47 protein-coding genes (1 of these 47 cut by a window edge) are annotated in these 56175 nt (G+C 73.0%); 18 read left to right on the forward strand and 29 right to left on the reverse strand.

Annotated features, from left to right (window positions below):
• On the reverse strand, positions 1-98 hold the 5' end (the start) of the coding sequence (locus ACFYMU_RS29840) for a globin (RefSeq protein ID WP_388379719.1). The gene continues 316 nt to the left of window position 1, outside the view; 98 of the gene's 414 nt are visible here — the first part of the coding sequence; it begins with the start codon at positions 96-98; the stop codon falls past the left edge of the window.
• Between the two features lie 139 nt (positions 99-237).
• Here ACFYMU_RS29840 and ACFYMU_RS29845 point away from each other — a divergent pair, with 139 nt between their 5' ends.
• Positions 238-1218, forward strand: a complete 981-nt coding sequence (locus ACFYMU_RS29845) for a methyltransferase domain-containing protein (RefSeq protein WP_388379723.1) — start codon at positions 238-240, stop codon at positions 1216-1218.
• Between the two features lie 107 nt (positions 1219-1325).
• On the opposite strand, the gene ACFYMU_RS29850 is transcribed toward ACFYMU_RS29845, so the two are convergent.
• From ACFYMU_RS29850 to ACFYMU_RS29920, 15 genes are all read right to left on the reverse strand, one after another.
• The gene (locus ACFYMU_RS29850) at positions 1326-2678 is read right to left on the reverse strand and encodes an FHA domain-containing protein (RefSeq protein ID WP_388379725.1); all 1353 of its coding nucleotides are present in this window, start codon (positions 2676-2678) and stop codon (positions 1326-1328) included.
• A 94-nt stretch (positions 2679-2772) separates the two neighbouring features.
• Positions 2773-4122 carry a VWA domain-containing protein gene (locus ACFYMU_RS29855; protein WP_388379727.1) on the reverse strand — a complete coding sequence of 450 codons (1350 nt, stop codon included), beginning with the start codon at positions 4120-4122 and terminating at the stop codon, positions 2773-2775.
• Positions 4123-4243: 121 nt separating this feature from the next.
• A complete protein-coding gene (locus ACFYMU_RS29860; RefSeq protein WP_388379730.1) occupies positions 4244-5605 on the reverse strand; it encodes a PP2C family serine/threonine-protein phosphatase in 1362 nt (453 codons plus the stop codon).
• A 3-nt stretch (positions 5606-5608) separates the two neighbouring features.
• Positions 5609-8227: a tetratricopeptide repeat protein gene (locus tag ACFYMU_RS29865; RefSeq protein ID WP_388379733.1), complete on the reverse strand. Its 2619-nt coding sequence runs from the start codon at positions 8225-8227 to the stop codon at positions 5609-5611.
• Positions 8224-9546 (reverse strand): hypothetical protein, encoded by a 1323-nt coding sequence (locus tag ACFYMU_RS29870; RefSeq protein WP_388379736.1) that lies wholly within the window; start codon positions 9544-9546, stop codon positions 8224-8226. The genes ACFYMU_RS29865 and ACFYMU_RS29870 overlap by 4 nt, the downstream gene beginning before the upstream one ends.
• Positions 9547-9635: 89 nt before the next feature.
• Positions 9636-10637 (reverse strand): glutamate ABC transporter substrate-binding protein, encoded by a 1002-nt coding sequence (locus tag ACFYMU_RS29875; RefSeq protein WP_388379739.1) that lies wholly within the window; start codon positions 10635-10637, stop codon positions 9636-9638.
• Between the two features lie 14 nt (positions 10638-10651).
• The gene (locus tag ACFYMU_RS29880) at positions 10652-12100 is read right to left on the reverse strand and encodes a hypothetical protein (RefSeq protein ID WP_388379741.1); all 1449 of its coding nucleotides are present in this window, start codon (positions 12098-12100) and stop codon (positions 10652-10654) included.
• A 275-nt stretch (positions 12101-12375) separates the two neighbouring features.
• Positions 12376-13350, reverse strand: coding sequence for an N-acetylglucosamine kinase (locus tag ACFYMU_RS29885; protein ID WP_388379744.1), 975 nt, complete (start codon positions 13348-13350; stop codon positions 12376-12378).
• Positions 13341-14606: a 6-phospho-beta-glucosidase gene (locus tag ACFYMU_RS29890; protein WP_388379746.1), complete on the reverse strand. Its 1266-nt coding sequence runs from the start codon at positions 14604-14606 to the stop codon at positions 13341-13343. The genes ACFYMU_RS29885 and ACFYMU_RS29890 overlap by 10 nt, the downstream gene beginning before the upstream one ends.
• Positions 14607-14611: 5 nt before the next feature.
• Positions 14612-15505, reverse strand: a complete 894-nt coding sequence (locus ACFYMU_RS29895) for a carbohydrate ABC transporter permease (protein WP_388379749.1) — start codon at positions 15503-15505, stop codon at positions 14612-14614.
• Positions 15502-16389 carry a carbohydrate ABC transporter permease gene (locus tag ACFYMU_RS29900; RefSeq protein WP_388379851.1) on the reverse strand — a complete coding sequence of 296 codons (888 nt, stop codon included), beginning with the start codon at positions 16387-16389 and terminating at the stop codon, positions 15502-15504. Before ACFYMU_RS29900 ends, ACFYMU_RS29895 begins: the two co-directional genes overlap by 4 nt.
• A gap of 59 nt (positions 16390-16448) precedes the next feature.
• Positions 16449-17783, reverse strand: a complete 1335-nt coding sequence (locus tag ACFYMU_RS29905) for an ABC transporter substrate-binding protein (protein WP_388379853.1) — start codon at positions 17781-17783, stop codon at positions 16449-16451.
• 114 nt (positions 17784-17897) lie between these two features.
• Positions 17898-19109: an ROK family transcriptional regulator gene (locus ACFYMU_RS29910; protein WP_388379752.1), complete on the reverse strand. Its 1212-nt coding sequence runs from the start codon at positions 19107-19109 to the stop codon at positions 17898-17900.
• 213 nt (positions 19110-19322) lie between these two features.
• The gene (locus ACFYMU_RS29915) at positions 19323-19940 is read right to left on the reverse strand and encodes a Uma2 family endonuclease (protein WP_388379754.1); all 618 of its coding nucleotides are present in this window, start codon (positions 19938-19940) and stop codon (positions 19323-19325) included.
• Between the two features lie 206 nt (positions 19941-20146).
• Positions 20147-21241 carry a mechanosensitive ion channel family protein gene (locus ACFYMU_RS29920; protein ID WP_388379757.1) on the reverse strand — a complete coding sequence of 365 codons (1095 nt, stop codon included), beginning with the start codon at positions 21239-21241 and terminating at the stop codon, positions 20147-20149.
• 318 nt (positions 21242-21559) lie between these two features.
• Between ACFYMU_RS29920 and ACFYMU_RS29925 the strand changes: the two genes are divergently transcribed.
• Positions 21560-22096, forward strand: coding sequence for an HNH endonuclease (locus ACFYMU_RS29925; protein ID WP_388379759.1), 537 nt, complete (start codon positions 21560-21562; stop codon positions 22094-22096).
• 87 nt (positions 22097-22183) lie between these two features.
• Here the strand turns inward: ACFYMU_RS29925 and ACFYMU_RS29930 are convergent, their stop codons facing one another.
• Genes ACFYMU_RS29930 through ACFYMU_RS29940 form a run of 3 tightly spaced genes read right to left on the reverse strand, consistent with a single transcriptional unit; the run spans position 22184 to position 24758 of the window.
• On the reverse strand, positions 22184-23539 hold the full coding sequence (locus tag ACFYMU_RS29930; protein ID WP_388379762.1) for an ABC transporter permease: 1356 nt from the start codon (positions 23537-23539) through the stop codon (positions 22184-22186).
• Between the two features lie 5 nt (positions 23540-23544).
• Positions 23545-24228 carry an ABC transporter ATP-binding protein gene (locus ACFYMU_RS29935; protein WP_388379764.1) on the reverse strand — a complete coding sequence of 228 codons (684 nt, stop codon included), beginning with the start codon at positions 24226-24228 and terminating at the stop codon, positions 23545-23547.
• Positions 24225-24758 carry a PadR family transcriptional regulator gene (locus ACFYMU_RS29940; RefSeq protein ID WP_388379767.1) on the reverse strand — a complete coding sequence of 178 codons (534 nt, stop codon included), beginning with the start codon at positions 24756-24758 and terminating at the stop codon, positions 24225-24227. Before ACFYMU_RS29940 ends, ACFYMU_RS29935 begins: the two co-directional genes overlap by 4 nt.
• A gap of 204 nt (positions 24759-24962) precedes the next feature.
• Between ACFYMU_RS29940 and ACFYMU_RS29945 the strand changes: the two genes are divergently transcribed.
• The 3 genes from ACFYMU_RS29945 to ACFYMU_RS29955 all read left to right on the forward strand — a co-directional run bounded on the left by ACFYMU_RS29945 (position 24963) and on the right by ACFYMU_RS29955 (position 27838).
• Complete coding sequence (locus ACFYMU_RS29945; protein WP_388379770.1) at positions 24963-25220, forward strand: hypothetical protein; 258 nt, start codon at positions 24963-24965, stop codon at positions 25218-25220.
• Positions 25221-27398 (forward strand): 4-alpha-glucanotransferase, encoded by a 2178-nt coding sequence (malQ, locus tag ACFYMU_RS29950; protein ID WP_388379773.1) that lies wholly within the window; start codon positions 25221-25223, stop codon positions 27396-27398. It abuts the gene before it with no gap.
• Between the two features lie 200 nt (positions 27399-27598).
• On the forward strand, positions 27599-27838 hold the full coding sequence (locus ACFYMU_RS29955) for a hypothetical protein (protein ID WP_388379775.1): 240 nt from the start codon (positions 27599-27601) through the stop codon (positions 27836-27838).
• Positions 27839-27950: 112 nt separating this feature from the next.
• Here ACFYMU_RS29955 and ACFYMU_RS29960 read toward each other — a convergent pair whose 3' ends face one another.
• Positions 27951-28544 (reverse strand): TetR family transcriptional regulator, encoded by a 594-nt coding sequence (locus ACFYMU_RS29960; protein ID WP_388379778.1) that lies wholly within the window; start codon positions 28542-28544, stop codon positions 27951-27953.
• A gap of 113 nt (positions 28545-28657) precedes the next feature.
• On the opposite strand from ACFYMU_RS29960, the gene ACFYMU_RS29965 reads away from it, so the two are divergent.
• A complete protein-coding gene (locus ACFYMU_RS29965) occupies positions 28658-30130 on the forward strand; it encodes an FAD-dependent monooxygenase (protein WP_388379781.1) in 1473 nt (490 codons plus the stop codon).
• Here the strand turns inward: ACFYMU_RS29965 and ACFYMU_RS29970 are convergent.
• Entirely contained in the window at positions 30108-30629 is a 522-nt protein-coding gene (locus ACFYMU_RS29970; protein WP_388379784.1) for a MarR family winged helix-turn-helix transcriptional regulator, read from the reverse strand. The two genes, ACFYMU_RS29965 and ACFYMU_RS29970, sit on opposite strands and share 23 nt — an antisense overlap.
• 110 nt (positions 30630-30739) lie before the next feature.
• Here ACFYMU_RS29970 and ACFYMU_RS29975 point away from each other — a divergent pair, with 110 nt between their 5' ends.
• Both ACFYMU_RS29975 and ACFYMU_RS29980 read left to right on the forward strand, forming a co-directional pair.
• Positions 30740-32083 (forward strand): MFS transporter, encoded by a 1344-nt coding sequence (locus ACFYMU_RS29975; protein WP_388379787.1) that lies wholly within the window; start codon positions 30740-30742, stop codon positions 32081-32083.
• Positions 32080-33042 carry an EamA family transporter gene (locus ACFYMU_RS29980; RefSeq protein ID WP_388379790.1) on the forward strand — a complete coding sequence of 321 codons (963 nt, stop codon included), beginning with the start codon at positions 32080-32082 and terminating at the stop codon, positions 33040-33042. Before ACFYMU_RS29975 ends, ACFYMU_RS29980 begins: the two co-directional genes overlap by 4 nt.
• On the opposite strand, the gene ACFYMU_RS29985 is transcribed toward ACFYMU_RS29980, so the two are convergent.
• Both ACFYMU_RS29985 and ACFYMU_RS29990 read right to left on the reverse strand, forming a co-directional pair.
• Positions 33029-33808: a GntR family transcriptional regulator gene (locus ACFYMU_RS29985; protein ID WP_388379793.1), complete on the reverse strand. Its 780-nt coding sequence runs from the start codon at positions 33806-33808 to the stop codon at positions 33029-33031. The two genes, ACFYMU_RS29980 and ACFYMU_RS29985, sit on opposite strands and share 14 nt — an antisense overlap.
• A complete protein-coding gene (locus ACFYMU_RS29990) occupies positions 33805-34347 on the reverse strand; it encodes a GntR family transcriptional regulator (RefSeq protein WP_388379796.1) in 543 nt (180 codons plus the stop codon). The genes ACFYMU_RS29985 and ACFYMU_RS29990 overlap by 4 nt, the downstream gene beginning before the upstream one ends.
• Before the next feature lie 283 nt (positions 34348-34630).
• On the opposite strand from ACFYMU_RS29990, the gene ACFYMU_RS29995 reads away from it, so the two are divergent.
• A complete protein-coding gene (locus tag ACFYMU_RS29995; protein WP_388379799.1) occupies positions 34631-35095 on the forward strand; it encodes an NUDIX hydrolase in 465 nt (154 codons plus the stop codon).
• Between the two features lie 106 nt (positions 35096-35201).
• Here ACFYMU_RS29995 and pepN (ACFYMU_RS30000) read toward each other — a convergent pair whose 3' ends face one another.
• The gene (pepN, locus tag ACFYMU_RS30000) at positions 35202-37808 is read right to left on the reverse strand and encodes an aminopeptidase N (protein ID WP_388379802.1); all 2607 of its coding nucleotides are present in this window, start codon (positions 37806-37808) and stop codon (positions 35202-35204) included.
• 192 nt (positions 37809-38000) lie between these two features.
• Here pepN (ACFYMU_RS30000) and ACFYMU_RS30005 point away from each other — a divergent pair, with 192 nt between their 5' ends.
• Positions 38001-38594 (forward strand): DUF1203 domain-containing protein, encoded by a 594-nt coding sequence (locus ACFYMU_RS30005; protein ID WP_388379804.1) that lies wholly within the window; start codon positions 38001-38003, stop codon positions 38592-38594.
• On the opposite strand, the gene ACFYMU_RS30010 is transcribed toward ACFYMU_RS30005, so the two are convergent.
• Entirely contained in the window at positions 38584-39600 is a 1017-nt protein-coding gene (locus tag ACFYMU_RS30010; protein WP_388379807.1) for an aspartate-semialdehyde dehydrogenase, read from the reverse strand. The two genes, ACFYMU_RS30005 and ACFYMU_RS30010, sit on opposite strands and share 11 nt — an antisense overlap.
• A 674-nt stretch (positions 39601-40274) precedes the next feature.
• Here ACFYMU_RS30010 and ACFYMU_RS30015 point away from each other — a divergent pair.
• Positions 40275-40814: an RNA polymerase sigma factor gene (locus ACFYMU_RS30015; protein ID WP_388379810.1), complete on the forward strand. Its 540-nt coding sequence runs from the start codon at positions 40275-40277 to the stop codon at positions 40812-40814.
• 1 nt (position 40815) lies between these two features.
• Complete coding sequence (locus tag ACFYMU_RS30020) at positions 40816-41562, forward strand: hypothetical protein (protein ID WP_388379813.1); 747 nt, start codon at positions 40816-40818, stop codon at positions 41560-41562.
• An 88-nt stretch (positions 41563-41650) separates the two neighbouring features.
• Here ACFYMU_RS30020 and ACFYMU_RS30025 read toward each other — a convergent pair whose 3' ends face one another.
• The gene (locus tag ACFYMU_RS30025; protein ID WP_388379815.1) at positions 41651-44950 is read right to left on the reverse strand and encodes a S8 family serine peptidase; all 3300 of its coding nucleotides are present in this window, start codon (positions 44948-44950) and stop codon (positions 41651-41653) included.
• A gap of 414 nt (positions 44951-45364) precedes the next feature.
• Here ACFYMU_RS30025 and ACFYMU_RS30030 point away from each other — a divergent pair, with 414 nt between their 5' ends.
• On the forward strand, positions 45365-45814 hold the full coding sequence (locus ACFYMU_RS30030; protein ID WP_388379818.1) for an NUDIX hydrolase: 450 nt from the start codon (positions 45365-45367) through the stop codon (positions 45812-45814).
• A 149-nt stretch (positions 45815-45963) separates the two neighbouring features.
• Here ACFYMU_RS30030 and ACFYMU_RS30035 read toward each other — a convergent pair whose 3' ends face one another.
• Complete coding sequence (locus ACFYMU_RS30035; RefSeq protein WP_388379821.1) at positions 45964-47025, reverse strand: hypothetical protein; 1062 nt, start codon at positions 47023-47025, stop codon at positions 45964-45966.
• A gap of 260 nt (positions 47026-47285) precedes the next feature.
• Entirely contained in the window at positions 47286-49871 is a 2586-nt protein-coding gene (pepN, locus tag ACFYMU_RS30040) for an aminopeptidase N (RefSeq protein WP_388379824.1), read from the reverse strand.
• 157 nt (positions 49872-50028) lie between these two features.
• Between pepN (ACFYMU_RS30040) and ACFYMU_RS30045 the strand changes: the two genes are divergently transcribed.
• The 4 genes from ACFYMU_RS30045 to ACFYMU_RS30060 all read left to right on the forward strand — a co-directional run bounded on the left by ACFYMU_RS30045 (position 50029) and on the right by ACFYMU_RS30060 (position 53179).
• Positions 50029-50691: a DsbA family protein gene (locus ACFYMU_RS30045; protein ID WP_388379827.1), complete on the forward strand. Its 663-nt coding sequence runs from the start codon at positions 50029-50031 to the stop codon at positions 50689-50691.
• A 314-nt stretch (positions 50692-51005) separates the two neighbouring features.
• The gene (locus tag ACFYMU_RS30050; protein ID WP_388379830.1) at positions 51006-51584 is read left to right on the forward strand and encodes a biotin transporter BioY; all 579 of its coding nucleotides are present in this window, start codon (positions 51006-51008) and stop codon (positions 51582-51584) included.
• A 169-nt stretch (positions 51585-51753) separates the two neighbouring features.
• Positions 51754-52257 carry a ribose-5-phosphate isomerase gene (locus ACFYMU_RS30055; protein ID WP_388379833.1) on the forward strand — a complete coding sequence of 168 codons (504 nt, stop codon included), beginning with the start codon at positions 51754-51756 and terminating at the stop codon, positions 52255-52257.
• A 112-nt stretch (positions 52258-52369) separates the two neighbouring features.
• Positions 52370-53179: an Fpg/Nei family DNA glycosylase gene (locus ACFYMU_RS30060; RefSeq protein WP_388379835.1), complete on the forward strand. Its 810-nt coding sequence runs from the start codon at positions 52370-52372 to the stop codon at positions 53177-53179.
• Between the two features lie 84 nt (positions 53180-53263).
• On the opposite strand, the gene ACFYMU_RS30065 is transcribed toward ACFYMU_RS30060, so the two are convergent.
• A complete protein-coding gene (locus ACFYMU_RS30065) occupies positions 53264-54493 on the reverse strand; it encodes a GNAT family N-acetyltransferase (RefSeq protein ID WP_388379838.1) in 1230 nt (409 codons plus the stop codon).
• Positions 54494-54642: 149 nt separating this feature from the next.
• Here ACFYMU_RS30065 and ACFYMU_RS30070 point away from each other — a divergent pair, with 149 nt between their 5' ends.
• Positions 54643-55821, forward strand: a complete 1179-nt coding sequence (locus tag ACFYMU_RS30070) for a PP2C family protein-serine/threonine phosphatase (protein WP_388379841.1) — start codon at positions 54643-54645, stop codon at positions 55819-55821.
• The last annotated feature ends 354 nt before the right edge of the window (positions 55822-56175 follow it).

Here is a 56175-nt window from a genome sequence, read left to right on the forward strand (position 1 = left end):
CGGTGGACGAGGCGGCGGAAGGTCTCCTCGCCGCCGACCTGCTCGTAGAAGGTCTGCTCCTGAAGCGTGCCGCGCCGAATCTCATTCACATGGTCCATGGTCTCAGACGCGGCGACCGGAGCCGCAAGGCCCGGGATCCCCGGTTCGACGGGGGAGGGCCCGGCCCGGCGGTGACGCGTCGCGGTCCGGGCGCGCGGCATGCTCGCCACGCGTCGTCTCCCGCAGCACAGTGGAGGTATGGGCGCGCACGCTCTCGATGACGATCTGGAGGACCTCGCCGCATCGGCGCGGGCGGACCTCGTGCGGGAGATCGACGCGTGCGGGGCGTGGGCCGCCGATCCCGCGTGGCGCGAGGTGTTCGCGGCGGTGCCGCGCCATCTGTTCGTGCCGTACTACTACGTCGTGGCCAGGGGCGGCTACGAGCGCCGATGGTGCGGCGATCCCGACCCGGGCCGCAGACGGGAGTGGCTGCGCGGCGCGTACGCCGACGCCCCGCTGGCCACCCGGGTGCGCGACGGCGAGCTGATCTCCTCCAGCAGCCAGCCGTCCCTCATGGCACAGATGCTGAGCACGCTGAGGGTCCGGGACGGCGACGCCGTCCTGGAGATCGGTGCCGGCACCGGCTACAACGCCGCCCTGCTCGCCCACCGCCTCGGCGACGGCCGGGTCACCTCGATCGACATCGACCCCGAGATCACCGAGTCCGCCCGGCAGCACCTGGCGGCCTCGGGACACCACCCGGCCGTGGTCACGGGCGACGGGGCGCGCGGCGTACCGGAGCGGGCCCCCTTCGACCGGATCATCGCGACCTGCGCGCTGAGCTCGGTGCCGCGCGCCTGGCCGGCGCAGTGCCGTCCGGGCGCGCGCATCCTGGCGCCGCTGGCGACCGGGCTGATCGCCCTGGAGGTGCGGGACGCCGGGCATGCCGAGGGGTCGTTCCTGGCCACGCCCGCCTACTTCGTACCGCTGCGCGGCGGGACGCGGCCCGGGCCGGACCCGGGGGATCTGGGCGGGCTGCCGCACCGGGCCCGGAACGACGAGGGGTTCCGGTTCGTGCTGGCCCTGACGGCGGGCAGCCTCACCCCGTCCGAGGCGTACACGCTGTGGGAGCACGAGGAGCGGCCCACCCGTGAGCGGTTCGGGATCACGGTCAGCGGCGACCGCGCCCGGGCCTGGCTGGACGACCCGGACGGGCCGCACACCTGGCCGCTGCCGTGAAGGGCGGCCGGATGAGACGGAACGGCCGCGGACGCGTACGAGAGCCCGTGAGCAGTCCCGCACACGTCCGGGGGCCGCGCCGCTCAGAGCGTGTGCACAGGCTCCTCTCAGCCCCGGCGGATCGTGATCGTCGTCCAGGCGCCCACGTGCACCCGGTCCCCGTCCTGCAGGGGCACCGGAACGAAGGGCTGGATGGGCTCCTCGCCGCCGTTGACGGTGGTGCCGTTCGTGGAGTTCTGGTCGACGACCGCCCAGGAGCCGTCCGGCTGCTGCACCAGGACCGCGTGCTGGTGCGAGACGCCCGGGTCCTCCGGCGGCACCGACAGGTCGATGTCGGGGGTGTCGCCGGTGGAGTGGCGGCGGCGGCCGATGGTGACCTGGTTGCCGGACAGGGTGCGCTGCTGCTCCGGGGAGTACGCGGGCAGGTTCAGGCCCGCGGCCTCGGGGCCGGAGCGCTGCATCATCGCCAGGAAGTACTCGCGGTCCGGACCGATCGTGGCGGTCCAGGTCGTCGGCTGCGGCTGCTGCTGTCCGTAGGGACGCGGCGGGGCCTGGGTGGCGCCGGGCTGCGGGTAGCCGTAGCCCCCGCCCTGGCCGCCGGGACCCGCCGGACCGCCGGGCGCGCCGCCCGAGGGGGAGGACGACGGCGGCGAGATCACCCAGTCGTCGTCACCGCCGCCGAAGGCCGGCCCGCCGGACTGCGGCGACCCGGGCGGCGGGAAGCCCTGGACCGGCGGCGGGGGCGGCGGGCCGCCGGGCCGCTGGTACGTGGGGGGCGGGCCGCTCGGCTGGAAGGCCGACGGGCCGTTGGGAGCCTGGGTCTGCGGGTCCCCGGGGCCGCCAGGACCCCGGAATCCGCCGGGGCCGCCGGGACCTCCCGACGGGGGGCCGGGCGGGGGCGGAGCCGGACGGGACGGATCGTGCCCGAAGACGGACGGACGCGAGGCGTCCCCGCCGAAGCCCGCCGGGCCGGACGGCTCACCGCCGAACGGCGGGGACGGCGGGATCGGCTCCGCGGGCCGGTTCACCTGCGACGGCCGGGAGCTGTGGTAGTCGTACGGGTCCGGGCCGGGCCCGGTCTGCCCGCCCTGCTGGAAGCGCAGTGGCGGGTTCGGCGACGGCGCCGGCGGGCGCGGAGCCGCAGGGGTGTAGGAGGTCGCCGTGTTGGTCAGGAAGTTCCACCGGCACTCCTCGCAGAACGGGGCACCGCCCTCGCGGGGTGTGCGGCACTGCGGGCAGAGCTCCGGCTCCAGGTCCGGCACGGCGGACAGCGGGCGCCCCGCGGGGCCGCCGCCGGCGCCCGGAGGCGGCGGGGGCGAGCCGGGCGACGAGTAGCCGTAACCGGCGCCGGGCGGCGGCGGTGGAGGTGGCGGCGGGGGTACGGCACCGGCCATACGGTGACCGCAGACCTCGCACCAGTCGTCGGAACCCGACTGGTGTCCGTTCGGGCAGGTCGGCATGTCGGCGCTTCCCCCTCTCCTTCTCCGGTCCCTGTGACCGGCGTGGTTCTCCGACCCCGTGCGGTCGGGCTCGCTGCTGTGCGGACTTTCTACGTCACTTCTTTACACGAACAGTCTTTGTGGACCGGGTCTCGAGGGTCATCTCGTCGGCCTCCGCGACCTTCGCCTTCAGTCGCACAGTACCTGTCGCGGCGTCGACCACGTCCACCACCTTCGCAAGCAGTTTCGCAGTATCCGCGTTCCCCGACGCGCCGGCGAGCTGAACGGCCCGTCCCAGCTTGGCCGTTGCTCCGTCGAAATCACCCGCTTTGCGGAGGTCCAGTCCCTGTTGGATGACATGCGCCAGTTCCGCCTGGCCCGTGTAGTGCGCGACTTGGGGGTTGATCGACGTGGACGCCGCCATGTCGTCGGTCCACACCGCCCGTACGAGTCCCTGGGCGCCGAGGCTGTGGGCGCCGCCTCCCTCGTTCTGCGGGATCACGAGCGAGACCCGGGCGGCCAGCATCTCCTGGCCGACGGCCGCGGACGGGACCCGGACGCACAGGTGGTAGTCGCGGGACTCGTCACCCCAGGAGCCGGTGGGGTAGTCCCCGGCGCGCGGCCCCGCCTCGACACGGCGGTCGGTCAGGTCCTCGACCGTGGGCGCCACCTGCTTCACGAACAGGATCTCCGTGCCCACGGGCGTCCACAGCCGCAGCGAGACGTCCGCGACCTCCTTGCCCATGGCCGACTCCATCATCTGCCGGAAGTCGGCGGCCAGGGCGGCCGGATCGGCGACGATGTCGGCGGTCCCCAGCAGCGCGGAGGCGATCCCGGTGACCTCCTTGACCTCCCAGTCGGTGCCCACTCCGCGCGCGTCACACGTGAAACGGCCGACGCAGGAGTCCAGCGCGGCCCGCAGGTCCTCGGGGGCCTCGTGCTCGTTGCGGCCGTCCGTCAGCAGGATGCCGTGCCGGATGGAGACGTCGGCCGAGGACAGCAGCCGGTCGGCCAGCCGCAGCCAGGTGCCGATCGCGGTGCCGCCGCCCGCGCTGAGCCGGCGCAGCGCCTGCTTGGCCTGGCCACGGGTGTTCGCGTCGGCCACGGCGAGCCGTCCGTCGCCGGGGTAGACCTCCTTGGCCACATGGGTGCCGCCGATGACCGCGAAGTGCACCCCGTCGCGCAGCATGTCGATGGCCACGGCCGTGGCGTCGCGTGCGTTGCGCATCTTGGTCGGCGGGTAGTCCATCGACCCCGAGCAGTCGACCATGACGGCAACGGCCGCGCTCGGGCCCTGCCCCGGCGCGTAGAGGTGGGGCGCCGCGACCGCGCTTCCGACGGTGCCGCCGCCGGTCGCGGTCACCGTCACGATGGCGTTGACCTCGCGGCCGCCCTCCGGCAGGTACTCGTTCTGATACACGTCCACCGAGAACTGCGGCACGTTCGACTTCGAGAAATTGGCCATGCGTTCTCTGATCCCCCTCAAGACCCCCGGCACGCCGAGGTGATGACTGGTGGCGGACCGGTCCCCTCCGGTCCTGGGGCCGGCCCCCGCCGGCCACGGGCGTGTCCGGGGGACACACCTCTCAGGCGGATCCTGCCCCCTGCGGCGTGGCAGGGAACGGAAGGACCGCCACTGTTACGTTGTCGTGGCCCCCGCCGTCCAGGGCGTGGCCCACCAGCACCCGGGCCGAGTGCAGCGGACGCCGCTCGGCGTCGGGCGGCAGCACCTCGGCCATCTCCTCGGCGTTCTCCGCGTAGTTCCACAGCCCGTCCGTGCACACCACCACCACACCCGGCCGGTCCGGTTTGAAGGAAGCGGTGTGCGGCTCCAGTTCGTAGGCGTCGGCGCCGAGCCAGCCCGTGATCGCGTGCGCGCGTTCGTCGGCGTAGGCCTCGGCCTCGCTCATCAGGCCCGCGGCGACCATCTGCGCGGCCCACGAGTCGTCCTCGGTGAGCCGCGCCGGGGGCGTGCTGCGGTCCACCGGGATCCAGTAGGCGCGGCTGTCGCCGACCCAGCCCACCACGAGCAGGCCCGCGGTGACGACGGCGCCGACCAGGGTGCAGGCGGGCGCGTTCTGGTGCGGGGAGTGCTCCTGGGCCGTCTCGGGCTCGGTGGCCAGCGCGTTGACGGCGTGCGAGGCGGTGACGATCGCGTCGTGCATGGCCTGCTGGGGGTGCGTGCCGCGGGGCAGGGCCTCCAGCAGCGCCTCGTTCGCGGCCTGGGCGGCGGCGAGGGAGGCGTCGTCGGGGCGGGTCGCCGAGGAGACGCCGTCGCACACGACGGCGACGACGGCGGGCGAGCCGTCGGGCAGCGCGGTCGAGGAGACCGTGAAGGCGTCCTCGTTGCGATGGTGGCGCAGGCCTCGGTCGCTGACCGCGGCGACCGCACCCAACTCCTGTTCCATGTGGTCCCGTTCGCGCGGCTGGGCGTGACCGCAGTGCTCGCAGTAGCCGTCCCCGTCGACGGTGCCCGTGCGGCAGGCCACGCAGACCTTCGTGCCGGCCGGGGGCGTCGTCGGCGCGGCCGTGCGGGGGTCGACCGGCTGGGGTGCCGCCAGGGCGTAGTCCTGGGACGGCGAGGGACGGTCGAACCGCACGCCCTGCGCGGCGGGGGCGTCCTGCGCGGCGGGGGCGTCCTGGGCGGCGGGCGCGGCCGGCAGCTCGGAGCCGCCGGAGTCGGTGCCCCGGAGGTCGGCCGGCAGATGCGCCGGGGCGGACGGGCCGGCGCCGCCGGCCGGGGGAGCGGCCGGCCAGTCCACGGAGGCCGCCTCCCGCGGCGGAGGCGGCGCCGCGCCGTTCATGGCGAGCGTCGGTGTGTCCGACGGGCGGGCGGGCACCACCGACAGGTCGTACCCGCAGGCGCCGCAGAAGCGGTCACCCGACTCGAGGGGCTCCTCGCAACTGGGGCACCGGGAAAGCGCCGTCGGCTGGGGCATCTGGGACATCGATCACACCCACGTCCGGGGGCGGTAACGGTTGGCACGTTCCACCAGGTCGATCCTCTCCTCGCTGCCCTGCGCGAGCCTGGCCAGCGTCCGGTACGAGCGCTCCAGGCCGAAACGGAGGCCGCGCTCGTGCAGCTCGCTGCCGAGCAGCGCCCGTCCGGCCGCCCCCGCGCCCGGCGACGACCCCTGGCTACCGGAGAGTACCCAGTCCAGGGCTCGGCCGAGGACCTCTGTGGACAACTGCTCGCGCCGCACGGCGTCCAGGCCGTACGCCTCCAGCGCCTGGACCTGCCCCGCGGCGGCCACGAGGTCGTCCAGGAAGCCCGGTTCCGGGCTCTGGTCCGCGCCCTGCCGCAGCCGCGCCCGTACGGCGGCGACGCGGGCGGCCGTGTAGTGGATGGACGCCTCCGGCACGGACTCCAGGGTCCGTACGGCGCCACGGCGGTCACCGGCGGCGAGCTGGACCCGGGCCAGGCCGAACGCCGAACTGACATAGCTGGGGTCGGTGCTCCAGACGAGGCCGTAGTACTCGGCCGCGTTGTCGAGCTGGCCGAGGACCTCCGCGCACAGCCCGAGGGCCAGCTTGGGGGCGGGTTCGCCGGGGAAGGCGTCGTAGACCGCGTCGAAGGAGAGCGCGGCGGCCTCGTGGTCGCCGGTGGCCAGGGCGGTGACGCCGCGGTACCAGACGACCCGCCAGTCGTCGGGGTGGTCCGCCTCCAGTGCGTCGAGGACCCGCCCCGCGGCGTCCGTCCCGCCCATCTCCAGCCGGGCCCGCAGCTCGCGCAGCCGCAGCTCCGGGGAGGGCGCCGGTGCCGTCTGCAGCGCGGCGATCAGCTCCGCCGGCGCGGAGGCCATCAGACCGGCCAGGAAACCTGCGTTGGGATCGCCCGGGTCCACCAGGGGCACCGGCAGGGCGAGCGCGGCGGCGGCGGTGTCGAGCGGTTTGACGAGCCCGGCACCGGCACCGGCACCGGAGGCGTGGGCGTCCGCGCGGGCCGGCAGCGCGGGGGCCGCGCCGGAGCGCACGGCCGCGCCGCCCGGCACCGCGCGCCCCGGCACCGCACGCCCCGGCGCCGCGCCGGCCGCCGCGCCGGAGCGGGCGGCGACGGCCCTGCTCCTCGTCCGCACCGCGCGCGACCCCAGCCGCGACACGTCCTGCGTCGGCTTCGCGAACAACTCGGTGTCGGTCACCTTGAGTTCGGGGCCGAACAGCGTCGACAGCGCGGGCCGTGGGTGGTTCGTCTGGAGCGCGACGACCTCGCGCAGCACTCCGGTCAGCTGCTCCGACATCTCCTGCGCGGACGCGAACCGGCGGGCCGGGTCCGGGTCGGTGGCCCGCACCAGCAGGCGGTAGAAGGACTCGTACCGGCGGAAGACCTCGATGCCGTCCGGGTCGGGCAGGGAGTCCGCGAAGACGGTCGTGTAGCCCTGGAAGTCGAAGGTGAGCACCGCGAGGGTGCGGGCGACCGTGTAGAGGTCGCTCGCCACCGACGGGCCCACCTCGGAGACCTCCGGCGCCTGGTAGCCCACCGTGCCGTAGATGGCCGACTCCTCGTCGTCCGCCCTGCGCACGGCGCCCATGTCGATCAGCTTGAGCTGGTCCTCGGTCTGGATCGCGTTGTCCACCTTGAAGTCGCAGTACAGCAGGTTGCGGCTGTGCAGATGGCCGAGCGCCTCCAGCGCCTCGATGCCGTACGCGCACGCCTGCTCCACCGGCAGCGGATCGCGCCTGCCGTCCGGTGCACGGCGTGAGTTGGCAATCTCCTTCAGGGACTTGCCGCCGACGTACTCCATCACGATGTAGCCGTCGAGGGAGCCGGTGCGCTGGTCGAGGTGCTCGACGAAGTTGTAGATGCGCACGATGTTGGCGTGCTCGATCTCCGCGAGGAAGCGCCGCTCGGAGATCGCCGCGGCCATCGCGTCCTGGTCGCCGGTGTCCAGCAGGCCCTTGAGGACCACCCACCGGTCGGCGACGGCGCGGTCCACCGCCAGGTAGATCCAGCCGAGACCGCCGTGCGCGAGGCAGCCCACGACCTCGTACTGGCCGTGCACGACGTCCCCGGCGCGCAGCTTGGGCACGAACGAGTACGGGTGCCCGCACTTGGTGCAGAACCCCTCGGTGCGCCCCGGCCGGTCGCCGCGCTCCCGCCCCACCGGCGCACCGCAGTCGGAGCGCGAGCAGAACCGCTTGCGCTCGGGTACCTCGGGGTTCTCCAGCACCATCGCCCGCGGATCGGGCCGCGGCACGTCCGGGACCCGCACCAGGCCCAGGCCGAGCCGGCTGCGCCCGGAACCGGAGGACGACATGCCGGAGCTGCGCACGGACACCGAGCGGCCGGTGGACTTCCCCGACAGCCGGCCCGACACCGAGCGCCGGGACTGGGACGACCGGGACGACCGGGACAACCGGGAGGACGTGCGGGAACTGGCGCGCGAGCTGCCGCTGCCGGAACCGTGCGAGCCCTTGCCCGAGGTGATCCCCGCGGCCGCCGGGCCGGCCGTGTCCCGCACCGCGACGACCGGGGCCAGACCGCACGTGTCGCAGTACAGCTCGCCGCCGCCCATGTCCTCGTACGACCCGTCACATCCGGGCCGTTGGCACTTCTGTCCCTCCTGGCTCATGGTTCCCCCCTCCGGTCGGCCGGCCCGCTCTGCTCGGGAACGCGGGAGCCGAGCAGCTCCGCGGCCGCCCGCTGGTAGCGCAGCACCGCCTGCTCGGCGACCCTGAGGTCGCAGGGGGCGCTCCACAGCATGCGGCGGGCCGCGTCGTACCGCTCGACCAGCAGCGGGTCCTCCGCCAGACCGTGCCGGGCCACCTTGGCCTTGTACGCGTCGAGACGGCCGCGCAGTTCCGCGCGGACCGCCAGGGGCGCCGTGACCGCCGTCAACGACTCGCGGGCGCGCAGCAGTTCGTCCTCCGCCTTCTGCTCCAGGGACTCCAGGAGCGGTGAGAGGCGGTGCCACTGGGCGTGTCTGCGGTACTCGGCGGCCGTCGCCAGCTGCTCCTGCAACGCGGTCGGCGGGCCGCTGACGACCGGCACCTCCGTGGCGGCGATCTTGGCGAGCACCTCGCCGCGGGCGGTGCGCGCCTCGGCGAGCGTGCGGTCCGCGCGGCTGAGGACGTCGCGCAGCCTGATGAGCCGCTGCTCCGCGTCCTGCCGGACGGTGAGCACGGCGTCGATCTCCCGGCGCACGTCCTCCAGGGCGCGCGCCTCACGGTCGTAGACGGTGGTGTCGGGGCGGCCGCCGCCGGGCGCCGAACTTCCCTGCGCGGGCACCCAGAAGGCGAGCGGGTCGGAGACCACCTGCTCGCGCAGCGCGGTCAGGGTGCGGGTGATCCGCTCCAGGTCGTCGCCCGCCGGATGCTCGCCGGGCCGCACGCCCACGGAGTGCGCGAGCCGGCGGGTGCGCTGCAGTTCCGCGGCCAGTAAATCGATCCGGGCGGGCAGCGCCGACCACACCGCGTCGGCGGCGACGACCATGTCGAGGGAGGACGCGTACAGCTCGTTCATCCGCTCCACGAGCTGCGCCAGCGTGAACTGCTCGCTGAGCCTGCCGGCGCCCGCCATCGTCGGCGCGTTCGCCGTGGCGGTGGTGCTGCCCGCGACCGTGACGCTCGCACCGCGCAGCAGCTCGGTCAGCTCGACCAGGTCCTCGCGGCTGGACCAGCGCCGGCGGGCGCGGACCTCGCGCGCGGTGCGCAGGGCGTCCGTGTAGGCGTCGAAGTACGCCCACAGCAGGGTGATCGACGCCTCGGTCGACGTCCAGCGCTCCTTGGTGACGCCCGTCAGCTCGGCGCCTTCGAGGAGTCTGCGGCCCGCGTGGTCCTGCAGGGCGAGGAGCGAGGTCTCCACGGCCTCGTGCTCCGCGCCGAGCCGCGCCAGCGCACGGTCCACCTCGTCCCGGTCCAGTACCGGCCCGGTGGGTCCCGTGACGCCCATCGATCACCTCTCGCTCTCGTCGTTCCCGGTGCGCGTGTCCGGTGCGCCGGGCTGACTCTCCAGTGGTATCAGGTCGGTTGCGCCTGTGATCAGGACGGCGGCCGCGACGACGCCGGGTCCGTGCCCAGCGTCGAGGACAGCCACTTGGCGTACGAGTCCTGCCAGCCGCTCCTGCGGTAGTCCACGAGCACCTGGTTGACCCGGCGCACCAGATCGCCCGCCTGCCTGTTCATCGCCACCCCGTAGTACTCGGTCGTGAAGGGCTTTCCCTTGAGTTCGACCGTCGGGTCCTGGGCCGCCTGGCTCGCGGCGAGGGCGCCGTCGGTCACGACCGCGTCGACCTCGCCCAGCTGCAACTTGACCAGGCAGTCGAGCTGGTTGGGGACGGTGGTGGAGATGTCCGCGGACGCCGGGAGCCGGCCGGACCTCTTGTCGTCCGTCAGCTTGGTGTTGGCCGTGGAGCCCTCGGCCGAGCAGATCCTGCGGCCGGCGAGGGAGCGGTCGTACCCCGTGATGCCGGACGACTTGGGGGCCAGGACCTGCTGCCCGGTCGTGAAGTACGGGTCGGAGAAGGCGACTTCCTTCAGCCGGTCGCAGGTGATCGTCATGGTGCGCACCACCATGTCCACCTGCCCACTTTTGATGGCCGGGATGCGCTGGTTGGTGGGAATGGCGTGGAAGCGGACGGCCTTCGCGTCGCCGAGGATCTGCTGTGCGATCTCGTGGGCGAGGTCGATGTCGAAGCCCTCCAGGTCGCTGCCGGGGCTGTTGGGGTCGCGGTAGCCCCAGCGGTAGCTGTTCTGGTCGACGCCCACCGACAGATAGCCGCGCTTGGTGATGGCTGTGACCGCCGGGCCGCTCTCGTCGCCGGACGGCGGGGGGCTCAGCCGCTCGGGGTGGTCGTCGCAGGAGCCGGCCTTGGCCTGGGTGCCCTCGGCGAGGCCCGGGCCGCCGGTGCCCGTGGATCCGTCCCCGCTCGGGCGGGCCAGCGGCAGCAGCAGCACCAAGGCCACGGCGAGCAGGCAGGCGAGGAGCATCGCACCCACACCGCCCCAGCCCTTCAGGCTCGTCCTCAGGCGTCGCGCGACCATCGCCGCTCCCCCTCTCACCGGTACTCCGAAAGCCTGCGCCCGATACCCAGCAACGAGCCCGCCGCAGCCATCACCGCCAGGGCCGCCGCGCCCGCCGGGAGCCCGGTCATCGCGTCCAGGCCGTCGCCCGCCGCCTGCCGGAACTCGCTCTCCTCGTGGTCCAGTGCCTTCGCCAGGTTCGCGTCCACGCTGTCGAAGCACTCTCCGGTGGGCTGGTCCGCCCTGGACCCGATGATCTTGTCCAGTGCCGCCTGGTAGTTGCCGTCGTCGTCCGCGGCCCGCGCCTGCCCGTGGCGCTGCTGCCAGACCTTCATGTTGCCGGTGGCGGCCGTGACGGGCTGCCTGCCTGCCTGGTCGTCGGCGAGGGACTCGGCCTTGCCGAGGCCCTCGGAGAGCGTCTTCATGTCCTGCTGGAACGCGTAGTCGTAGGCGTCCTCGACCGAACCGTCGGGCAGCTTCCTCGTCTCGGCGCCGCGGCTGACCAGCGTCAGGTTCTCGTTGCCGCGGGCGTTGAGGGACGCGATGCGCGCGTCGTGCAGGACGTCCAGCGAGCGGACCCCGTGGGCGTAGGAGGACTCGAGCCCGGCGCGGGCGAGGCTGTGGCCGGCGACCAGCCACAGCAGGACGATCGCGCAGGCGGAGGTGGCGGCCACCAGGCCGCGGTTGAGCACCCGGTTCGTGCGCAGGTAGTGGCGGCGCTGGGCCCAGCCGAGGGCAGCCAGCGCGAGGACACCGAGGGCGATGGCGAGCCAGGGATACGGGGTCGCGTCCGCGTAGTCGGCGCGCAGCCGCTGGTTCTCGTTGCTGTACAGCTTCTGGGCGGCCGGCAGCATCTGCCGCTGCATCGTGTCGTTGGCGGCCCGCAGGTAGGCGCCGCCCACCGGGAAGCCCTGCCGGTTGTTGGCCCGGGCCCGCTCGACGAGGCCCTTGTACCGCGGAAGCAGCGTGTTGAGCCGGGCGATGGTGTCGGCGGACGGCGAGCCGGGATCGGCGCTGGCGGCGGCCCTGACGAGCCCCGCGGCGGCGGTCCGGATGTCCCGCTCGTAGCGCCGGGTGGTCGCGGGGGGCTCCTGACCGCCCGCCAGGAAGCCGCTGGAGGCGGTGGTGTTGGCGTCGGCGAGTGAGCGGTAGATGTCGGCGGCGCCGGCGCTGAGCGGCTGGCTGCTGTGCAGGACGTCGTCGGCTGCGGTGGACCGCTCGGTCATCTGCCAGGCCGTGACGGCACCGAACGCGATGACGAGCACCGCGAGGACGGCACCGATGATGCGCAGCCGGCCCGGCTCGGTGGTGGCGGCGGCCCGCAGTCGGTCGGCGCCCTCGGCGAGGACCGTACGGCGGGGCGGGGCGGCAGGGACGCCCTGGGGCGCGGGGGCCGTGCCCGCCGCGGTCCGTGCCGCCCCCGGCGCGCCGGCCGGCGTGGCGGCCGACGCCGGTGGCGCTCCGCCCTGCTGCGGCTCTGTCACTTGACCTCCCCCATGGTCATCCGTCGGTCGCCTCCGCCCGGAGCACGGGTGGTGCGGACGCAGGTGCACGGCGGCAAGTATCGCCGCCGGGGCCGGCATCCGCACAGGTCTGCACGCGATCTTGTTGCGGATCGCGGTGCCCCCCTCCGGACGTCGCTGCGGCGCAAGCCTCCCCGCACCACCCCCTGTTCATCAATACGTCGTCGGGATCTGTTCGGTTCCCGTACGAGTGGGGAGGTTCCGGGCGTCTCGCGCACCCGCCGCGGCCGGCGCCGTCAGCCGTGTTCGAAGTACGCCCGCACGCGCGCGTGGGCCGGTGCCGGGGCGCGTTCGTGGTCGAGGCCGAGGAGCGCCGCGCCGAGAACCGGCCTGGCCGTGACCACCCGGGGGACCGCCTTGGGGGCGCGGGCGGCCAGCAGTTCCCGCACCCGGTCGTCCAGTTGCGGATGGCGGGCGGCCAGGATGCCGCCACCCAGGAGCACCGGCGTCTCCTCGGCGAGCAGGTCCAGCCGGCCCAGCGCGACCACCGCCATGGCCACCACCTCCTCGGCGAGCCGGTCGACGATCGCGCGGGCCACCGGATCGCCGCTCCCGGCCGTGGCGAACAGCACCGGCGTCAGCTCATGGCGCCGGTCGTGCTCTATCCGCTCCAGGTGGAGCGCCTCGATGAGCGCGTACATCGAGTCGAGCCCGAAGTGCGCGGGCAGGGCGCCCGCCAGGGCCGTGGGGCCGCCCCGACCGTCCTCCGCGCGGGCCGCCCACCACAGCGCCTCCTCGGCCAGGCCCCATCCGCCGCCCCAGTCGCCGGAGATACGGCCCAGCGCGGGGAAGCGGGCGGTGCGTCCGTCGGGGCGCATGCCGACGCAGTTGATGCCGGCGCCGCACACCACCGCGACCCCGCGGGGTTCGGCGACACCGGCGCGCAGGATGGCGAAGGTGTCGTTGCGCACCTCGGTGGTGGTGCCCCAGGCCCGCGCGTGCAGCGCGGCCGTCAGCTGCTCCTCCTCCACGGGCAGGTCGGCATTGGCGAGACAGGCGGAGACGCGCCGGACCGAGGCGGCCCCCGCCGCGGCGAGGGCCCGCCGCACGACCTCCTCCAGCGCGTCCACGGCCGTCTCGACTCCCACCGCCGGCGGCCGGAAGCCGCCGCCGCGGGCGGTGGCGAGGACGTCCCCGCGGGCGGTGACGACGGCGACGTCGGTCTTGCTGTTGCCCGCGTCGATGGCGAGGACGTCCCCGGTCAGGCCCACGCGAGGTGCTCCCGGTTGTGCGCGATCAGCTGGTCGGTGAGGGCGTCGGCGTACGCGTACTGCCCGATGAGGGGGTGGGCGAGCAGCGCACGGAACACCCGCTCGCGGCCGCCGTGCAGCGCGGCCCGGAGGGCCAGCTCCTCGTACGCGGTCACGTTCGCCATCAGCCCCGCGTACAGCGGGTCCACGGCGGGGACCGGCAGCGGGGTCGGCCCGTGGCCTCCCACGGCGGCCTGCACCTCGATCACCGCGTCGTCCGGCAGGAAGGGCAGCGTGCCCTTGTTGGACGTGTTCACCACCTGGTACGGCGATCCGGTGCCGCCCAGCAGCGAGGCGGCGAGGTCGACGGCCGCCTCCGAGTAGTAGGCGCCGCCCCGCTCGGCGAGCAGCGCCGGCTTCTCGTCGAGCGCCGGGTCGCCGTACATGCGGAGCAACTGCCGCTCCATCGCGGCGACCTCCGCGGCCCGCGACGGCTTGCCGCGCAGCTCCCGGACGACCTCGTCGTGCGCGTAGTAGTAGCGCAGGTAGTAGGACGGGACCACGCCCAGCCGGGTGAGGAGGGCACCGGGCAGGCGCAGCCGGGCGGCGATCGCCTCGCCGTGCTCGGCGAGCAGCTCGGGCAGGACGTCCTCGCCCTCGGGGCCGCCGAGCCGCACACCGGTCTCCCAGGTGAGGTGATTGAGGCCCACATGGTCGAGGTGGATGTCGGCGGGCGTCCGGCCGAGCAGGTCGGCGAACCTGCGCTGGAGGCCGATCGCCACATTGCACAGCCCGACCGCGCGGTGGCCCTCCGCCAGGAGGGCGCGGGTGACGATGCCGACCGGGTTGGTGAAGTCGATGATCCATGCCTTCGGGTTGGTGCGGCGGACGCGTTCGGCGATGCCGAGGACCACCGGCACCGTGCGCAGCGCCTTGGCGAGGCCGCCCGCGCCGGTCGTCTCCTGGCCGACGCAGCCGCACTCCAGCGGCCATGTCTCGTCCTGCTCGCGCGCGGCCTGTCCGCCGACGCGCAGCTGGAGCAGCACGGCGTCGGCGCCCTCGACGCCCGCGTCCAGGTCGTGGGTCGTGACGATCCGGCCGTCGTGCCCCTGCCGGGCGAAGATGCGCCGGGCCAGCCCGCCCACGAGTTCCAGGCGTTCGGCGGCGGGATCGACGAGGACCAGCTCCGTCACGGGCAGGGTGTCCCTGAGCCGGGCGAATCCGTCGACGAGTTCGGGCGTGTAGGTCGACCCTCCGCCGACCACGGTGAGTTTCACGGTTGCTAACCCTTCACTCCGGTGAGCGTGACGCCTTCGACGAACGCCTTCTGGGCGAAGAAGAACACGAGGATCACGGGGGCCATGACCAGCACGGTCGCGGCCATGGTGAGGTTCCAGTCGGTGTGGTGCGCGCCCTTGAACGACTCCAGCCCGTAACTCAGGGTCCAGGCACCAGGATTCTCGGACGCGTAGATCTGCGGGCCGAAGTAGTCGTTCCAGGCGTAGAAGAACTGGAAGAGCGCGACGGCGGCGATGCCCGGTCTGGCCATGGGCAGCACGACCTTGAGGAGGGTGCGCAGCTCACCGCAGCCGTCGACCTTCGCCGCGTCCAGGTACTCGCTCGGGAGCGTCATCAGGAACTGCCGCAGCAGGAAGACGGAGAACGCGTCGCCGAACGCCATCGGCACGATCAGCGGCCACAGCGTGCCGGACAGGTCCAGTTGTTTCGCCCAGAACAGGTACATCGGGATGACGATCACCTGCGGCGGCAGCATCATCATCGAGATCACCAGCATGAGGGAGAGACCGCGGCCCCGGAAGCGGAACGTGGCGAGCGCGTAGGCGACCGGGATCGACGACGCGACGGTCAGGACGGTGCCGAGGCCCGCGTAGAGCAGCGTGTTCCGCCACCAGGTGAGGAAGCCGGGCGTGTCGAGGACCGTCCGGTAGTTGCCCCATTCCCATGTGTGCGGGACCAGATCGCGGCTGAGCGCCTGGGTGTCACTCATCAGCGAGGTCAGGAACACGAACACGAACGGCAGCGTGAAGAAGAGGGCGGCGGCGACGCCGAGGGCGTGCACCGCGATCCACTCCAGGGCGGCTCTGCGGCGGGCGGCGCGCCGCGCCGGCGGGGCGGTCGTCGGCACCTTCGCGGGCGGGGCGAGTACCTGGGTCATGATCCGTCACCTGCCAGGTTGAGGCCGCCCCGGCGGCGCATCAGGAACGCGGTGAACACCATCGACAGGGCGAAGAGCACGAGCGCGACCACACAGGCGGAGCCGTAGTCGAAGCGCTGGAAGCCCAGGTTGTAGACGAGCTGGGGCAGGGTGAGCGTGGACTTGTCGGGGTAGCCCGGCTCGAACTGCGTACCGGCGCCCTGGATGACGCCCGAGGCCACCTTTCCCGCGATCAGCGGCTGCGTGTAGTACTGCATGGTCTGGATCACTCCCGTGACCACCGCGAACATCACGATCGGTGAGATGTTCGGGAGGGTGACGTAGCGGAACCGCTGCCACGCCGACGCCCCGTCCAGTTCCGCCGCCTCGTACTGCTCCCGCGGCACGTCCAGCAGCGCCGCCATGAAGATGACCATCAGGTCGCCCACGCCCCACAGGGCGAGCAGGGTGAGGGCGGGCTTGGACCAGTCGGGGTCGTCGAACCAGCCGGGGGCCGGGAGGCCGATCCGGCCGAGGACCGAGTCGACCGGACCGGTGCCCGGGTTGAGGAGGAAGGCGAACGCCATCGTCGCGGCCACCGGCGGGGCCAGGTAGGGCAGGTAGAAGAGGGTGCGGAAGACGCCCGTACCCGTCTTGATCTTCGTGATGAGCAGCCCGACACCCAGCCCGAAGACGACCCGCAGGCCGACCATGACCACGACCAGCCAGAGGGTGTTGCGCAGCGCGGGCCAGAACAGCGGGTAGTGCCCGAACACATACGTCCAGTTCCTGGCCCCGCTCCACGTCGGCGGCCTGAACCCGTCGTAGTGCATGAACGAGAAGTAGACCGTGGAGATCAGCGGGTACGCGAAGAAGACGGCGAAGCCGATCAGCCAGGGTGACATGAAGGCGGCGGTGCGCAGGGCCGCCCGGCGGCGTCTCGACGCGAGGGTGAGCGTGCTCGTCACTGCTTCGCCTGCGCGATGTCCGTGTCGATCTGCGCGGCCGTGCTCTTCAGGCCGGCCGTGAGGTCCTTGGCCTTGCCGCTCTCGTAGTCGTAGCCGAACTGCTGGATGGTCACGAGGTACTGGCCGCCGTTGACGGAGGCCGGTGTCGTCGTCGAGCCCGGGTCGGCGGCGATGTCCAGGAACGTCTTGAAGCGCGGGTCGTAGCGCAGTTTCGGGGACTTCAGCGCGGCCAGCGTGGAGGGCACGTTGTGGATGTCGTTGGCGAAGCCGACCACCGCGTCCGTGTCGGTGGTCATGTACTTCACGAGTTCCCAGGCCGCGTTCTGCTTCCTGCTGGTGGCGGCGATGCCGGTGACGGTGCCGGTGATGTAGCCCTTGCCGTACCGGGCCGCCTGGTCGTCGGGGACGGGCAGCGGGGCCACCCCGATGTCGAAGGCGGGCTCGGCGGCCAGGGCCATGCCCAGGCGCCACTCCCCGTCGAGCTGCATGGCGACCTGTCCCGTGTGGAAGGGGTGCCTCGGACCCCATTCGTCGCCCAGCCGGGAGCGGTACCTCTCCAGCCTCCCGAAACCGCCGAGTTCGTCCACGAGCCGCTTCTGGAGGGCGAAACCGGCCCTGAAGGCCGGGTCCTTCGCCAGTCTCGACCTGCCGTTCCCGTCGAAGTACGTCGGGGAGAACTGCGCGAAGTAGTGCTCGGTGGTCGTCTCCCAGCCGTGGTAGTCCGGCATGAACCCGAGCTGTCTGAAACCGTCGCCGTCGGGGATCGTCAGCTTCTTCGCGTCCGCCTCGAACTCCGACCAGGTCCGGGGCGGGCGCGTGATGCCCGCCTTCCGGAAGGCGGTCTTGTTGTAGTAGAGGCCGTACGCGTCGCCCAGCAGCGGCGCGGTGCAGCGGTTGCCGTCGTACTGGGTGTACTCGTTCATCGCCTTGGGGAACGTCGTGTCCGGATCGATGCCCGACTTCTCGAAGAAGGGGTTGAGATCGACGAGGGCGCCCGACGAGCAGAACTTGCCGACGTTGTTGGTGGTGAAGGAGGAGATGACGTCGGGGGCCCGGCCGCCGCCGGTGCGCAGCGCCTGGTTGATCTTGTCGTCGGTCATGTCGGCGACGACGTTGACGTGGATGTCGGGGTGCGCCTTCTCGAAGCCCGCGATCAGCGCGCCCACGGCCTTGGTCTCGGCGGGCGCGCTCCAGGCGTGCCAGAAGTTGACGGTGGTCTCCCCGGACGCGTCGTCGTTCGCGCCGGAGGAGGACTGGCCCGTGCAGGCGGTGGTGAGGAGGGCGGCCGACGCGACGAGGGCAAGAGCCGTCCTTCTGGCGATTTCGGGCATGACTTCGGGCATGACGGGGTCTCCCTGGGACGGGCGTGGTGTGGATGCGGCCGGGGCCGGGTGCCGGGTCCGGGGCGGAACCGCAGTGGAACCGCGGTGGAACCCGGCCGGTGCTCAGCGCGAGGTGTCGAAGACCTCGTCGCGGGTGGCGGCGAGCGCGCTCTCCAACGCGCCGCGCAGCACGGGGTGTTCGCGTACGTCGCCGACGACGAGGCGCGGCCGGGACGCGGCCAGCTCCTCCAGTTCGGCCTGGATCAGGGCCCTCAGCGGCTCGCCCCCGGCGGTGAGGCAGGCGCCGCTGAGGACGACGAGTTCGGGGTCGAGCATGGAGACGAGGGAGGCCAGACCGGTGGCGAGCCGGGTCGCGTACGCCTCCAGCAGCCGGCGGTGGGGGCCCGTGGCGCTGTCGGCGCCCAGGCCCACGAGGGTGGCGGCGACCTCGGCGTACGGGCCGCCGGGCACGTCCTGGACGCCGAGGTCACGGGCGAGTTCGGGGACGGCCTGCGAGCCGGCCAGTTCCTGGAAGCCGCCGCTGTTCGCCTTGGTCACCTGCCGGACCAGGGGGGCGCCGGGCACCGGCAGGAAGCCGACCTCGCCCGCGCCGCCGGTCCAGCCGCGGTGCAGTCGGCCGCCGAGGACGAGCGCGGCGCCGAGACCGGCCTCGTTCCACAGCAGGACGAAGTCGTCGTGGCCTCTGGCGGCGCCCAGGCGCTGTTCGGCGAGGGCGACGAGGTTGACGTCGTTCTCGTACTCGACGGGCATCGGGAGGGCGGCGGCGAGTTCGCCGAGCAGGGTGGGGGAGTGCCAGCCGGGCAGGTGGGAGGCGTAGCGCAGCCGGCCCGTGGTGGGGTCGAAGGCGCCCGGGGTGCCGATGACGACCCGGTGCACGTCCGCGACGGCGAGCCCGGCGGCCTTCACCGCGCCGTCGAGGGCGTCGGTGACCTGCCGCACCACCGGCTGTGCCGGGCGGCGGCCCGGCGTCGGCAGCTCGTACTCGCCCACCGTCCTGCCGGTGATGTCGGCGACGGCGGCGTGGATGCGCTCGGGGGTGACGTCGAGGCCCGCGACGTGGGCCGCGCCCGGATTGACCACGTAGAGCTGGGCGTTGGGGCCCGGGCGGCCCTCGCTGGTGCCGGTCATCAGGACGAGGCCGGCGGCTTCCAGCCGGGCGAGCAGTTGTGAGGCGGTGGGCTTCGACAGGCCGGTGAGCTTGCCGATACGGGTGCGGCTGAGCGGACCGTGCGCCAGGAGCAGATCGAGGGCGGCGCGGTCGTTCATGGCGCGCAGCACGCGCGGGGTGCCCGGCGTACCGGCGGATCCTGCCATGTGTGTCGCCACCTGCCTTTCAACGGCCCAGCTTCCCAGCGCGGCCGCCGGGAAGTCCACCGGTGACCACCGCGGGACCGGTCGTGTCCGGCGTCCCCGCGGAGGCCACTGTTAGGAAAGTTTCCTATTGCGGTGACAGGAAGGTAGGCCGAGGGGTGCGGGGGCGTCAAGGGTGGCTGCGGCGGCAACCGACTCGTTACGCGGGCCTCCGGCTCAGCTCTCCAGGAACGGGGCCGTGTCCACGGCGGGGTAGGGGGCCGGGAGGGGGAGAGGCTCTCCGAGGTGGACCTTGGACTCGTTGCCGTAGTACGCCTTGGTGGGGTCGCCGGCAGGCGTCGGGTCGGTGTAGCAGTGGGCCGTCCTGGTGGTGCGGTTGATCAGGACGTAGACAGGGACGCCGGTCGCCGCGTAGGTGCGCAGCTTGGGGCCGGTGTCGGTCTCGTGGTTGGTGGAGGTGACCTCGCCGACCAGCGTGATCATGTCGATGGGATACCAGCCCTTGTGGGTCTTGCGGTACGACTCGTCGAGTTCGGTCGCCCTGCGGCGGCGGACGTAGAAGTCGGGGATGACCAGTGCCTGCGTCCGACCGTCCTTGTGGGCGACACGGAAGCCCATTCCGAATCCCGCCAGGGGGAAACCCGCACTGTTGAACTGGAGAAACAGCTGCGCGATGCCGTCGCTGTGTTCTTCGTCCGGCTGAGGCGGCACGATGCCCGTCTCCTCGATGTACTGCGGCCGGATCGGCATCTCCGACGCCTCTTCGAACGCGATCAACAGGTCGATGGGGTCCACCTGCGTCATGACCGGCTCCATGATCGGTTCGGCGCTCATCGCTGGTTCTCCTCGTCACACTGGTGCCAGGCTACGCCCACGCCGGGTGTCCCGGTGGGAGCATGCGTGACCCCGTCGGGCCGCTGACCTGCAGAACCGTTCCCTTTCACCTTCACCCGAACGAGCATGCCGAACCGTTCCGTCGCCCGGAAACCAAGAGAGGCCCCGGACTCCCGGACACCGCCTCCCCCGTACGGCCTCTGCCCCTACTTCGCCGCCGGCCGCGCCGGCGGTATCGGCGACGCCGCCTCCGCCTGCGGGGACGCCGCGTCCGAGTACACCGCCGGGGCCGCGACGGTCGCCGCCGGGTCCGGGGCCGGGTCCTCCTGGGCCGGTGCCGTCGCGCCGCCGACGATGCGGATGTCGGCCGCGTCGAAGGCCCGCTTGATGCGCCAGCGCAGCTCACGCTCGACCGTGAGCGCCTTGCCGGGCATCGTCCGGGCGGAGACGCGCACGACCATCGAGTCGAGCAGCACGCTGTCCAGTCCGAGCACCTCGACGGGGCCCCACAGGAACTCGTTCCACGGCTCTTCCTTGCTCATCCGCTCGGCGACGGCGTCGAGGGTCGCCTTCAGCCGGTCCAGGTCCTCCGAGGCCCGGACGGTCACGTCGACGCCCGCCATCGCCCAGCCCTGCGACAGGTTGCCGATCCGCTTGACCTCGCCGTTGCGGACGTACCAGATCTCGCCGCCCGCACCCCGCAGCTTCGTCACGCGCAGGCCCACCTCGATCACCTCGCCGGTGGCCACCCCCGCGTCGACGGTGTCACCGACGCCGTACTGGTCCTCGAGGATCATGAACACGCCGGACAGGAAGTCCGTCACGAGGTTGCGGGCGCCGAAACCGATCGCCACACCCGCGACACCGGCGGAGGCCAGCAGGGGCGCCAGGTTGATCTGGAAGGTCGCCAGGACCATCAGCGCCGCCGTGCCCAGGATGAGGAACGAGGCCACCGAGCGCAGTACCGAGCCGATCGCCTGCGAGCGCTGGCGGCGGCGCTCCGCGTTCACCAGCAGACCGCCGAGCGTGGTGCCCTCGGCCGCGTCGGCCGTACGGCTCATGCGGTCGATCAGCTTGGTGATCGCCCGCCGCACCATCACTCTCAGCACCGCCGCGATCACCAGGATCAGGACGACCCTGAGGCCGATCGCGAGCCACGTCGACCAGTTCTGCTCGACCCAGCTCGCGGCATTGGTCGCGCTGTGCTGGGCGTCCTGGAGCGTCACGGCGGCCGGGTTGTCCGCCGGCGTCCCGGACGGTGACGGAGCGGCGCCGGTGGCCGGCAGGGCGGGCAGGGACACGGCAGGTACCTCCTGGTGCAGGCTCTGCCTCCGGTGTGAGCGGTCAGGTCACGGAAAGGTCACCGGACGGGCAGGGTCACCACACTAACGGGGCATCGTGTGGGGATCATGGCGATGTTCGAAGGAGGGCCCGTGCGCACCCGGGGAAGTACCCGGGGAAGCAAGGGGGCGCGCGCCGTGGGGCACGCCGGGTGTGGTCGAAAACACTCCCAGCCCGTTACCGGGACATGGTGGCGCTTCCACCAGGCATGAGGGGAGACTTACTGCAGATCGTCCCGGCGCGAGCCACGCGCCGCCGGCGTACAAGGAGGCATATCCGTGCCGCACGTCCTGGTCCTCAACGCGTCGTACGAGCCACTCGGCGTCGTACCGCTCCGCCGCGCGCTCGTCCTCGTCCTCGAGAACAAGGCCGTCTGCCTCGAGGAGTCCGGCGCCTACATGCACAGCGCAACCGTCACCGTCCCCGCGCCCAGCGTGGTCCGGCTGAAGCGATTCGTTCGGGTTCCCTACCGGGGGCCCGTTCCTCTCACCCGCCGCGCGCTCTTCGCGCGCGACGGCGGCCGGTGCATGTACTGCGGTGGCGTCGCAACCAGCGTCGACCACGTCATTCCGCGCAGCCGCGGTGGTCAGCACGTCTGGGACAACGTGGTGGCGTCCTGCCGCCGCTGCAACCACGTCAAGGCCGACCGCCATCTCTTCGAGATCGGCTGGCGGCTCCGTCACAAACCCGCGCCGCCCACCGGTCTGGCGTGGCGCATCATCGGCACCGGACACAGGGACCCGCGCTGGTTGCCCTACCTGCGGCCGTACGGCGCGGACGACGCCCTGGCCCGGATCGACGGCATTTCCGCCTGACGATCCGGGCCTTCGCGTTTCCCGGGGCGCCGCCCGTGCGCGCACCTCGGAACCGGCCCCGGGAGCCAGCGCCCCCGGGGCCGGACGTCATGCGTGGCGCAGCTCCGCCGGACGCACCGAGCGGCGCAGCAGGGGCAGGGACGTGGCCGCCGCCAGCAGGCAGGCCGCGTACACCACGACCGGCACCAGCAGCGGGAGCAGAGGCACGGGCGTCCCGCCCGTGCCGGCCAGCGACGCGTACCAGACGCCGATGCCCATGCCCCCGAGACCCGCCAGTGCCACCGACGGCGCCAAGGGCAGGGCCGTCTCCAGCAGCAGCGCACGGCCCAGCACGGCGCGCGGCACCCCGGCGGCGACCTGCGCGGCCAGCTCCCGGCGCCGGGCGGCGAGCGACTCCGCGGCGCCCACCGCCAGGGCGGAGAGCGTGATCGCGAGGGCGAGCAGCAGGGCGGCGCCGGTGAGGTCGACGCCGGTGGTGTAGAAGGAGACGTCCATGGCGAGCGAGTCGGAACCGCGCAGGCGCAGCGTGTCCAACAGCACCGTCCGCACGCCCACGAACCCGGTCCCGACGACCGTGACCAGCACGACGGCCGCATGGGTGCGGGCCGTGGCCCACGGGTCGTCGCACAACCGTTCCGCCGCGATCAGCACCGCCGGATCGTCGGTGCGGCGCGCGAGGGACCGGCCGATGCGCTGGGAGACGACACCGGTCAGCCAGACGGCGCCCGTACCGGTGACGACCACCGTGGTGAGTACCAGCGCCGGGGCCGTGCCGAACACGTAGAAGGAGGCCGGTACCGCGACGAGCCCGATGAGCAGAACGCCCCACACCGCCGGCGGGAGCACCGCACCGGGGGCCTGCCCGGCCCGCGGACGCACCCGGGGCACCCGGCGCACCCGCCCCAGCGGCTCGGCGACCACCCTCCGCAGCGCCCACACGCTCACCAGCGTCCCCAGCACCGGCACCGCCGCCACGACCAGCGCGCCCCCCGCCCACACCGTGACCGGCGGCGTCCGCCACAGGCGCAGCAGCAGCGGCACGAAGACCGCCGCAGCGGCCAGCGAGCCCGCGAGGCAGACCGGCCCCGCCTCCAGCGCCGCGATCCGCCGCACCTGACCCGGCGCGGCCCCCGCCAGCCGCAGCCCGGCCAGCCGTCGGTCGCGGTGCACCGCGCCGATGCGGGCGCACTGCCCGAGGAAACCCAGCACGGGCACGAGCAGGAGCAGCAGCGTGAACGCGATGCCGCGGCGCTCGCCGGGGTTGTTCAGCAGACCGCTCGCGAGCGCGATGTTGTAGTGCCCGCGCAGCCCGGTCACCGCGACCGCGGCCAGGGCGAGCGCCGTGGCGAGCCCGGCGCCCACCCCCGTGAGCAGCGCCCGCCACCACTCCCGTCGCCGTGACCCCCGGGTCAGCAGCCAGGCCAGACGGAGGTCCCTCGTCACCGCGTTCACCGTGCCCCCTCCGTGGCCACCGCCGGCACGCCGTCCCGCAGCGTCACCTCACGGTCCGCGTACGCTGCGACCTGCGCGTCGTGCGTGATCAGCAGCACCGCCGTACCGGCCTCGCGGGCCGTGCGGGTGAGCGCGGTCATCACCTGTTCCCCGGCCAGGGAGTCCAGCGCGCCGGTCGGCTCGTCCGCGAAGACCACCCTCGGCCCGGTCACGAGCGCCCGTGCGAGCGCCACCCGCTGGGCCTGACCCCCGCTCATCTCGCCGGGCCGCGACGCCTCCTGCCCGCGTACACCGAACCGTTCCAGCCACTCGCCCGCCTGCTCGCGGGCCGCCCGGCGCGGGGTGCCGGAGAGGAGCAGTGGCAGTGCCACGTTGTCGAGCGCGGTCAACTCGGGGATCAGCTGCCCGAACTGGAACACCACCCCGAACTCCGTGCGCCGCAGCTCGGTCAGCCGTTCCTCGGTCAGCCGGTCGAGGCGCTCCCCGGCGTAGACCACCGTGCCCGAGTCGGGGCGCACGATGCCCGCGAGGCAGTGCAGCAGCGTGGACTTGCCACTGCCGCTCGGCCCGGTGACGGCGAGGATCTCGCCGGCGTCCAGTGCGACGGAGGCGCCGCGCAGCGCCGGGGTGGGGCCGTGCGCCTTGCACAGGTCGTGGCCCGTCAGAAGGGGGCTGCTCATGCTGAGTCGACCTCCGCGGTCAAAGTCGTGAGCCGGTCCGCCGTGGCGGTCATCCAACGGAGGTCGGCATCGAGGTGGTTGAGGGCGTAGTCGGCCGAGAGCACCGTGGCCAGGTCGGCATGGGGCGCGGTCTTCAGCGTCGTCAGCTCCCGCATCCGCGCCATGTGGGCGGCGCGCTGCGCCGCGAGGTACGCGGCCGGGTCCGCCGACGCGAGGATCGAGACGACCACCTTGGCGAAGATCTCGTTCGTCACGAACGGAGCCGGAGGGCTGATCTCCCCGGCCCACCGGGTCAATTCGCGCGAGCCCGCATCCGTCGAGCGGTACAGCGTGCGCTCCGGGCCGCCGTCCGAGTCGGTCCCCTCGACCTCGGCGAGACCGTCCCGCACCAGCCGCTGCAACGTCGTGTAGGCCTGCCCGTACGCCAGGGGGCGTGCCTGCGGGAACCGCTCGTCGTGCCGCCGCTTGAGGTCGTAGCCATGGCTCGGCCCCGCGGCGAGCAGTCCGAGGAGGATGTGACGGGTGCTCATGGAGATCATTATGCACTCGATACATGTACTGAGTGAATAGTGGGGGGAGGGGCCGCGGCACAGGGCTCCCTGACCGTACCGGGTGCTTTGCCCTGGTACGGTCTGTGACCGAACGCACGTTGTCCGTCCTCGTACGTCTGCGGCCGTGCCCGCTGGGTAGGGCTGCTCTCACCCGCGACGCCGTACGACGACAAGGAGGCCCCCGTGGCCGCACCGGCACGTCCCCCGCTCCCCGCCCTGTCCAAACCCGGGGCGGAGCCGTCCGCCGAGCCCCGCACCGCGCTGTGCGTCCTCAGCGCCGAGGGCGCCAGGACCGAGGCGCCGCTGACCAGCGAGCCGCCGCTGCCCGACGCCGAGCCCCTCACCAGCGAACCCCCGCTCGCCGACCCCGCGCCCCTGACCAGCGAGACCGCCGCCGGCTTCGACGGCACGGGGTGCTGCCCGGACCGTACGGGGTACTAGATGCCGGCCGACCCCGCGCGCGACGGGACGCCGCTGGCCCGGCTCGCCGCGCTGCACGGCGTCGCCACCTCCTACCGCCCGGCCCCCGACCGCACGGTCGCCGCGTCGGACACCGCGGTCACCGCGGCCCTGGCCGCGCTCGACGTCGACGCGAGCACCCCGGACGCCGTACGCCGCGCCCTCGCCGCCCGTGAACGGGAACTGCGCGGGCGGCTGCTTCCGCCGACCGTGGTCGGCTGGGGCGGACGGCCGCCCGACGCGCTCGCCGGCCTCCCGGACGGCACCCGCCTGAGGGTCGTGACCGAACAGGGCGAGACGCGCACCTCGGCCGAGCACCTCCCGCCCGGTGTCCACGCGCTGCACGCCACCGCGCCCGACGGACGCACCGCGGACGCCCACCTGGTCGCGGCCCCCGACCGGCTGCCCGCGCCGCCCGCCCGCTCGTACGGACTGCTCGTCCAGCTCTACTCCCTCCTCTCCCGCCGCTCCTGGGGCATGGGCGACCTCGGCGACCTCGCCGAGCTGACCGCATGGGCCTCACGGGCGCTCGGCGCCGGGTTCGTGCAGGTCAACCCGTTGCACGCGGCCGTACCCGGCGCCCCCGCGGACCCGTCCCCGTACCGTCCCTCCTCCCGCCGCTACCCGGACCCGGTGCACCTGCGCATCGAGGACGTCCCCGAGTTCGCCCACGTCGAGGACCGCGGCCGCGTCCGTACGCTGCTGGAGCGCGCCGCGCGGCTGCGGGAGTCCGTGCTGGACAAGGACGAGCTCATCGACCGCGACGCCGTGTGGGAGCTCAAGCGCGAGGCGCTGGAACTCGTGCACACCGTGCCGCTCGGGCCCGGACGGCGCGCCGCGTACGCCGACTTCCTCGCCGAGGGGGGCGAGGCGCTGGAGGACCACGCGACCTGGTGCGCGCTCGCGGAGGTGTACGGCTCCGACTGGCACGGCTGGCCGGCCCGGCTGCGCGATCCGCGGTCGGCCGCGACCGCCCGCGCCCGCGCCGAGCTGATGGACCGCGTCGACTTCCACAGCCGGCTCGCCTGGCTCACCGACGCCCAACTCGCCACCGCCCAGCGCACCGCGCGCGACGCCGGGATGGCGGTCGGGCTCGTCCACGACCTCGCGGTCGGCGTGCACCCGGGCGGCGCCGACGCCTGGGCGCAGCAGGAGTACCTCGCGGCCGGCATGTCGGTGGGCGCCCCGCCGGACGCCTTCAACCCGCGCGGTCAGGACTGGGGCCTGCCGCCCTGGCGCCCCGACCGCCTCGCCGCCTCCGGCTACGCCCCCTGCCGGCGGCTCCTGCGCGCCCTGTTCCGGCATGCGGGCGCCCTGCGCGTCGATCACGTCATGGGTCTGTTCCGGCTGTGGTGGGTGCCCCAGGGGCAGCCGCCCACGGAGGGGACCTACGTGCGGTACGACGCCGAGGCGATGCTCGCCGTCCTGGTCCTGGAGGCCGCCCGTGCCGGGGCGCTGGTCATCGGCGAGGACCTCGGGACGGTGGAGCCCGGTGTCCGCGAGGCGCTGAACGCACGCGGGTTGCTCGGCACGTCCGTCCTGTGGTTCGAACGCGACTGGGAGGGCACCGGACGGCCGCTGCCGCCGGAGCGCTGGCGGGCCGACTGCCTGGCCACCGCCACCACCCACGACCTGCCGCCGACGGCCGCCCGGCTGGCCGGCGAGCACGTCGAACTCCGCGACCGGCTCGGACTGCTGACCCGCCCCCTGGACCGGGAACGCGCCGAGGCGGCCGCCGACACCCGCGAATGGCTCGCCCTGCTCTCCCGGCTCGGACTGCTCAAGGGGGTGGGCGGAGGGGGCCCGGCGGTGTCGGAGGAGTCCGAGATCCAGGCCGTGTACCGGTTCCTGCTGCGCACCCCCGCCCGGCTGATCGGGGTCTGGCTGCCCGACGCGGTGGGCGACCGGCGCCCGCAGAACGTCCCCGGCACCTGGGACCAGTACCCCAACTGGCGCCTGCCGATCACGGACGCGGAGGGGCGCCCGGTCACCCTGGAGGACCTGGCGGCCTCACCGCGCCTGCACGCGCTCGTGAACGTGGTGCGGGGCAGAGGCGGAAGCGGGAGGGGGAGCGGGAGCGAGGACGAGGGCAGGGGCCCGGGTGGGGACGAGGGCAGGGGCGAGGGCGGGGGCGCGGGCGGGGCGGACGCGCGGCGGTGAGCCTGGGCCGCGCGCCGGAGGCTGCGCCGGGGCCGTTCGCGGGGCCGTTCGCGGGGTTGTTCGCGAGGCCGTTCGCGGGGTCGTTCACGGGGCCGTGTGGGGCCGTTCGCGGGGCCGCGCACCGCGGTCGTGCCCGGGCCCGTGCCCCGTACGGGCACCCCGGGCGCGCGGCCTGTTCGGGGGTTCGCTACTTTTGCACCGTGGACAAGAAGAACGCCCTGCGCGCCGGCGCCCTGGCCGCCGGTACGACGCTGATGATGCTGCTCATGTCGTCCCCCGCGCTCGCGCTGACGCGCGACGACGGCGACGACCCCGGTCAGGGGCTGAGCGTGGTGGACACGCTGGGCCTCTTTGTGGCGCTGCCGGTCGTGATGTTCCTGGTCATCGCCGGCCTGGTCATGGTCTTGGACAGGTCCCGCAAGCAGCCGAAGCAGGGCTGACACCTCTCCTCCCTACCTCCGTCGAGGGAGCCCGCGCACCGTCCGGTGCACGGGCTCCCTCGACGTGTTTTCCCGCACCTGGACCGGTGGCGGTGCTGCGGCTGCCACAGCACTAGGGATGCGGCGCCGCCAGATAGCGCTGCACGGTCGGTCCCAGCCAGGCCACGATCTCCTCGCGGGCCAGGGCGACGACCGGCGGGAACTTCAGCACGTACCGCGCGAGCGCCATCCCCAGCACCTGTGACGCGATGAGCCCGGCCCGGGCGGACGCCTGCTCGGGGTCCGGGCAGACCTGCCGCGCGACGGGCAGCAACTGGTCCCGGAAAATCCCCTGGAGCCGTTCGGCCCCGGCCGCGTTGGTGACGCCGACGCGCAGCATCGCCGTGAGCGCCTCCAAGTTGTCCTCCCACAGGGAGAGGAAGTGCGTCACCAGGACCTCGCCCGCGTCGTCCCGCCGCAGCCGTGCGGGTTCGGGCAGCCGTAGGTCGACGTCGAGGACGGCGTCGAACAGGCCCTCCTTGGAGCCGAAGTAGCGCATCACCATGGAGGGGTCGATCCGCGCGTCCTTGGCGATCGCGCGGATGGTGGCGCGTTCGTAGCCGTCGGAGGCGAAGCGTTCCCGTGCGGCGGTGAGGATCGCGGTGCGGGTGGCGTCGGAGCGGCGGGGCGCGGTGGCGTCAGGGCGGCGGGGTGGGTTCTCGGCCATGCCAACAACCGTAGGCCAACATGTGTTGACAGTCCAGAGCCGTCCGCCTATGTTGGCAAACAAGCGTTGGCAAACAACCGTTGGCCTACGAGCGTAGGCATCAGGAGGTCGCCATGTCAGGCAAGACCCGCACCCCCGCTCCCGGCCACGGGACCACCGAAGGTGTCCTCGTCGTCGGCTCCGGCCCCACCGGGCTCCTCCTCGCCGGCGACCTCGCCTCCGCGGGCGTCCCCGTCACCCTCGTCGAGAAGCGCCCCCACAAGATCAGCAACCTCTCCCGCGCCTTCGTCCTGCACGCCCGCACCCTGGAGCAGCTCGACGCCCGCGGGCTCGCCGACGCACTGGAGGCCGTGGGGCAGCCGCTCTCCGACATCCGGCTCTTCAGCCGCCTCTCCATCCGCCTCGACACCCTTCCCTCCCGCTTCGACCACCTCCTCGTCCTGCCGCAGTACGAGGTGGAGCGGGCGCTGGAGCGGCGCGCGGTCGAGGCCGGAGTGCGGTTCGTCCACGAGACCGAGGTCACGGGCCTGACCCAGGACGCCGACGGCGTGACCCTCCAGGTCCGGGACGCGAACGGGGAGCCGGGCGAACTGCGTGCCGCCTACGCCGTGGGCACCGACGGACTGCGCAGCGCCGTGCGCCGAGCCGTCGGGCTGCCCTTCCCCGGCCGGTCCGTCATCCGTTCCGTCGTCCTCGCCGACGTCCTCCTCGACGAGAAGCCCGAGCAGGTGCTGACCGCCAACGCCGTCGGCGACGCGTTCGCCTTCGTCGCGCCCTTCGGCGACGGCTACTACCGCATCATCGGCTGGCACCGCGGCCGCGACGTCCCCGACAGCGAGCCGCTCGACCTCGAGGAGGTCCGTGAGATCGTCCGGCTGGCCCTCGGCCGCGACTTCGGCATGCGTGACGCCCGCTGGATGTCCCGCTTCCACAGCGACGAGCGTCAGGCGCCCGCCTACCGCGTCGGCCGCGTCTTCCTCGCCGGCGACGCCGCGCACGTGCACACCCCGGCCGGCGGCCAGGGGATGAACACCGGCCTGCAGGACGCCGCGAACCTCGCGTGGAAGCTCGCGGCGGTCCTGCGCGGCCACGCAGGACCGGCCCTCCTCGACACCTACCAGTCGGAGCGCCACCCCGTCGGCAGGGCGGTGCTGCGCAGCAGCGGCGGGATCGTCCGGCTGGCGATGGCCAAGCGCCCCTGGACGCTGGCGCTGCGCGCCGCGCTGACCACCGTCGTCAACCGTGTCGGCCCGGTCCGGCGGCGCGTGGTGGGTCAGATCACCGGCATCGGCTACGCGTACGCCGCCCCCCGCGGGGCCCACCCGCTGGCCGGCAGGCGCATGCCCGACGTGGCCCTCACCACCGGCCGGCTGTACGAGGCCCTGCGCGGCGGCCGGTTCGTCCTCGTCACCCCGGAGGAGTACGAGGCGGGCGGCCGCGCCGACCGGCTGGCGGTGACGCACCGGGCGGGCGGGCGCCGCACCACCGTGCTGGTCCGGCCGGACGGACATGTCGCCTGGGCCGCGGAGGCCCCCGACGCCGCGCAGCTGGAGGCGGCACTGGTCAGCTGGACGGGCCGGAGGTGACCGCACCGGCGAGCAACTGACGCAGCAGGTCGGCCAGGTGGCCGGCCTGCTGTGCGTTCAGCGTGTTCAGCGCCTCCGTCTGCACGGCGAGGCCCGCGCCCACCGCCTCGTCGATCCGCCGCAGGCCCTCCTCCGTCAGCGTCACCCGCAGTCCGCGCCGGTCGTGCGGGTCGGGGGAGCGGCGCAGCAGCCCGGCCCGCTCCAGCTTGTCGAGGCGGCCGGTCATCCCGCCCGTGGTGAGCATGAGCGTGGCCGAGAGCCGGCGGGGGGAGAGGGTGTAGGGCTCGCCGGAGCGGCGCAGGGTCGCCAGTACGTCGAACTCCCCGCGCGAGAGCCCGAAGCGTGCGTACGCCTTCTCCATCCGGTCGCCCATCGTCCGGGACAGCCGGTAGATGCGCCCGAACACCTCCATCGCCGCGGTGTCGAGGTCGGGGCGCACGGCGGCCCACTGCTCGATGATCGCGTCGACGGGATCCCCGGGGGCGTTCTCCTTGGTCATGCGGCGAGTATCCGCAGCACTCCGCTTGGTCGCAAGAAACCGGCTTGATGTTAAGTTACTTAGAGCTAAGCTACTTTTCGCTAAGCGAACCTGGGGAGTGAGGAGGGGGCATGACGACGGGCCCGAAGCGTGGCAGAGGCACACCGGGGGAGTGGGCGCTCCCCGTCGCGGCCGCGGTGAACGGGGTGGGGACGGGCATGTACATCCCGTTCTCGCTCGTCTTCTTCCACCACATCACGGGGCTCGGCTTCGCCGTCGTGGGCGCCGTGCTCACCGTGACCGGACTCGCCGGGCTCGTGGCGCTCCCCTGGGCCGGAGCGGCCGTCGACCGCTACGGCGCCAAACGGGTCCAACTCGCCCTGTACGGCGTCCGCGTCGTCGGCTTCGCGCTCTATCCCCTCGCCCACGCCCTCTGGGCCTTCGCCGCCGTCGCACTGGTCACCGCCGCCGCCGACCGGGCCGCCCCCGCCGCACAGCAGTCGCTGATCGGCGAGCTGGCCCGCGGCGCCGGGCGCGACCGGCTCCAGGCCGCCACCCGGGCCCTGCAGAACGGCGGCAACGGCGCCGGAGCCCTGCTCGCCTCCCTGGTCATCGGGCTCGCGGGCGACGCCGGGTACCGCTACGCGGCCTGGGGCAACGCCCTGTCGTACGCGCTGGCGGCGCTGTTGCTGCTGCCGCTCAGGCCGGTGCGGGACGGTGGTGGTGCGCCGGGCACCAGGGTGAAGGCCGGCTACCGGCTCGTCGTCGCCGACCGGCCCTTCCTCGTCGTGATCGGTGCCAACTTCCTGAACGCGCTGAACTACTCGGCGCTCTCCGTGCTCTTCCCCCTCTTCATCGTCGGCTGGCTGCACGGGCCGGACGCCCTCACCGGCGGCGCGTTCGCACTCAACACTGCGCTGTGCGCATGCGCCGGGATCTTCGTCGGCGGGCGGGTGCGGCGGGCCGGCGCCCGGCGCACCCGGGCCGCGGCGCTCGGCGGGGCGCTGTTCGCGCTCTCCTTCGTCGCACAGGTCGTGCTCGGCACGGTGCGGCCGGACACCGGGTGGGTGGTCGACGCCGCGCTGGTCGCCGTGGTCTGCGTCTACACGCTCGGCGAACTGATCCACAGCCCCGCCGCGGAGGTGCTCGCCGTGTCGGCCGCGCCGGAGGCGGTGCGCGGACGCTGTCTGGCCGCCTACCAGATGTCCTGGTCGCTGGCCAAGGCGGTGGCGCCGTCGCTGTTCACCGGACTGCTGGCGGTGGACGGGCGCGTGCCGTGGGTCTTCCTCATCGCGACATCGGCGGTGGCGGCCGGGCTGCTGCTGCGCGTGGAGCGGCACCTGCCGGTGGAGGCCGTCGTGCCCGCTGCTCCCGGCGGGGTCACGGTGGTGGGCGACGCCGTTTCCCGCCCGGGCCACGCGCTCACCCCGGCCGTCTCGCTCAACTCTCCCTCCCCCGGGACGAACTCGTCATGAAGCGGTACGCCACGGTCGTGCTCACCGCCCTCGCCCCCGTCTCCTGGGGCACGACCTACGCCGTCACCACCGAGTTCCTGCCGGACGGCCGTCCGCTGTTCACCGGCCTGATGCGCGCCCTGCCCGCGGGACTGCTGCTGCTCGCGCTCGGACGGGTGCTGCCCCGCGGCGCCTGGTGGTGGCGGGCGGCGGTGCTGGGCGCCCTCAACATCGGCGCGTTCTTCCCGCTGCTGTTCCTGTCCGCCTACCGGCTGCCCGGCGGCATGGCGGCCGTGGTCGGGTCCATCGGGCCGCTGTTCGTGGCGGGCCTCTCGGCGCTGCTGCTCGGGGAGCGGCCGACGGCGCACACGTTGCTGGCGGGTGCGGCGGCGGCCCTCGGCGTCAGCCTCGTCGTCCTCAGGGCGGCGGGCGCGCTGGACCCGGTCGGGGTGCTCGCCGCGCTCGCCGCCACCGCCTCCATGTCCAGTGGCACCGTGCTCACCAAGCGCTGGGGCCGCCCGGACGGCGCCGGCCCGCTCGTGCTCACCGGCTGGCAGCTGACCGCAGGCGGGGTGCTGATCGCGCCGGTCGCCCTGCTGGTCGAGGGAGTGCCGCCCCCGCTCGACGGGCGGGCCGTCGGCGGTTACCTGTACCTCGGCCTCGCGAACACGGCGGTCGCGTACTGGCTCTGGTTCCGCGGCATCGGACGTCTGACCGCCACCCAGGTCACCCTCCTCGGCCCGCTCTCCCCGCTGACGGCGGCCGTCATCGGCTGGGCCGCGCTCGGTCAGGCCCTCACCCCCGTCCAACTCGTCGGTATGGCCGTGGCGTTCGCGGCAACGGTCCTCGGCCAGCTCGGGCCGCGCGAGGCGGGCGGTGACGGCGGGGGCTCCGTGCCGGACCGTTCGGCTCGGCACGGAGCACGGGAGGAGACCCGACGGACCGGACGCTGCGACGGTGATCCGGTCACTCCGGCGTGAACTCGTATTGCAGTTCGTACAGATGTCCGGCCTTCACCATGACGGTGACTTCGACCGGGCGACTGTTGTCGCTGTACACGACGCGCAACGTACGCAGCACGGGGAGATCGCTGGGTAGGTTCAGGGCGTGATACTGCTCCTGGGTGGGAACTCTGGCGGAGACGCGATCCACGCTCAGACGCGGAGGGAATCCGAGCTCGGCGAGGAGGGTCGGAGTGCCGCCGCTGATCTTCCGCGTGTCGGCGAGGGCCGTGTCCCGAGCAATGGCCAACGGGTAGTAGGACTTGACCAGTTCGACCGGTTCGCCGTCTATGGAGAGGACTTGGTGCCGTAGCAGAGCGGTCTCGCTGTCGGCGAGGTCCAAGCCGGCGGACACATCGGCAGGAGGCCGTACCTCCGCTACATCCAGCAAGGTGCTGTGTGCCCGACCGCCGTGCTTCGCGGCCTCGGTCAGCCACCGGTAAGGCTGTCCCGAACAGGCTGGAGCCATGTATGCGGCGGGGCGCATGGTCCGCTGCCGGTGTTCGCGGACGGTGACCGCCGCACCAGCGCGCCCGACGACGAGCTGCTCGTCCTTGAGGACCTGGAGCGCCTTCTGAATGGTGGCGTTGGAAGCGCCGAATCTCGCCTTGAGCTGGGCTGTGGAGGGCAGATTTGCGCCCGGTGCCAGGTCGCCACTCATGATGTCGTCCCGGAGGTCGGCGGCGATCCGCTCGTGGAGTGAGCGCCGGTCTGAGGAGCCGGTTTCGATGGTGAGCACGGTCATCCGATCCTGATCTCATAACGCAGCCGCTGTCGATCCGCCGGCATGACCATCATGTCGACCTGGACGGGCCGGTCGTCGCCGTCCAGCGTGACCCTGCTCAGTCGGAGGACAGGGTCGTCCCGATCCAGACGCAGGGCTTCGCGTTCCTCCGAACTGGGCATGCCCGCGGTCACATCCTCACGTACTCGTACCCCGATATGCCCGCGTTCAGCGAGGAAGGACACGGCCCCACCTGGGATCTTGCGCTTTACGGCGAGACGGGTGCCGCGGGCGATGCTCGCCGGATAGTAAGTGTCCGTCAACTCGCAGGCTTCGCCGTTCAGTTCGATGATTCTGCGGCGCACGACAACGGTGTCCCCCGCCTGCAGGCCGAGGAGGCCGGCGACTTCGTTCGGAGCGGGCGTCTCACCGGCGTACGCGATGCGCTGGCTGCCTTTTCCCCCGCGGAGGGTGGCCTCGGCTTCCCAGGCGTCGGGCTGCCCCTTCTCTCGGGGTGTCAGGTACGGCATCGAGGTGCTGACCCACATGGTGTCGCTCACGGTGTCCTCCTGCGCGGGGGTGTTCGACCTTGCCGCTTTACACGTTAAGTGGCTCGCGCTGCCACCCGCCGAGGGAGGGATCCCGCGCCTTTCTGCATTTCGCGAATAGTGATATGGCTGCCGTGATCCTACATCTCAGAGGAACGAGGCGGTGGCCCACTGTGGCTTTGTCGCGGCAACGACGATTTCCCCGAGCTCGCAGCTCCGTGAGGGCTGCGCGCGCCTTCGCCCTCGAAACGCTCACGCAGTGGGGCTGCACCGATCGGCACGACGATGTGCGGTTATGCGTCTCGGAGCTCGCTGCCAACGCCTTGCTGCACGGCGTTCCGCCAAAGAGTTCCGGGGTCATGTCACAGCCGGGGCGATCCTCGCCGACCCTGCGGGCCGCGTCCTCCACGTCAGGCATCTGGCCTTGAACCGCTGGCTCCTGCCCGGCGGACACACCGAGGCGAACGACGTCAGCCTTCTCGCCGCTGCACAGCGGGAGCTGACAGAGGAGACCGGCATCCCGGCCTCGGTCGTCATCCCGGCCGGGCACCGTCCCCTGCACATCGACGCCCCTCGCATCCCGGCCAACACTGCCAAAGGCGAGCCGGAACACAGGCACTTCGACTTCAGATTCCTCTTCCGCACCTCGGCCGACGTCGTCGAACTGCAAACCGAGGAGGTCACCGCCGCGGCCTGGCGCTCCGCTGACACCATCGAGAACGAAACGCTGCGCAGCCGGGTCCTCGAAGCGTTGCGCTGACGAGGCGGCGGGCGTGCCCCGTGGCGCGCCGTTCCCCGGCAGGATCCGAGCACACGAAAAGGGCGCCCGGCAGGACACCGGGCGCCCTCGTCGGTCGTCACGGCGCCTACCGCGCCGCCGCGTCCGCCGCCTGCGCCTTCAGGGCGCGTTCGATGCCCGCGCGGGACTCCGAGATCAGGCGCCGCAGGGCCGGGCTCGGCTCGGCGGAGGCCAGCCACGCGTCGGTCTTGTCCAGGGTCTCCCGGGAGACCTGGATCGACGGGTAGAGCCCGACCACGATCTGCTGGGCCATCTCGTGGGAGCGGGACTCCCAGATGTCCTTGACCACCTCGAAGTACCGGTCCGTGTACGGGGTGAGCAGCTCGCGCTGGTCGGTCTGGACGAAGCCCGCGATCACGGCCTCCTGCACCGCGTTCGGCAGCTTGTCGGACTCCACCACCGACGCCCACGCCTCGGCCTTGGCCCCCGGGGTCGGACGGGCGGCCCGGGCGGTCGCGGCGTGCCGCTCGCCGGCCGCCGTCCTGTCGCGCTCCAGCTCGCCCGCGATCTCCGCCTCGTCGAAGCGGCCCACCGCCGCGAGCCGCTCCAGGAACGTCCAGCGCAGTTCGGTGTCCACCACCAGTGCCTCGACGGTCTGCGAACCGTCCAGGAGCGCCTCCAGCAGGTCCAGTTGCTCCGGCGTACGGGCGGTCGCCGCGAAGGCGCGCGCCCACGCCAGCTGGTGGTCGCTGCCGGGCTCGGCGGCGCGCAGATGGGCGAGGGTGGCATCCGTCCACCGGGTCAGCAGAGCCTCGCGCGCGGACGGGTCGGCGTACAGGTCGATCGCCAGCTTGACCTGGCGGTGCAGCGACTGCACGACACCGATGTCCGACTCCTTGCCGATGCCGGACAGGACGAGGGAGAGGTAGTCGCGGGTGGCGAGTTCCGCGTCCCGGGTCATGTCCCAGGCGGAGGCCCAGCACAGGGCGCGCGGCAGCGACGACTCGAAGTCGCCCAGGTGCTCGGTGACGAAGGCGAGGGACTGCTCGTCCAGGCGGACCTTCGCGTACGACAGGTCGTCGTCGTTGAGCAGGATCACGGCGGGGCGGCGGCGGCCGGACAGCTGCGGCACCGGCGTCAGCCCTCCGTCGACGTCCAGCTCGATCCGGCCGTCCTCCCCGCGCAGCAGCTTGCCGTTGCCGTCGAGGTCGTAGAGGCCGATGGCGATGCGGTGGGGGCGGAGGGTCCCGCCCGACGGAGTCCCGCCGTCGGACACTGCGCCCTTGGCGCCGGCGGGGAGCGCCGGGGCCTCCTGGCGGACGGCGAAGGAGGTGATGACCCCGTTCGCGTCCGTCTCGATCTCCGGTCGCAGGACGTTGATGCCCGCGGTCTCCAGCCACGACCGCGACCAGGTCTTCAGATCGCGGCCTGAGGTCTCCTCCAGGGCGCCCAGCAGGTCGGACAGACGCGTGTTGCCGTACGCGTGCCGCTTGAAATAGGCCTGCACGCCCGCGAAGAAGGCGTCCATGCCGACGTAGGCGACGAGCTGCTTGAGCACCGAGGCGCCCTTGGCGTAGGTGATGCCGTCGAAGTTGACGAGGACATCGTCCAGATCCCGGATCTCGGCCATGATCGGGTGGGTCGACGGCAGCTGGTCCTGCCGGTACGCCCACGTCTTCATGGAGTTGGCGAACGTCGTCCAGGAGTGCGGCCAGCGGGAGTCGGGGTAGTACGCCTGGCAGGCGATGGAGGTGTAGGTGGCGAACGACTCGTTCAGCCACAGGTCGTTCCACCACTCCATGGTCACGAGGTCGCCGAACCACATGTGGGCCAGCTCGTGCAGGATCGTCTCGGCCCGTACCTCGTAGGCGGCGTCGGTCACCTTGGACCGGAAGACGTACTGGTCGCGGATGGTGACCGCGCCCGCGTTCTCCATCGCGCCCGCGTTGAACTCCGGCACGAACAGCTGGTCGTACTTCTTGAACGGGTACGCGTAGTCGAACTTCTCCTGGAACCACTCGAAGCCCTGCCGGGTCACCTCGAAGATCGCGTCGGAGTCCAGGAACTCGACGAGGGAGGGACGGCAGTAGATGCCGAGCGGGACGCTGTGCCCGTCCTTCTCGTACACGCTGTGCACCGAGTGGTACGGGCCCACGATCAGCGCGGTGACGTACGTCGAGATCCGCGGCGTCGGCTCGAAGACCCAGACGTCGTCCTTCGGCTCGGGGGTGGGCGAGTTGGAGACGACGGTCCAGCCGGTGGGGGCCTTCACGGTGAACTGGAAGGTGGCCTTGAGGTCCGGCTGCTCGAACGAGGCGAAGACCCGGCGGGCGTCCGGCACCTCGAACTGGGTGTAGAGGTACGCCTGCTGGTCGACCGGGTCGATGAAGCGGTGGAGCCCCTCGCCGGTGTTGGTGTACGCGCAGTCGGCGACCACACGCAGCACGTTGCGGCCTTCCAGGAGCCCCGGGAGGGCGATCCGTGAGTCCTCGAAGACCTCGGCGGGGTCGAGCGGATCACCGTTGAGGGTGATCTCGTGCACGGTCGGGGCCACCAGATCGATGAAGGACTCCGCGCCGGTCTCGGCGGAGTCGAAGCGCACCGTGGTCACGGACCGGTAGGTGCCGCTCCCGCCCTGCGCGCCGGAGAGGTCGAGATCGATCTCGTACGAGTCAACGGTCAGCAGCTTCGCCCGCTGCTGTGCCTCTTCGCGAGTCAGGTTTGTGCCAGGCACGCGGTCATCTCCTCGTTATGTGTGGGTTGCGCCATCCTTCCACGGGAGCACGCCGGTCGACGAGCAGGTGTGAGCGGCGCCGTCCGCGCTGTTCGGCGCCCGGAAACGGTGCGGACGCCGGGCGCCCCGGGCGCCGAACGCGATGTCCGGATCCCGCCGGTGCCCGCGGCCGCCGGGCGCGAGTCTGGGCGCATGACCACAGAGATGACCGCCGACACGACCGCCGACACGACCGCCGATTTGACCGCACGGACGGTGACGGACTCCGCGACGTCCGCCACGGCCTACACCGCGCGGCCCATCCCCCCGGCCGTCCTGCGGGAGCTGCGCGAGCGCGACGACGCGGGCCGGCCGATGGCTCCCGAGACCGACGAGGAGGGCGGCGCGCCCCTGCGGTGCTGCCTGCGCCGCAGCGCCCCCGGGGAGCGCATCGCCCTCGTCTCCTACGCCCCGCTGCGCCGCTGGGCGGCGGAGACCGGCGCCCGGCCCGGGGCCTACGACGAGCAGGGACCGGTGTTCGTCCACGCCGAGGAGTGCGGCGGGCCCGACGGGGGCGGCCACCCGTTCCCGGGTGCCCACCGCGTGGTCCGCCGCTACTCGACGGACGGGCGCATCCTGGGCGGACGCCTGGTGGCGGGCGTGGAGGAGTTCGACGACGCCTTCGCGGAGGCGTTCGCGGACCCCGAGGTCGCGCTCGTCCACGTCCGGGCCGTCGACTACGGCTGCTTCCACTTCGAGGTCCGCAGGGACCGAGCCTCGTCCGCCACGGCGGGCGTCAGCCCCTGAGCTCCGCCGCCACCAGCTCCGCGATCTGCACCGCGTTGAGGGCCGCGCCCTTGCGGAGGTTGTCGTTGGAGACGAACAGGGCCAGGCCGTTGTCCACCGTCTCGTCCACGCGGATGCGGCCCACGTACGACGGGTCCTTGCCGGCCGCCTGGAGCGGGGTCGGGATGTCGGTGAGGACCACGCCCGGGGCGGCGGCCAGCAGCTCCGTGGCGCGCTCCACCGTCAGCGGGCGCGCGAAACGGGCGTTGACCTGGAGGGAGTGGCCGGAGAAGACCGGGACCCGCACACAGGTGCCGGAGACCTTCAGGCCGGGAATCTCCAGGATCTTGCGGGACTCGTTGCGGAGCTTCTGCTCCTCGTCGGTCTCGTTGAGACCGTCGTCGACGAGGTTGCCGGCGAAGGGCACCACGTTGAAGGCGATCGGGCGCTTGTAGACCTGCGGCTCCGGGAAGTTGGCCGCCTCGCCGTCGTGGGTCAGCTTGTCGGCGTCGGCGATCACCTTCTGCGCCTGGCCGTGCAGCTCCGCGACGCCCGCGAGGCCGGAGCCGGACACGGCCTGGTAGGTGGCGACGACGAGCGCCTCCAGGCCCGCCTCGGCGTGCAGCGGCTTCAGCACCGGCATCGCGGCCATCGTCGTGCAGTTCGGGTTGGCGATGATGCCCTTGGGCCGGTCGGCGATCGCGTGCGGGTTCACCTCGGACACCACCAGCGGCACGTCCGGGTCCCTGCGCCAGGCCGAGGAGTTGTCGATCACCACCGCGCCCTGCGAGGCGACCTTCTCGGCGAGCGCCTTCGAGGTCGCGCCGCCCGCGGAGAACAGCACGATGTCCAGCCCCGTGTAGTCCGCGGTCGCCGCGTCCTCCACGGTCACGCCGTCGAGGACCGTCCCCGCCGAACGGGCCGAGGCGAACAGGCGCAGCTCGTCGAACGGGAAGTTCCGCTCGACGAGAATCCTGCGCATGACCGTGCCGACCTGACCGGTGGCTCCGACGATTCCGACCCTCACGGCGACTCCTTCACCTGGCTTGTGTGTGCCGGCCCGCATGGCCGGGGCCTCTCCATCATGCGTCTCACCCCGGCCCGCGTGTCCAATCCATTGCGAGGGACGGGACCGGGGACCCGGGCTCAGCCCCTCGGTTCGATGACGCGGCGGCCGCCCGTCCTGATCTGGAGATACCCTCCCGGAACCCGCCGCAGACCGGAAGCCGTACTGATCGGCCGCACCGGTACCGGGCGATCGTCCAGCTCCCGGAGCACCGGCGGGTCGAGCGCGCCGCGCGGCTCGTGCGTGACCATCATCTCGGTCTCGGGCCCGGTGTGACGTACGACTCCATGCGCACAGCGGGCCGGTGCCGGGCGCCGCCGCCCCTGGGCGTCGGCGGACGTCATCGATCTGCCGTCGGCCTGGACGGTCCGGGTGGCGAGCTGGGCCTCGTCGGCGGTGGTGCGGCGCGGGCCGACCGGCGCGGGATGACAGGCGCGGGCCGTCCGGCGCGGGCCGTCCGGGGTTGGGGTCGACCAGCGTGGCCGTGGCCCCGCCGCGGCCGGTGCAGGCGCCGGACGCCTGCGGAGTCCGGGCGCCGAGCCCGCGCACGGGGCTGCGGGAGGAGAGGTTCACGGGGGAACCGGCGAACGTTTCGCCCCGCCCCGGCGTCGTAGGGGAAACGCGCAAGGGGAGGGGTGGCTGTGCTGCGCAGAAAGGCCCGCCACGGGCCGGGGGCCGACCACGCGGTGGACGACATCCTGGACGCGGCCCAGGAGCGGCGGGTGCGGGCGGTGCTCGCGCTCGGCGGGGTGCCGCAGGCGGATCTGCCGGACGGGGTGCAGCAGGTCCGTCTGCGGTTGCTGGAGCGGACCGCGAGCGGGCGCGAGGCGCCGCGCGACCTGTCGGCCTGGGCGGCGGTCGTCGCCTCCAACCTGGCGATGGACTGGCACCGGGCCAGGCGCCGCCAGGCGAGGCTGGGTGAGCGGCTGGCCGCGCTGCGGCAGGTGGAGCATGCGTCCGACGAGGACTCCAGCCTGCTCTCGCTCACCGTCGCGCGGGGCCTGGACGAACTGTCCGACAGCCAGCGCCAGGTCCTCGTGCTGCGCTTCTACGCCGATCTGCCGGTACGGGCCGTCGCGGAGGAGCTGGGCATCCCCGAGGGCACGGTCAAGAGCAGGCTCCATTCGGCGGTCCGCGCGCTGCGCGACCGTCTGCACGAGGACGAGGTGGTGTGACGTGGCCGCCGAGCACGACGGCGCCGACGCGCTGATGGCCGCGATCACCGGCGAGCCGCTGCCGGACGGGGCGGGTGCCGACCCCGCGTTCATGGCCGAGTACCGGGCGGCAGGGGCGGACGTGGCACTGCTGCGGGAGCAGTTGGGGATCATCGGGGACGCGCTCGCACGGCCCGCGGCGCGGCCCGCACCCGTCGGGGCGCCCGGGCCGGAGCGGGGGCGGGAGCGGGGGCGGGGGCGGTGGCGGGAGCGGGGGCGGTGGCGCCGGCCCGGCGCCCGCGCCCTCGGTCTCGGCGTCCTCGTCACGGCCGTCGTCACCGCCGTGGTGATGGGGACGGGATGGCTCGTCGCACGGGGCGGCGTCGGGGCCGACAGCGGCGCGGGGGCGAAGGCGGCCGACAGCCGCGCGGGGGAGTCCCGCGACGAGGCCGGGTACCTCGCCTGCGCCCGGCTCGTCGTGGAGGGCACGGTGACCGGACTCGACCGCGTGCCCGACGGCACCCGGTACCGGATCACGGTGAGCGTCGATCGCTACTACAAACCCGCGAGCGGCAAGGACGAGGTCGGCTTCCTCGCGGACCCGGCCGACGGTCCTCGCCCGCACGAGGGCGAGCACGTCCTGGTGGGCCTCCCGCACGGCGAGGCGGTGGCGGACCTCTGGGTCACCGGGGAGGCCGAGATCGCCCGCGAGCGCGCCCTCGTCCTCGACGCCCTGCCGGCATCCCGCACGATCACCTGTGGGCCATGAACACAGGGCGGGCGCCCGCTGCACCAGCGGACGCCCGCCCCGGGCCGCACCGGCCGGAGACCGGCCACGGCCGTTGCCGCCGCTACCGCTACGGCGTGACCTTCTCGATCTTCACACTGCCGACGCCCGCGGCCGTGCCGCGCGCGTTCACCAGCTGGACCTGGCCGAAGAACTCCCGGCCCTCGGGAGCCGCCGCGGCCGCGGTGACCGTGCCGGAGACCGTCGCGGAGTCACCCGTGCCGAGCGTCACCGGCGCCGACTCGTCGACGGCGACCTGGCCGAGCGCCGGGGAGAAGAACACGTCCCGGTAGTCGTACGCCGTCGAGCCGGACGGCACCGAGTAGCCCGCGACCTCGACGGTGTACGTGCCGGCGGCGGGCGAGGCGATGTGCACGGACTCCTCGGAGTCGCCGTCCGCGGACTGCGCGACCTGCTTGCCGCTCGCGTCGTAGACCGTCAGGTCGAGGTCGGCGGCGGTGTCGGACACGTTGCCGATGGCGACGTCCAGCGACGTGGCGCCCGCGGGCACCTCGATCGTGGTCGTCTGCGTCTCGGTGTCCTGGACGGTCGGCCGGGCCGTCTTCGAGGAGCCGAGCGGGCCGCCCTTGAGCGCGCCGTCGAGGGCCGCGTAGGCGTTGGTCACCGTCCAGGAGACGGCGGCCGGGGTGCCGATCTTGGCCTCGGGCACGGTCACGGTCTCCGGGGCGAAGGCCGCGCCGAGGACGGCGACGTCCAGCCGGTACGGGTTGTCGAGCAGCGGCGACGTGCGGCGCGACTCGACCTCGATCTCCCAGACGCCGGCCTGCGGGTCCGCGTACGACCGCACGTCGGGCCTGCAGCCGTTGCCGTCGAGGTAGTTGTTGTAGCAGTTCGGCGTCGAGGTGGAGTCGACCGGAACGCCGTACGGGTGGATCGCGATGAACCGCGTCTGGCTCTTGTCCTTCAGCCCGCCGATCGCGACCTCCAGGGACTTCGCGCCCTCGGGGACGGTCACGAAGTACGACCGGGTGCTGTTGCGCTGCACCGAACTGGACGCGGAGAAGGTGTACTCGACCGGCGTCGCGACCACGACGGTGGTCAGGATCTGCTTGTCGACCCCTTCCGTCCAGGGGTCGTCGACCTCCAGGATCGCGCTCTTGACGCCCGCGGACGAGGGAGCGGCCTCGACCTTGACGGTGACCGGCTGGCCGAGCGGCAGCCTCACCAGGCCGGAGCCGACGATCCGGAAGGTGTCCCCGGCGTTGTTCACCAGGCGCAGCGTGTGCCACACCGCCCGGTCGGGGCCGGAGGTGCGGGTGAGGGTGACGTCGTACGTCTTGCGCTCACCGGCCTTGAGGCCGCCCTCGCGGTCGTACAGGCCCGTACCGAAGCCCGGGGTCTTCAGCGCGTAGTCGATCGCGGTGTCGACCGGGGCCTTGACCGCGTACTCGTGGGCGGTGGCACCGTCCCTGATCGCGTCCCACGCGTCGACGATGTCGATGCGTCCGGAGCCCTCCTCGTACGCCTGGACGCCCGGGATGTGGTGGGCGGTCGAGGTCAGGGCCGTGCGCAGCGTCGCGGGCGTCAGGTCGATGCCCTTCTGCTCGGCGGCCGACAGGAGCAGGGCCGAGGCGCCGGCGGCCTGCGGGGAGGCCATCGAGGTGCCCTGGAGCATGGAGTAGCCGGCCGGCAGCGAGTAGCCCGCCTCGGCGACCGGGGAGCCCGGCAGCCAGGTCTGGGTGGTGTTGATCGCGGCGCCGGGCGCGACGAGGGTCGGCGTGAAGCCGCCGTCCTCGCGCGGGCCGCGCGAGGAGAAGGGCATCATCGCGTACTTCTTCGTGACCTCGGAGCCGTAGTTGGCGGCCCAGGTCTCCCGGGAGATGCCCGCGCCGACCGAGATCACCTTGTCCGCGAGGCCGGGGTCGCCGATGGTGTTGGCGCCGGGGCCGGAGTTGCCCGCGGAGATCACCAGCTGGACGCCGTAGGTGTCGATGAGGCGCGTGTACAGCTCCGCGCGCGCGTTGTTGCCGTCGTTGAGCGCCGGCAGGCCGCCGATGGACATGTTGACGATGTCCACGCCGCGGTTGACGACGAGGTCGATCATCCCCTCGGTGAGCGCGACGTTGGTGCAGCCGCCGCTCCAGGTGCAGGCGCGGGAGGAGACGATCTTCGCGCCGGGGGCGGCGCCGTTCATCTTCCCGCCGAACAGGCCGTTCGCGGAGGTGATGCCGGCCACGTGGGTGCCGTGCTCGGACTCGATGACGCCGATGTTGACGAAGTCGGCCTTCTTGCCGACCCAGGACCCGCCGTAGGGGTCCATCGGCACGTCCTTGCGGATCTGCACCACGAAGGGCTGCCGCTCGACGACGTCGGTCGTCGGGTCGTCGGTCCCGAACCAGCCGATCTGGAAGCCGTCCTTGTACGGCTTCATCGGCTCGTCGTCGGTGAAGTCGTTGTTGTTGTTCAGGTCGACGCGGACCGTTCCGGCCGCCGCGTCGTAGAGGACGCCCCAGGAGTCGGTCGTGTCGCCGTCGCGGTTGGCGTCGCCCTTGGCGTCACCGCCCGCGGTCGCGGACTCCTTGAAGGTGCTGATCGCGTACGAGCCCGACGGCGCCGTCCAGGTCTTGCCGCCGTAGGTGAAGGTGGGCCCGGACACCGCGGTGACCATCGCACGCCAGGTGGCGTCGCCGTCCACGATCGGGTCGGTGGAGGTCACCCAGTCGACGATCTTCCGCTCGCCGGTGGTGGTCTTCTGCAGCGCCGGGTGTCCGAGGTCCACACCGGAGTCGAGGATGCCGATGGTGATGCCGCGGCCGTCGGCCTGCGGGTGCCGGCGGACGAACTCCACGGCGCCCGTCTCGAAGGACGGGTTGTACGGGTTGACGGCAGGGGTGTCCTTGCCGGGGCCGGAGTAGCCGGCCGTGTCCTGGGAGGCGCCCTTCGCGGCGTCCGCGCTCGGCGCCGGGTCGTCGAGGGGGATCTCCTGCCGCAGGTCGATGGCGTGCACGGAGGAGAGCTTCACGGCGGCCGCGATGGCCGCGTCCGCCTTCCCCGTCGGCACGGTGGCGCGGACGTAGCCCAGCCGGTCGTAGGTGCGGCCCACGGAGCCGCCCTTGACCGCGTCCAGCTGCTGGGCGACCTGCTCGGTCTGCCCGGGCGCGGTCGCGATCATCATCGTGACGTTCTTGGCGCCGTCGGCCTTGGCCTCGGCGAGCAGGTCGGCGTCTTCCGAACCGAGCTTGGCGGCGGCGGACTTGACGGCCGGTTCGGCGGTGGGGTGGTGGTCGGCCGAGTGGGCCAGGGGTATCGGTCCGGCCGCGGAGAGGGCGGCCACGATACCCGCGGCCACGGCTGTCCGGGCCACGCGTCTCGCGCCCGTTGCCGGGGTGCGGTGAGGGTCGGTGGTCATCGGCATCCCTTGTAGGTAAAGGAACGAAGCGGTGCGGCCCGGACCGGAAGTGCGGTCGGCCCTGGCCACGGTCGTCCGGATGTCGGGTCCGGGTGACCGCTCAGCTTTACCCAAGGGGCATATGTTTGGGGAGAGTTGACCGGGACGAGGTGGAGTCATGGCGTAATCCCGCCATGCGCCATCGGGGACGTAGCGGCACGGGAAGGGGCAATCCGGCGTCCCGGCCGCCCCCTACGCGCGTAGTGTGGAGGCCTCGCCGCTCACCGCGTGCGCGTGGAGTGGCGGGAAGTCTTCGCAGGGTCGCCGCGCGCGGTTGGGCCGTGGAGACCGGCGACCCCGCGCGGGCCTGAGCCCGGACCGGACGAGGGGCGGGCGCCGCGCCTGCCGGGCGGGGTGGCGTACTAACGTCTCCCTGTGCGCCATAAGTTGAGGGTGGCGGCCTACGCCGTCTGCGTTCGCGACGAACGACTCCTGCTCGCCCGCGGCCGCGGTGTCCGCGGCACGCCCGAGTGGACCCTGCCCGGCGGTGGCATGGAACACGGCGAGGACCCCTACGACACCGTCCTGCGGGAGGTGACGGAGGAGACCGGCTACCGTGTCGAGATCACCGGCCTGCTGGGCGTGGACTCGCTCCGCCGCCACATCCCGCGCCGCCTGGGTCGCACCGTCGACCACCACGGGGTGCGGCTCGTCTACGAGGGCCGGGTCACCGGTGGCGAACTGCGCCACGAGATTGGCGGATCCACCGACATGGCGGCCTGGCACCCACTGGACGAGGTGCCGTCCCTGCCCCGGGTCCGCCTGATCGACACGGCCCTCGCCCTGTGGCGCGACCGGCCGCCCACCGGCCGCGCGGCACACTGACACCGACCCGGAGCCGTGCGGCTCAGGGGGCCGGGGCGAGGAGCAGTTCCGCCGTCTCCACCGCTGCCTCCCCCGGGCCCGTCGACCGGTTCGCGGTGGTCGGGCGCCGCGGCTGTGGGTGGCCCCCGGCGGCAGGGCCCGGCCGGCCGCTACCGCGGCAGGACCACGACATACGCGGCCGGTTCCCGGTCCGCCGCCGCCATCAGCGCGGTGCGCACCACCGTCGCCTGCTGCTCCGCCGCGTCCCGCAGCTTCTTCGGCGTGATGTGAACGACCGTGATGCCGAACCGCTCCAGCAGCTCCCGCTTGCGGGCGTACTCCGACCACAGCTCGTCGTCCTGCCGGTCGCCCCGGCGCGGGGCGCGGGTGTCCAGTTCCAGGGCGACCGCCTGCTCGGGCCAGTACGCGTCCAGGCCGCCCAGCCAGGGCCCCCCGGGCAGCCTCAGGTCCACGTTCCAGACCGGGTCCGGCAGGCCGTGCTCCCGCACCATCCGGTACAGGCGGTCCTCCGCGATCGCCCGGCCCTCCGCCAGGAGCGAGTCCACGGCGTCCCCCAGATGCGGCCGCCCCAGCAGCTTCGCCTGGCTCAGCTCCCGTACCACGACCGCGGGTTCGCAGTGACCATCGCGCACCGCTTCGGTCAGCAGGCGGCGCACCGTGCCCGCGTCCGACAACTGGGCGACCGCGTCGGCCAGGGCGCGCGGCACGGGTGCGACGGGCACGCCGGTCACCAGGCGCGGCGCGGGCAGCGCCGGCGTGCGGATCACCCGCGCGCAGCCCGTGCTGCGCAGCCGCCGCAGCCGCGGCACCAGGACGTCGATGGTCTCCAGCGACGGCAGCGCGGGCGCGCAGGCGAAGCCGTACAGCGTCAGTGCGGCCAGGCCGGTGATCATCGCGTCCGTGTAGGGCAGCGGCCCGCGCGGGTCCTCGGCGCCCGGCTGGGAGGGCACCCCGGGCGCCGGGCCGCCGAGCGAGGAGCGCGCCGCGTAGAGCAGTACCGCGTGCAGGCGCTCCTCCGCGGTCGGCGGGCCCGGATGCAGCAGGTACACGCCCGGCAGTAACTGCTGCCAGGGGCCGCCGGGCCGGGAATGGTCGTTCGTCTCGGCGGTCGTCACACCGTGGGCGCGCAGCTGGGTGGTGGTCAGCACCCGGCGTTGCACGTCGGTCAGATGACGCAGAGGCCGGGGGGAGAGCGGCGTGTCGTAGGTCATGCCCCCGAAGTTCCCGCGCCGTCTGAGTCCGCTAACCGCTGTTACACGCCTGTCGACGAATGCGGACAACAAGGCGCTGAAGTACGCGCGTTCGAGCGCCGAAAGAGCTGGTCCGGGTGGCGGTGCGGACGGGTTACGGGTCGGATGCTCGTATTTCGTAACCGCCGTTCCCCGGCGCGCGTCAACCCCTCGCCCCGTGCTCGCGGTGCCGGCCGGGCGCCCTCGGTGTCACCGGGGGCGCCCAGGCGTACGGGACGTCCCTACCGCGCGGCCTCCGCGTCGCGCGCCTGCCCGCGCAGGGCACGCGCCAGGTCGTCGCGCGCCTCCAGCACCAGCCGCCGCAGCGCCGGCGGGGCGTCCTCGTGCGCCGCGAGCCACGCGTCGGTCGCCTCCAGCGTCTCCGGCGAGTCACGGAGCGACGGGAACAGCCCCCTCACCACGTCCATCGCGATCTGGATGGAACGCTGCGCCCACACCCGCTCGATCACCGCGAAGTACTTCTCCGCGTACGGCGCCAGCAGCTCACGCTGCGACGGCTGCACGAAGCCCGCGATGGTCGCCTCCACGAGCGCGTTCGACAACGTGTCCGACTCGACGACCTGGGCCCACGCCTGCGCCTTGACCGCCGCCGAGGGACGCGCCGCCAGACAGCGGACCTGGTGGCGCTTGCCGGACGCCGTGTCGTCGCGGGCCAGTTCCGCCGCGAGCACCGACTCGTCCGCGGCCCCGTGCGCGGCCAGCGGCCCCAGGAACGCCCAGCGCAGCTCCTGGTCCACCTCCAGGCCGTCGATCTTCTCCGCGCCCTCCAGCAGCCCCCGCAGCAGCTCCAGATCGGGCTTCTCCGCCGCCACCGCCGCGAAGAACCGCGCCCACGTCAGCTGGTGCTGGCTGCCCGGCTCCGCCTGCCGCAGCTCCCGCAGCGCGCCCTGCGCCAGGAGCCGCCCGCCGGCCTGCCGCCAGTCGGGTGCCGCGTAGTGGTGCAGCGCCGAGTCCGCCCAGGTGTGCAGCATCTGGAGCACGCCGATGTCGGACTCCCGGCCGGAGAACCGCAGCATCAGGTCGACGAAGTCCCGCGCCGGCAGCAGCGCGTCCCGTGTCAGGTTCCACAGCGCCGACCAGCACAGCGCCCGCGCCAGCGGATCGGTGACGTCGCCGAGACGGTCCTTGAGGGTGGCCAGCGACGTGTCGTCGAAGCGGATCTTGCAGTACGTCAGGTCGTCGTCGTTGACCAGGACCAGGTCCGGGGCCTCGGCACCGGCCAGTTCCCCGACCACCGTACGCGGGCCGTGGACGTCGGCCTCGGCACGCGCGTAGCGCACGAGCGCGCCCGCCTCGTCGCGGTACAGCCCCACCGCCACGCGGTGCGGCCGCAGTTCGGGGTGCGACTCCGCGGCCTCCTGGAGCACGGACAGTTCGGCGATCCGCCCGTCGTCGCCCAGCAGCACCTGCGGCGTCAGGGAGTTGACGCCCGCCGTCTGCAGCCAGGAGCGCGACCAGGCCGCCATGTCGCGGCCGCTCGTCTCCTCGAGGACCGACAGCAGGTCGCCGAGGCGCGTGTTGCCGTACGCGTTCCGCTTGAAGTAGCGGCGCGCGCCCTCCAGGAACGCGTCCTGCCCCACGTACGCCACCAGTTGCTTCAGGACCGACGCGCCCTTGGCGTACGTGATGCCGTCGAAGTTGAGCTTCGCGTCCTCCAGGTCGCGGATGTCCGCCGTGACCGGATGCGTGGACGGCAGCTGGTCGGCGCGGTACGCCCACGACTTGCGGCTGTTGGCGAAGGTGATCCAGCCGTCGGTGAAGCGGGTCGCCCCCACGAGCGAGAAGGCGCCCATGAAGTCGGCGAAGGACTCCTTCAGCCACAGGTCGTCCCACCACACCATGGTCACCAGGTCGCCGAACCACATGTGCGCCATCTCGTGCAGGATCACATTGGCCCGGCGCTCGTACGACGCCTGCGTGACCTTGCCGCGGAAGATGAACTCCTCACGGAAGGTGACCAGTCCGGGGTTCTCCATCGCGCCCAGGTTGTACTCGGGCACGAACGCCTGGTCGTACTTCCCGAACGGGTACGGGTAGTCGAAGCGGTCGTGGAAGAAGTCCAGGCCCTGCTTGGTGACGAGGAAGACGTCGTCCGCGTCGAAGTGCTTCGCCAGGCCCTTGCGGCACATCGCGCCGAGCGGGATCTCCAGCGTCGTGCCGTCGTCGAAGGCGCGGGTGTAGGTGTCCGTGACGTAGTGGTACGGACCCGCCACCACCGCCGTGATGTAGGTCGAGATCGGTTTCGTCTCCGCGAACCGCCACAGGCCGTCGTGCAGTTCGCCGACGCCGTTGCTCCACACCGTCCAGCCCTCCGGGGCGCGGACCTCGAAGCGGAACGGGGCCTTGAGGTCCGGCTGCTCGAAGTTCGCGAAGACGCGCCGGGAGTCGGCGGGCTCGTACTGCGTGTAGAGGTAGACCTCGCCGTCCTCCGGGTCGACGAAGCGGTGCAGGCCCTCACCGGTGCGGGAGTAGGCGCACTGCGCGTCCACGACCAGTTCGTTCTCGGCGGCCAGGTCCTCCAGCCGGATGCGGGTGCCGTCGAAGACCTCCCCGGGGTCGAGGTCCCTGCCGTTGAGGGAGACCGCGGTGACGCCGGGGGCGACGAGATCGGCGAAGGACGCGGCCCCGGGCTCGGCACAGCGGAAGCGGATCGTGGTCACCGAGCGGAAGGTGCGCGGCTCGCCGTCCGCGGCTCCGGGCGTGTCGCCCACGGCGGAGCGCAGGTCGAGCGACACGTCGTACCCGTCGACGGACAGCAGGGCGGCCCGCTCCCGGGCCTCGTCGCGGGACAGATTCTCACCGGGCACGGGCGCCACTCCCTTTTGCTTCACGGCTGGACGGGCGAACAGGGCCGATCCTGCCATGAGCCCCTGACGCGGAACACCGGGCGCACCCGCGGGACCCGGGAATGGTGTCACCGGCCCCGTTTGTTTTCTCATCAACGAACATCTACCGAGGAGAGCAATGTCCGAGACTGCGACCCCTTCCGGCAGGACCCCGGTCGACTTCTGGTTCGACCCGCTGTGCCCGTGGGCCTGGATGACCTCCCGCTGGGTCCTGGAGGTGGAGAAGGTCCGTGACATCGAGGTCCGGTGGCACATCATGAGCCTCGCGGTGCTCAACGAGGACAAGCTGGACCAACTGCCCGAGGAGTACCGGGAGATGCTCGCCGCCCAGGCGTGGCAGCCCGTGCGCGTGGTGACCGCGGCGTGGCAGAAGCACGGCGCGGAGGTCCTCGGACCGCTGTACACCGCGCTCGGCACCCGTTTCCACAACCGGGGCGAGGGGGCGACGCGGGAGGCGATGGCCGCCGCGCTCGAGGAGGTCGGCCTGCCCGCGGACCTGATCGACTACGCCGACCAGGAGGACTTCGAGTTCGAGGCGCAGCTGCGCGCCTCGCACAAGGACGGCATCGACAAGGTCGGCCAGGAGGTGGGCACGCCGGTGATCGCCGTCCCGGACGGCAACGGCGAGCAGCTCGCCTTCTTCGGCCCGGTGGTCACCCCCGCCCCCAAGGGCGAGGAGGCCGCCAAGCTGTGGGACGGCACCCTGGCGGTCGCCTCGGTCCCGGGCTTCTACGAGATCAAGCGCACGCGCACGAAGGGACCGGACTTCAGCAACCTCTGACGGCCGTCCCGCCGTCCCGCCACGCTTCACACCGTCCCGGGGCACGGGCCGCAATGCGCCGGCGCGTGCCCCGCGGCGACAGGGATCCCGTTTGGTGAAACCCTACAGACCACTCTCATATCGCGGCGGGCTGCTCATCGAGCCGACCTCAGTGACCAGCGTCACGCCGGCCTGGGTGTAGCAGGCACTCTTTGTATGGAGTCCACCACGCCGTCCTTCCACCCTTTGTCGAGCGCTGACGGTGATCGGCTGAGGTGGCCTGGGATAGCGTCAACGTGTTCCCGAACCGTCCCCACCGCCGGAATGAGTCCTTCATGAGCACCACGACCGCCATCGCCCGCCCCGGCGAGGTCCTCGCCGATCTGCTGCCCGCGTCCCGCGTGCGTGACGTCGCCCTCGTGGCCGGCGGTGCCGTGCTCACCGGGCTCGCCGCGCAGATCTCGCTGCCCGTGCCCGGCTCCCCGGTGCCGGTGACCGGCCAGACCTTCGCCGCGCTGCTGGTGGGTACGGCCCTCGGCGCCGGCCGCGGCTTCCTGTCGCTCGCCCTGTACGCGCTCGCCGGCATCGCCGGTGTGCCGTGGTTCGCCGGCGGCGCCTCGGGCGCCGGCGCCCCCTCCTTCGGCTATGTCCTCGGCATGCTGCTCGCCTCCGCCGTCGTGGGCGCCCTGGCCCGCCGCGGCGCCGACCGTTCGGTGCTGCGCACGGCCGGCGCGATGCTGCTGGGCGAGGCGATCATCTACGCGGTCGGCGTTCCCTACCTGGCCCTGGCGACCGGCATGTCCGCGACCGCCGCGATCGCGGCCGGGCTCACCCCGTTCCTGATCGGCGACGCCCTGAAGGCGGCCCTGGCGATGGGCCTGCTGCCCACCGCCTGGAAGCTCGTCAGGAAGTGACGTAGCAGTCGCCACGTAGTCCCCACGCAGTCCCCATGGAAGAGGTTCGCCGGGCCGCAGCACTGCGCCGACCGGCGAACCTCTTCCGCGTCCGGGCGGCCGCACGGTCGGCACCCGGGTCGGCCGCCCCCGCGCGGCCGAGCGTCGGCGGTCGTGTCACACTCGGTCCATGCGCGTGTACCTCGGCTCCGACCATGCCGGCTTCGAACTGAAGAACCACCTCGTCGAGTGGCTCAGGGCCGCGGGCCATGAGCCCGTCGACTGCGGGCCCCACATCTACGACGCCCAGGACGACTACCCGCCGTTCTGTCTGCGCGCGGCGGAGCGCACCGCGGCGGACCCCGACTCCCTCGGCATCGTGATCGGCGGCTCCGGCAACGGCGAGCAGATGGCCGCGAACAAGGTGAAGGGCGTCCGGGCGGCCCTCGCCTGGAGCGAGGAGACGGCCTCGCTCGGCCGGCAGCACAACAACGCGAACGTCGTCGCCGTGGGTGCGCGGATGCACTCGACGGACGAGGCGACGAAGTTCGTGGAGACCTTCCTCAGCACGCCGTTCTCGGGCGACGAGCGGCACGTGCGGCGCATCGACATGCTGTCGTCGTACGAGACCACGGGCGAACTGCCGCCCCTGCCGCCCCATCACCCGCAGGAGCCGCAGGCCCCGCAGGGCTGAGCCGGCCGGCCCGTCCGGCGTTCGAGGAGCAGGAGCCAGGGGGACGCCAGCGCCCCCTGGCGGGCCCGGGACCGGACCCCGGCGTGCTGGAACTGGAAAGGGTGGGGCAACCGTGCCGGAGGGGCACACCATTCACCGGCTGGCCGAGGACTACGCCGCGCGTTTCGCCGGGGGGCCCGTCTCCGTCCGCAGCCCCCAGGGCAAGTTCGCCGATGCCGCCGCGCTCCTCGACGGGGCCGAGCTGCGCACCGCCGACGCCCACGGCAAGCACCTCTTCCTCGGCTTCCGCGACGGCGACTGGGTCCACATCCACCTCGGCCTCTTCGGCAAGGTCACCTTCGGCGACGCCCCCGCACCCCCGCCCACCGACACGGTCCGGCTCCGCCTGGCGAACCCGGACGCGTACGTCGACCTCCGCGGCCCCACCACCTGCGCGCTGATCACGGACGACGAGAAGGCCGCCGTCCACGGCCGCCTCGGCCCCGACCCGCTGCGCGCCGACGCCGACCCCGCGGCCGCCTACCGCCGTGTCTCCCGCAGCCGTACGACCGTCGCCGCCCTGCTGATGGACCAGAAGGTCATCGCCGGCGTCGGCAACGTCTACCGCGCGGAGGTCCTCTTCCGGCACGGCATCGACCCCTACCGCCCCGGCCAGGACATCACCCCGGCCGAGTGGGACGCGATCTGGACCGACCTCGTCGGCCTCATGCGCGAGGGCGTCCGCGTGAACCGCATCGACACCGTCCGCCCCGAACACACCCCCGAGGCCATGGGCCGCCCGCCGCGCGTCGACGACCACGGCGGCGAGGTGTACGTGTACCGCAGGGCGCACCTTCCCTGCCACATCTGTGGCGGCGAGATCCGCACCGCCGGTCTCGCCGCCCGCAATCTGTTCTGGTGCCCCGGCTGCCAGCAGCGGTAGCCGCCTCCGCCGGGAACGGCGCCCCGCAGACGGGGACGGCGTCCCTCGGACGGGGAGGCGTCCCTCGGACGGGGACGGCGTCCCTCAGAAGCCGTGCGGCATCCACGGTGCCACCGTCGAGCCGAACGCCGTCGACGCCTCCGCCAGCGCTCCCTGCCGCAGCTCCCGCACCCGGCCCGCCGCCGCCAGCGAGACCAGGGACACACCGCCCAGGTACGCCGCCCCCAACTCCCTCACGGACAGCGACAGATCGGCCGCCTCCGTGGTACGCGCGCAGGACGCGCCCTTCGTGTCCCCGGCCAGCCGCCAACGCCCGTTGTTCCAGGGGCAGAAGGCGTCCTCGACGTCGAACACCACGTCCACCGGCGCCTGGTACGTCCGCGCCTCCAGCGCCGCCCGCACGTCGACCGGCCGCACGTACAGCGCGTCCCGCAGCCGCGGCCGGCAGCGCCGGATGTCGGAGACCATGTACTGCCAGGCGTCGTCGACCGGCCGGCCGCGCGCCACCAGCGTCGTGGTCAGGTCGATGCCGAACAGGAAGCGCCACAGCGCCGCGTCCGTCGCCGGGTCCAGCGCCGCCAGGTCGGTGAGGGTCACCGTGCCGTCGTGCCCGGCGACACCCCACCCCAGCTTGGTGCGGAACCGCGCGTACCCCGTGATCGCGCCGTCCCGCTCGGCGACCACGCACTGCAGCGGCGACGCCCCGTCCCGGTGGCTCTCCGCGTCGAGCAGGCCCAGCCGCTCCCAGCCGGGCTGCCGCGCCAGCATCCCGGGCCGGTCCGGCACCAGCCGCGCGTAGACCGCCTCGCACGCATCGAGGACGTCCGCGGGCTGCGCGTACCGCAGCCGTACGTCATCGGTGCCGGCCGGTACGGACAGCCGGACCCGGCCGGTGTCGATCTCGGCGGTCACATGGAAGGTCGCGGCGCCGAACCCGAACCGGCCGTAGATCGCGGGCTCGGACGCGGTCAGCACGGCGAGCGGTTCGCCCCAGGAGCGGATGTCGTCCAGCTGCCGCCGCATCATCGACGTCAGCACCCCGCGGCGGCGGTGCGTGGCCGCCACGCTCACCATCGTGATCCCCGCCGCGGGGACCGAGGCGCCGCCGGGGACGGTGAGGCGGAAGGCGAAGGCCCCGGCGGTGCCCACACAGGTGTCTCCGTCCCAGGAGCCCAGGAAACGGTCCAACTCGGTCAGGTCGTCCCACAGTTGCCGCTCCTCGGGCGGTTCGTCGACCCCGCCGAAGGCCCGGATGAGATGGTGGTACCAGACGTCCCGCTCATCCTGCCGCAGTACCCGTACGTCCGTCGTCATGGGCCATCCCTATCAGGGCAAGCCCGGACGAGCGAGGGGATTTCCACCGGGCTGCCGGGGGCTGGTTCCTGTGAGGTTCGGCGCTCGGACGGGGGACAAGTGGGACCTCCCGTGCCAAGGGGCTGGTCGGATGGATAGGGTCCCGGACAATGGCAGCAGGACGAGGGCGGCGCGCGGAAGCCGAGACGTTCACGGCCCGGTTGAGGAAGCAGTGGCACCGGGCCCGCACCGGCGTGCGCAGATCCGCCGTGGACTACTTCCGCGGCGACGGCTCGGACTGGATCGCGCTGGCCGGCCTGCTGCTGACGGTCCCGCTGATCGCGGCGACCACCCTCGTCGACCCCGTGTGGTGTTCCCCGGCCGTCCTCGTCCTGCCGATCGTGGCGGGCGGCCTGCTGCTGCGGCCCTCCAGCCTGCTCGGGCTGTACGCCGCCGCGGCCACCGCGCTGATAGTCGAGTCCGTGAAACTCGGCCCCTACACCGAGGGACCGTCGCGGGTCACCCCCGGCACCGTGCTCGTGGTCGCGGCCTGCGGGTTCTTCGGGCTGCTGATCGCACAGTTCCGCAGCCGGGTCGGCGTGCCCTGGCGGCGCGGCGGAACCATGCTCTTCGACCTGCGCGAACGCATCCGGGTCCAGAGCAAGCTGCCGAAGCTGCCGCTCGGCTGGCACCGCGAGATGGCGCTCAGACCGGCCGGCGGGCAGTCCTTCTCAGGTGACTTCGTGGTGGCCGCCCGCACCAACGGGGGCCGCACGCTCGAAGTCGTCCTGACCGACGTCTCCGGCAAGGGCATGGACGCCGGCTCGCGCGCCCTGCTGCTGTCCGGGGCGTTCGGCGGACTGCTGGGCTCGCTGCCGCCGCACGCCTTCCTGCCCGCGGCCAACGGCTACCTGCTCCGCCAGGACTGGGACGAGGGCTTCGCCACCTCCATCCACCTGGTCCTGGACCTGGAATCGGGCGACTACGAGCTGTACTCGGCCGGGCACCCGCCGGGCCTCCAGCTCAGCGCGGGCAGCGGCCGCTGGGAGGAGAAGGTGGCGGAAGGCCCGCTCCTCGGCGTCTACGAGGGCGCACAGTTCGACTCCGTGAAGGGCTCGCTGCGCCCGGGCGACGTCCTGATGCTGTTCACGGACGGCCTGGTGGAGACCTCCGACCGCGACATCGTCGAGGGCATCGACCGCCTCACCGGCGAGGCCGACCGCTATGTGGCCGGAGGGTTCCACGGCGCGGCCTGGCACCTCATCGAGGCGGTGGCGAGGGACGTGAACGACGACAGGGCGCTCCTCCTGATCTCCCGGGAAGGCCCGACGGCGCAGGCCGCCCGCTGAGTGCGGCCCGCTCCGACCAACACCCGTCGTGCGGCGTCCCCTTCGCAGCGGCTACCGCCGCACGGACCGCCGCCCGGGCGCCCGGCCCCTCCGCCCCGCCCCGACTCCCGCCCTGCTCGCGGCAGATGCCCGATATGACCCCATGGCTTCGTCATGCGTTTGTAGCAGCCCTGTGAGGGTCGATTGCACGGGCAATCGGGGAGTTGATAGAGATGGCTCCACATCTGTCGCGCAGACAGCACGACCGGCCGGCCGGAACGGGGAGGCAGCATGAAGTTCGACATGGGGGCGCAGGTCCTGTCGACGCTGATGAAGGACTCGCACGGGTCGAGTGATGATCTGGGGACGTTGATT

The sequence above is a fragment of the Streptomyces sp. NPDC007264 genome (assembly GCF_042869095.1).
Lineage (GTDB): Bacteria > Actinomycetota > Actinomycetes > Streptomycetales > Streptomycetaceae > Streptomyces.

Coding starts and splice junctions, on each gene's coding strand:
- ACFYMU_RS29895 (WP_388379749.1), bottom strand. CDS start 15,505: ATGACCCAGGTACTCGCCCCGCCCGCGAAGGTGCCGACGACCGCCCCG.
- ACFYMU_RS29915 (WP_388379754.1), bottom strand. CDS start 19,940: ATGAGCGCCGAACCGATCATGGAGCCGGTCATGACGCAGGTGGACCCC.
- ACFYMU_RS29960 (WP_388379778.1), bottom strand. CDS start 28,544: ATGGCCGAGAACCCACCCCGCCGCCCTGACGCCACCGCGCCCCGCCGC.
- ACFYMU_RS30050 (WP_388379830.1), top strand. CDS start 51,006: ATGAGCACCACGACCGCCATCGCCCGCCCCGGCGAGGTCCTCGCCGAT.
- ACFYMU_RS29855 (WP_388379727.1), bottom strand. CDS start 4,122: ATGGCCAATTTCTCGAAGTCGAACGTGCCGCAGTTCTCGGTGGACGTG.
- ACFYMU_RS30070 (WP_388379841.1), top strand. CDS start 54,643: ATGGCAGCAGGACGAGGGCGGCGCGCGGAAGCCGAGACGTTCACGGCC.
- ACFYMU_RS29985 (WP_388379793.1), bottom strand. CDS start 33,808: ATGACCGTGCTCACCATCGAAACCGGCTCCTCAGACCGGCGCTCACTC.
- ACFYMU_RS29860 (WP_388379730.1), bottom strand. CDS start 5,605: ATGTCCCAGATGCCCCAGCCGACGGCGCTTTCCCGGTGCCCCAGTTGC.
- ACFYMU_RS29875 (WP_388379739.1), bottom strand. CDS start 10,637: ATGGTCGCGCGACGCCTGAGGACGAGCCTGAAGGGCTGGGGCGGTGTG.
- ACFYMU_RS30045 (WP_388379827.1), top strand. CDS start 50,029: ATGTCCGAGACTGCGACCCCTTCCGGCAGGACCCCGGTCGACTTCTGG.
- ACFYMU_RS30025 (WP_388379815.1), bottom strand. CDS start 44,950: ATGACCACCGACCCTCACCGCACCCCGGCAACGGGCGCGAGACGCGTG.
- ACFYMU_RS30005 (WP_388379804.1), top strand. CDS start 38,001: ATGACCACAGAGATGACCGCCGACACGACCGCCGACACGACCGCCGAT.
- ACFYMU_RS29850 (WP_388379725.1), bottom strand. CDS start 2,678: ATGCCGACCTGCCCGAACGGACACCAGTCGGGTTCCGACGACTGGTGC.
- ACFYMU_RS29935 (WP_388379764.1), bottom strand. CDS start 24,228: ATGAGCAGCCCCCTTCTGACGGGCCACGACCTGTGCAAGGCGCACGGC.
- ACFYMU_RS29870 (WP_388379736.1), bottom strand. CDS start 9,546: ATGGGCGTCACGGGACCCACCGGGCCGGTACTGGACCGGGACGAGGTG.
- ACFYMU_RS29940 (WP_388379767.1), bottom strand. CDS start 24,758: ATGAGCACCCGTCACATCCTCCTCGGACTGCTCGCCGCGGGGCCGAGC.
- ACFYMU_RS30065 (WP_388379838.1), bottom strand. CDS start 54,493: ATGACGACGGACGTACGGGTACTGCGGCAGGATGAGCGGGACGTCTGG.
- ACFYMU_RS29910 (WP_388379752.1), bottom strand. CDS start 19,109: ATGGCAGGATCCGCCGGTACGCCGGGCACCCCGCGCGTGCTGCGCGCC.
- ACFYMU_RS29900 (WP_388379851.1), bottom strand. CDS start 16,389: ATGTCACCCTGGCTGATCGGCTTCGCCGTCTTCTTCGCGTACCCGCTG.
- ACFYMU_RS29970 (WP_388379784.1), bottom strand. CDS start 30,629: ATGACCAAGGAGAACGCCCCCGGGGATCCCGTCGACGCGATCATCGAG.
- ACFYMU_RS30035 (WP_388379821.1), bottom strand. CDS start 47,025: ATGACCTACGACACGCCGCTCTCCCCCCGGCCTCTGCGTCATCTGACC.
- malQ (WP_388379773.1), top strand. CDS start 25,221: ATGCCGGCCGACCCCGCGCGCGACGGGACGCCGCTGGCCCGGCTCGCC.
- ACFYMU_RS29905 (WP_388379853.1), bottom strand. CDS start 17,783: ATGCCCGAAATCGCCAGAAGGACGGCTCTTGCCCTCGTCGCGTCGGCC.
- ACFYMU_RS30055 (WP_388379833.1), top strand. CDS start 51,754: ATGCGCGTGTACCTCGGCTCCGACCATGCCGGCTTCGAACTGAAGAAC.
- ACFYMU_RS29980 (WP_388379790.1), top strand. CDS start 32,080: ATGAAGCGGTACGCCACGGTCGTGCTCACCGCCCTCGCCCCCGTCTCC.
- ACFYMU_RS29995 (WP_388379799.1), top strand. CDS start 34,631: ATGCGTCTCGGAGCTCGCTGCCAACGCCTTGCTGCACGGCGTTCCGCC.
- ACFYMU_RS29965 (WP_388379781.1), top strand. CDS start 28,658: ATGTCAGGCAAGACCCGCACCCCCGCTCCCGGCCACGGGACCACCGAA.
- ACFYMU_RS29975 (WP_388379787.1), top strand. CDS start 30,740: ATGACGACGGGCCCGAAGCGTGGCAGAGGCACACCGGGGGAGTGGGCG.
- ACFYMU_RS29865 (WP_388379733.1), bottom strand. CDS start 8,227: ATGAGCCAGGAGGGACAGAAGTGCCAACGGCCCGGATGTGACGGGTCG.
- ACFYMU_RS29845 (WP_388379723.1), top strand. CDS start 238: ATGGGCGCGCACGCTCTCGATGACGATCTGGAGGACCTCGCCGCATCG.